This window comes from Acidocella sp. (genome assembly GCF_035535915.1).
Classification (GTDB): Bacteria; Pseudomonadota; Alphaproteobacteria; order Acetobacterales; family Acetobacteraceae; genus Acidocella.
Window position 1 is genome coordinate 1 of record NZ_DATLPB010000026.1, and the last position, 45168, is coordinate 45168.

Here is a 45168-nt window from a genome sequence, read left to right on the forward strand (position 1 = left end):
CGCCCTGGCATGTGCGGCCCTCCGAGCCACTGCCGGAGCTCGCCACCCTGGTGCTGCGCACGGGCCTGAGCGACGTGCTGGAGCCGGCGGCGCGGAAGATTCTCGAGACCGAGGCCCTGCCGGCCTATCTGCAACGCCGCCGCTGGTTTGCCGCCAAGGACCAGAAGATTGTGTCCGCCAAGCTGGCGCGCGGTGACAAGATTCCCGGCCGCAGCCTGGAGATATTGCTCACCGAGCTGGAGGTGCAGCTCAGCGCGGGGCGTGAATGCTATTTGTTGCCGCTGGGCATTTCCTGGGACGGCGACACCAGCTCGGCATTGCCACAGCAATTGGCGCTGGCACGGGTGCGGCAGGGGCGGCGCATGGGCTATCTCACCGACGCTTTCGCCGTGGACGCTTTCCCGCTCGGCGTGATCCGCGCCTTGCGCGCCGGCGCGGTGGTGAACGTGCAGGGCGGCGAGATCATCTGCCGGCCGAGCCCGCTGCTCGCGCATGTGGAGCTGCCGGCGGCGCCCGAGGTGCGTCGCCTCTCCGCCGAACAATCCAACAGTTCGATCATCGTCGGCCAGAAGATCATTCTGAAGCTTCTGCGCCGGGTGATGGACGGCCTCAATCCCGAAGTGGAGATGATGCGCCACCTCACCGAGGCCGGCTATGCCAACAGCCCGAAACTGCTCGGCGAGGTGGCGCTGGTCCGCGCCGACGGGTCCGGCCACAGCATGATCGTGGCGCAGGAATTCGTGCAGAACCAGGGCGACGCCTGGCAGTACACACAGAACTACCTGGCGCGCTTCATCGAGACGATGGGCCTGGCCAACAAGGACATCCATGACGAGGCGGACCAGCTTTCCGGGTACGCGAGCTTCGCCCGCTCGGTCGGCACGCGTTTGGCGGACCTGCATGCGGTGTTCGCCCGGCCCAACGCGGACCCGGCCTTCGCGCCGGAGCGCGCGGACGATGAGGACGCCGCCGCCTGGGGCGAGGACGCGGCGGCACAGCTCTCGCGCGCCTTCGACGCGCTGCAAAAAATCAAGAGTTTCTCCAGCCAGGAAGCGGCGCAGAATGCTTCCTTCATCCTGGACAACCGGCACGACCTGCTCGACCTGATCCCGTCCTTTGCCGCCGCCGGCAAAGGCACGCTGCGGACGCGCATCCATGGCGATTTTCATCTCGGCCAGGTGCTGGTCTCCACCGGTGATGTGTACATCATCGATTTCGAAGGTGAGCCGGCGAAGAAACTGGAGATACGCCGTGCCAAAGCCTCGCCGCTGCGCGATGTCGCCGGACTGCTGCGCTCCTTCGATTACGCGGCTTCGGTGGCCGCGCAGGCACAACCGCCCTCGGTGCTGGCCGATACCGATGCACCGCTCGCGCGGTTCGTCGCAGATATGTCGGAACAATTTCTCGCGTCCTATCGCGCCGTGGCGCAGCAAGCGGCGCCGCGCTGGGTGGAGGATGACGCGGCCGAGGCGGCTTTGCGGGACCTCTTCCTGCTGGAAAAAGTCGCTTACGAACTCTGTTACGAGGCCGCCAACCGCCCGGACTGGCTTTGGATTCCACTGCGCGGCTTCGCCGTCATCATTGCACGGTTGTTGCACATCACGCCCCGGGTTTTGCAGGATGCGTGATCTGACAGGCGATTTCGAGGCGCTGCTGCAAGGCGCTCATGGCGACCCGTTTGCCGTGCTCGGGCCGCATGGGGAGTGTGTGCTTGTGCTGGCACCAGGCGCCACGGCCGTTTCGCTGCTGGACGCGAGAGACAATGTGCTGGCCGCCGCCGACCTGGTTCATGCCGACGCGATTTTCGCGGCGCACCTTAACCCGCCGCAACCCTACCGGCTGCGCATCGACTGGGACGGCGTGATCCAGATCACGGAAGACCCGTATCGCTTCCCGCTGCTGCTGGCAGATGAAGACATAAGCCGGTTTGCTTCAGGCCGGCATTACGATCTTGCCGGCTGGCTTGGCGCGGTGCCGATGCGCCTCGGGGATGTGCCCGGCGTGCGCTTCGCTGTCTGGGCACCGAATGCCAGGCGGGTTTCGGTGGTGGGAGATTTCAACAACTGGGATGGGCGCCGCCACCCGATGCGCCGGCGTGATGCCGGGTTGTGGGAGATTTTTCTCCCCGGCCTGGGCGTGGGCGTGGCCTATAAATACGAAATTCTCGGGCCCAACGGGGTGCTGCCGCAAAAGGCCGATCCGCTCGCGCGGCAGGCGGAAGTGCCATCGGCCACGGCCTCGATCGTCGCAGCCGCCTTTGCGCCGCCGCCGCGCCGCGCCGCGCCCGAGCCGGACAAGCCGCTGTTGATTTACGAGGTGCATGCGCCGTCCTGGATGCGCCATGTCGGCGGCCAGTCTTATGATTGGGCGGAACTGGCTGACCGGCTGGTTCCTTACGCGGCGGATCTCGGCTTCACCCATATCGAACTGCTGCCGGTGATGAACCACCCGTTCGGCGGTTCCTGGGGCTACCAGCCGCTCAGCCAGTTCGCGCCGCTGCCGGCGTTGGGCAAGCCGGAGGATTTCGCGGCCTTTGTCGGCGCCTGCCATGCAGCCGGCCTCGGCGTGATCCTCGACTGGGTGCCGGGGCATTTCCCGGATGACCCGCACGGCCTGGCGCAATTCGACGGCACGCATCTTTATGAGCATCAGGACCCGCGCGAGGGGCGACACCCTGATTGGAACAGCCTGATCTATAATTTCGGCCGGACCGAGGTGCGGGAATTCCTCATTGCCAGCGCCTTGTTCTGGCTTGAGCAATACAGCGTGGACGGGCTGCGCGTCGATGCCGTCGCGTCGATGCTGTACCGCGATTATTCGCGTTCATCCGGCGAATGGGTGCCGAATCGGTATGGGGGCCGTGAGAATCTCGAAGCGATCAGTTTTTTGCAGGAACTTTCGGAGATCATCGCGACGCGCCGGCCCGGTGCGTTGTTGATCGCCGAGGAATCCACCGCCTGGCCGGGCGTGACGCAAAGTGCAGCGAAGGGCGGGCTGGGCTTCACGCATAAATGGAACATGGGCTGGATGCACGACACGTTGCAATATATTCAGCAGGATCCGCTCTACCGGCGTTATCATCATGACGAGATGACGTTCGGCCTCGTCTACGCCTTTTCGGAAAAATTCGTGCTGCCGATTTCGCATGACGAGCTGGTGCACGGCAAAGGTTCACTGCTTGGCCGCATGCCGGGAGATGAGTGGCAGCGTTTCGCCAATTTGCGCGCCTATCTCACCTTCATGTGGACGCATCCGGGCAAGAAGCTGCTGTTCATGGGGTCGGAATTCGGCCAGCCAAGCGAATGGAACCACCAGGCGGAAATTCCCTGGCACCTGCTGCAATATGAGACGCATCGGGGCGTGCAGGGGCTGGTGCGGCAGTTGAACGCGCTGCTGAAGGCGGAACCGGCTTTGTATGAGCGCGATTTCACGCCCCTTGGCTTCCAATGGCTGGTTGGCGATGACCGCGACCAATGCGTTTTCGCTTATGCTCGTTTTGCCGAACAAGGCCCGCCATTGTTGGTCGTTTGCAACTTCACGCCGGTGGTGCGGGAAAATTACCGCATCGGCGTGCCTGACTCCGTTGCATGGAGAGAGGTTTTTAATTCCGACGCCATTGGTTTCGGCGGCTCCGGTGTCGGCAATGCCGGAATACGGCGCACCGAGCCCGAGCCAAGCCACGGCCGGCCCGGCTCGCTGTGCCTGACCTTGCCGCCGCTTGCCGGCATCATTTTGCGGCCGGCCTGATCCATGGCGCCGCCCGCGAAACTTCTGCCCGGAAAACCTTATCCGATGGGTGCGCATTGGGACGGGTTGGGCGTCAATTTCGCCATCTTCTCGGCCCATGCGCAGCGTGTCGATCTCTGCCTGTTCGACACGGCCGGGCGTCACGAGATCGCCCAGTTGGAAATGCCGAGCTGCACCGATGAAATTTTCCATGGTTATTTGCCGCAGGCCGGGCCCGGCCAGGTTTACGGGTATCGCGTGCGCGGGCCGTACCAGCCGGAGGCCGGGCATCGCTTCAACCCCAACAAGCTGCTGCTTGACCCTTATGCGAAAAAACTCGTCGGCCGCCTGCACTGGTCGGACGCGCTGTTCGGCTACCGTGTCGGCTCGCCGCGCCAGGATCTCTCGTTCGACCGCCGCGATTCCGCGGCCGCCATGCCGAAAGCCGTGGTAGTGGACGACCATTTTGCGTGGGGCGGCGATACGCCGCCAGACAATCCATGGGCTAAAACGGTGATTTACGAAGCCCATGTGAAGGGACTCACCATGCGCCATCCCGCCATCCCGGCGCACGAGCGCGGCAGTTTCGCCGCCCTGGGCGATCCGTGGATCGTCGACCATCTGCACCGGCTGGGTGTTACCGCCATCGAATTGCTGCCGATCCAGGCGTTTGCGCAAGACCGCTTCCTGACCGCAAAAAAGCTTCGTAATTACTGGGGCTATTCCACGCTCGCCTATTTCGCGCCCGAGCCGCATTATTTCGCCGCCAATGGCGGTGCGTTGCAGGAACTCCGCCAGGCCGTGCGCCGCCTGCATGCCGCCGGCATCGAGGTGATTCTCGACGTGGTGTATAACCATACCTGCGAAGGCAGTGAGATGGGCCCCACTTTGTCCTGGCGCGGCATTGACAATCGTTCCTATTATCGGCCGGTTGACGACGATCCGCGCCGGCTGATCAACGATACCGGCACCGGCAACACGCTGAACCTGTCTCATCCGCGCGTGCTGCAGATGGTGATGGACAGTCTGCGCCATTGGGCGCAAGCCTATCATATCGACGGCTTCCGCTTCGATCTCTGCACAACGCTGGGCCGCGAGGCGCATGGTTTCGATTCTTGCAGCGGTTTCTTCGACGCGATTCGCCAGGATCCGCAGCTTGCGCCGCTGAAGCTGATCGCCGAGCCTTGGGATATCGGCCCGGGGGGCTATCAGCTCGGCAGCCATCCGCCGGGCTTCGCCGAATGGAACGACCGGTTCCGTGACACGGTGCGGCGCTTCTGGCGCGGTGATCCTGGGCAGCGTCCCGAGCTTGCGGCGCGCTTGATGGGCTCGGGCGATATTTTCGACAAATTCCGCCGCAAACCCTGGGCCAGCATCAATTATGCGACGTCTCATGACGGGTTTACCCTGGAGGATCTGGTCTCGTACAATGAGCGCCATAACCTCGCCAATGGCGAGGACAACATGGATGGCCAGAAGGAAAACTATTCCGCCAATTACGGCGCGGAAGGGCCGACGGAGGATCCCGCCATTCTCGAATTGCGCGGGCAGGTGCAGCGGGCGATCCTCGCCACCGTGTTTTTCGCGCACGGCACGCCGATGCTGCTGGGCGGCGACGAGTTCGGCCGCACGCAACAGGGCAATAACAACGCCTATTGCCAGGACAACGAAATCTCCTGGTTCGATTGGCACGGCCTGGTTGATGCCGGGCCGACCGCGGCGCGGCAATTGCTGCAATTCACACAACGCCTGACCGCCTTGCGCGCCGCGCGTCCAAGCCTGCGCAGCGAAATTTTTTTGCACAGCACTGTGGAAGTTTTGCCGGGGATCGAGGACGCCGCCTGGTTCGACGAGACCGGCGAGGCGCTGAGTCTGGACGCCTGGGCCGATGCCGCGGCGCAAATGCTCAGTTTGCGCCGTGCCGTATTGACCGATGGCACCGTCGACCTCACCTTGCTGTTATTGAACGCCTCGGATCAGGCACGCGATTTCGCCGTGCCTAACCAGGACCTGCCATGGGAGGTGGTTTTGGACAGTGCTGATCCCGACCGGGAAAAGATGGTCTTGCTCACCGGGGCGGTGCACGTGCCGGCGCATGCGGTGGTGCTGCTGGCCGCGACGGTCGACAGCAAATGACGCGGCAGTTCGGTGCCCTCGTCACCGCCTCGGGCGACGTCGAGTTCTCGCTCTGGGCGCCGCAGGCGCGGCGTGTCGAATTGGTGGTCGACGGTGTGGCGACGGAGATGCGGCGCGATAAAGACGGCATGTACCATGCCCGGCTCGCCGTGCCCATCGGCACTGCCTATCGCTACCGGATCGATGGCGAGACCCTGGTGCCCGATCCTGCCTCCCGCGCGCAGGAGGATGACGTGCACGGGCCGAGCCTGGTCGTAGACCCCGATTTTCCTTGGCAGCATGCGGATTGGCGCGGCTTGCCCTGGGCGGACACCGTGATCTACGAGCTGCATGTGGGGGCCTATGGCGGGTTCGACGGCGTGGCCGCGCAATTGCCGCGCCTGGCCGCCATCGGCTTCACCGCGATCGAGCTGATGCCGATCGCGGATTTTCCCGGGCGGCATAATTGGGGCTATGACGGCGTTCTGCCTTACGCGCCGGATGCCTCTTATGGCAGCCCGCAGGCTCTCAAACGGTTGATCGACACGGCGCACGGGCTCGGACTGCAGATGTTTCTCGATGTCGTGCACAACCATTTCGGTCCGGACGGCAATTATCTCGGCGTCTATGCGCCGTCCTTCTTTCGTGCCGACCGGCACACGCCATGGGGCAACGCGATCGATTTCCGTCACCCCGAGGTGCGGGATTTCTTCATCGGCAACGCGCTATACTGGCTGCGCGATTATCGTTTCGACGGGCTGCGCTTCGATGCCGTACACGCCATCGAAGACAAATCTTTCCTGCTGGAAATGGCCAGGAAAATCCGCGACGCGCTGCCTGACCGGCAGATTCACCTGATCCTGGAGAACGAGGAAAACGACGCGGATCTGCTGCACGCGGCGGTGGGAGAGAAAAAATTCGACGCGCAATGGGCTGATGACTGGCATCATTGCGCGCATGTGCTGCTGACGCGCGAGGCGGAAGGCTATTACGCTGATTTTCAGTCTCCGGCGCAGCAGATGGCGCGCTGCCTGGCAGAGGGATTCGCTTACCAGGGTGATCCGGCGCCGCATCACGGCGGCGAGCCGCGTGGCCATCCCAGCGCCCATCTGCCGCCCAGCTCTTTTGTCATTTGCCTGCAGAATCACGACCAGGTCGGCAACCGCGCGTTCGGGGAGCGGCTCCGCAGCCTGGCGCATCCTGAAGCGCTGCACGCTACCATTGCTTTGCTGCTGCTCACGCCGCAGATCCCGCTGATTTTCATGGGCGAGGAATTCGGCGAGAGCCGGCCGTTTCTCTATTTTACCGATCATCATGAGGAACTCGGCCGGCAGGTGACGGCGGGGCGGCGCAAGGAGTTTTCCCGTTTCTCGGCCTTCAGGGACAAATCGACGCGTGAAAAAATCCCTGATCCGAATGCGGCTTCGACCTTTCAGGCGTCGATCCCGCAGGTCACGGAGAATGACTGGACCGCGCTTTACACAAACTGTCTGGACCTGCGGCGGCGCGTCATCATGCCATTGATGCCGGGCTGCGTGTCGGCCGGCGCCAGCGCGCTTTCAACCCATGCGGTGCGTGCCTCCTGGCGCATGAATGACGGAAGCCTGCTCACCGTGGCGACCAATTTCGCCACCGCGCCTGTGCCCTGTAAACCGATGGACGGGGAATTGCTCTACGGGCCGGGCCTGGTGGACGGCATGCTGCACGGCCCCACCACCAGCCTGTGGCGCGCAGAAACCAACGACAAAAAATGAGTCTTTCCACCATGCCCAGGGCGACGGCCCGGCTGCAGTTTTTCGCGGGCTTCACGCTCGATGATGCGGTGCCGATCGTGCCGTATCTGGCGGCGCTCGGCATCTCGCATCTTTACGCCTCGCCGTTGCTGAAAGCCCGTCTGGGCTCGACGCATTGCTACGACATTGTCGACCATAGCCAGATCAATCCGGAACTTGGCGGCATCGATGCGTTGCGGCGGCTGGTGACGGCGTTGCGCGCGCAGAATATGGGGCTGCTGTTGGACATCGTGCCCAACCATATGGGCGTCGGCGGCGCTGACAATTCCTGGTGGCTGGACGTTCTGGAATGGGGACATGCGAGCCGCTATGCGGAATTTTTCGATATTGACTGGACCCCGCCCGACGCCTCGCTGACCCATAAGCTGCTCGCCCCCTTCCTGGGCGCGGCCTATGGCGAGGTTCTGGAATCTGGTGCGCTCCAGTTGAAATGCGGTGAGGCGGGCGGGCTTTATGTTGAATATCACGAACATCATTTCCCGATTTCCGCGCAGAGCGCTGCCTTGGTGCTGCATGGTGAACCCGCCTGCGACGATATTTCCCATGCATTTGCCAAAGCGGCGCGGTGGCCCGGCCGCAATCTTGCATACCAGACCGCGGCCGAGGCTAAGGCGATGCTGGCTTCGTTCGCCAAAACCCCGGCAGGAGAGGAGACGCTGCGAAAATCGCTCGCGCGGTTCGATCCGGCACAAACAGACGGACGCCGCCGCTTGCATGAATTGCTGCAGCGCCAGCATTACCGCCTCGCCTGGTGGCGCGCCGCGGCGGATGAGATCAATTGGCGGCGCTTTTTCGACATCAACAGCCTGGCAGGCATCCGCGTGGAACAGCCGCGCGTGTTCGACGCGACCCATAAATTTCTGCTTCGCCTCTATGAAGACGGGCTGATCGACGGTGTGCGCATCGACCATATTGACGGCCTGGCGGACCCGCGCGGCTATGCCAGAAAGCTGCGCCGCGCGATGGAGAGCGCCGGCCAAAAACGTCCGCCCGAGGCGGCGAAGGGGCCGCCTTACATCGTGGTGGAAAAGATTCTGAATGGCCGCGAGCGGCTCGATCCCGATTGGCGGACCGATGGTACCACCGGTTATCGTTTCATGGATCAGGTTTCCGCCGTGCTACACGATCCGGCGGGCGAAGCCCTGCTCTCTGCGCTCTGGACCAATATCACCGGCCGTACGGCGGATTTCGCGCAGGAAGAAGAGGCGGCGCGGCGGCAAATTCTGCGCGACACTTTGGCGAGCGAATTGCTCGCCACATCCGCCGCCCTGCACCGCATCGCCCGGCGCGATCTCGCGACCCGCGACTACACGCTCACTTCCATCCGCCGCGGCCTGACGGAAATTCTCGCGCATTTTCCCGTCTATCGCATTTATGCCGGGCGGACCGGGGCCAGCGAGGCCGACATTCAGGTGATGGACCGGGCTTTGGCCGGGGCGCGGAGACATTTCCGTGCGGCCGATGTGAGAATTCTCGATCTGCTGCGCCGTTGGCTGGTGGAGGAGGCGCCCCGCTTGCTGCCGCCCGGCCCGCGCCGCGCGGAGCGGCTGCGCACGGCCGTCCGCTTTCAGCAGCTTTCCGCGCCGGTCGCCGCGAAATCGGTGGAGGATACCGCCTTCTACCGCTTTGGCCGGCTGCTTTCGCGCAACGAGGTCGGGTCGAATCCCGGCCAGTTCGCGCTCAGCCCCGTCGGTTTCCACGCCGCCATGCTGGACCGCGCCAAAAAATTTCCCGGCGCGCTGCTGGCCACAGCCACCCATGACCATAAACGCGGGGAAGACACGCGCGCGCGCCTCGCCGTGCTGTCGGAAATTCCCGACGCGTGGGAAACCGCAATCACACGCTGGATGCGGCTCAATGCCATTATCCGCCAGGAGGTCGGGCCAAGCCCGGCGGATGAACTGATGCTGTACCAAACGCTGGTCGCCGCTTGGCCGCTGGGCCTCGTTGCACAGGATCAGGCGGGGCTTGATTCCTTCACCCGGCGCGTCGCGGGCTGGCTCGAAAAATCCGTGCGCGAGGCGAAACTGGTCTCGGAATGGGCGGCGCCGAACGAGGAATACGAGACCGCGGCCAGGAATTTCCTCAGCGCCACGCTCGATCCGTCGCGTCCGGTGTTGGGTGAAATCATCGCGTTCGCGGAAAGGCTGGGGCCTGCCGGCGCGCTGAACGGCCTGGCGCAAACGCTGCTGCGCCTGACCGCGCCCGGCGTGCCGGATCTCTACCAGGGCACGGAATTCTGGGACCAGAGTTTGGTCGATCCGGACAATCGCCGGCCTGTGGATTTTGCCGTCCGCCAACAGGCGCTGCGGCAAGGCCTCCGTCCCGCGGCGCTGCTGGAAAGCTGGGCGAGCGGCGCGGTGAAACAGGCGGTGATCGCCCGCACCTTGGCGTTGCGCCAAGAATGGCCGGCTTTATTCGCCAAAGGTAATTATATAAAACTGGAAGCCGAAGGCGCGATGGCTCCGCACATTCTCGCTTTCAGTCGCAGCGAGAACAAAAAACAAATCGTCGTCGCCGTAACGCGCCTCGCCGCGAGATTTCTGGGTGACGCCCCCTTACTGCCGGCAGCAGATTGGGGCGACACCGCGCTCACATTGCCCGGCGCGTTATGGGTCGATGTCTTCGGGGAGCGTCACGTTACCGGAGCGAGGATCGAAGCGAAGACGCTGTTTGCCGATTTCCCCATTGCCCTGCTGAGATCAGCGTGAAATAGAAAGGAAGTTGCCGCTTTTTAAAAAAAGCGGCGCAAAAATTTTTGTTACTCTGGGCCATGGGCTGTGTCGGCGCCAACGCCCATGGCCCAGAGTAAATAAAGTTCTTTTGCTACTTTTTGTTCACAAAAAGTAGCGCTTCCTTGCTTCGCCTACACCATCGTCGCCGAAATCGCCGGCTGTTCGGTGAGCAGATTGGCGATCATTTCCAGGCCGCGGCGTAATTCCGCCAGTGAATTCGTTCGCCCCAGGCTGAGGCGCACGGCTTCGGGCGGCGTTTCTAACGTAAAGACATCGCTGCCGGTAACGCTGATGCCGCCGGCTTGAAGCTGGGTCATGAACGCCCCGCGTGTCCAGGGGGGCGGCAGGCGCAGCCATAAATGCAAGCCCTCCGGATGGGCCCGGATCAGGTCCGGGGGGAGGATGGTCCGGGCGATGTCCTGCCGCTGGTTCATTTCCGCGCGGATCGCGGCGAGCACGGCGTCGGCGGTGCCATCCTGGATCCATCTTGTCGCGATCGCCGCGCTCAACGGCGAGGTCATGGACATTGTCGCCCGCAAGGCCCCGGCCAGGCGGGTGGCGGCGCGGCTGTCGGGTGCCACCACATAGGCCACACGGAGCGCCGGTGAGAGGCACTTGGCCAGCGTGGACACATAATAGGTGAGCTCCGGCGCGAAAGCGGCGAGGGGCGGCGGTGGCGGCTGCGAAGGTAGCTTGCCGTAAGCATCGTCTTCGATGATCGGCACATTATGGGCGCGGGCGATCGCGGCGATCATTTCCCGGCGGTACGCGGGCATGGTCGCCGTCGTCGGATTATGGAGCGTCGGCGTCGAATAAAGCGCCTTGGGCTGATGCCGCAGGCAGGCCTCGGCGAAGGCCTCGGGGATCAACCCCTCATCGTCCATGGTGACCGGCACCAGCCGCCATCCTTGATGCGCGGCCAGAGAGCGGAAGCCCGGATAGGTCATGGCCCCGGCGCAGATCGCATCTCCCGGGCCGGCGAGCTGCCCGGCAATCGCGAACAGCGCGCTTTGCGCGCCCGGGCAGACCACGACGCGCTCCGGCGAGAGCGACGGGAACGGGCGGGAAAGCCAATGCGCGCCGGCCGCCCGGTCGGACGCGGTACCGCCGGTTTCCTGGTAGTTCAGGAGCAAATCGAGCCCGCCGGCGGTCTCCAGGCCGGTGATCCCCTGCCAGATTCGCGCCACGAGCTTCTGGTCCCGAAAATGCGGGGGCCAGTTCGTGCTCAGATCGATCGCGCCTGTCGCTGGGGCAGTGGTTGTCGGCGCCGGTTGCGCCTTGATGTAGGTCCCGAGACCGACGCGGCCCTCGACCAGGCCGCGGCGCTGCGCCTCGGTGTAGGCGCGGGTCACCGTGGTGAAATCGATCCCCAGCGTGCTGGCCAGGCGGCGTTGAGTCGGCAGGCGGCTGCCGACGCGCAACGCCCCGGACGAAATGTCGGCGGCAAGGGCCTCCACAATCGAAAGGTAAACGGGCCTACCCGTTTTTCGGATGGCTGGTATCCATGCACGCGCATCGGGGTCGTTGGCCATTGTCCTCGCACCTGATTCGGCTTTATATGTAATTTATATGCTTTGTTATAGTCTATCGATCCATACATAAAGCATATATAGGCTTATTTCAAGTAGGCATGCCCGCCAGTGGAAGACATTGCGCCGTTTGAAACGCTTACTGTAGGACTGCAACGCCTGGTTGCGGCGCCGATGCTGTTCCGCGGTGTATTGCCTGCTAGCGCGGCGTGGTGCGCCAGCAGGCAATACACCGGCCCGCTTGGCGTAACGGAAGCATATGCGGGTGCAGGACTCCATACATTCCTGGGTGCGAATACGCACCGTGTGCCTGCATTAAGTTTCGCGCCTGTAGACGCCGACGCTGCAGGCTGAGTTTGAGAAAAGGATAGGTTTTATGTCCCAACGCGACGTTCCCGGAATTAAGCGCTACGACCATGCTGCCGGCGGCTGGGGCGCGTTGCGCGCCACGGCGAAAGCGGTGCGTGAACAGATGGACGTGTTGGAGGCGCCGCAGCTTCTCATGCGGACCAACAAGCCGGACGGTTTCGATTGCCCCGGCTGCGCCTGGCCGGACAAGGAGCATACATCGACCTTCCAATTCTGCGAGAACGGCGCCAAGGCAGTGACCTGGGAAGCCACCAAGAAGCGGGTGACGCCGGAATTCTTTGCCGCCCATACGGTGACGTCGCTGCTGAAATGGACGGATTATGAGCTGGAGAATCAGGGCCGCCTGACTGATCCCGTCGCCTATGACCGCGCCAGCGATACGTTTAAGCCGATCAGCTGGGACCAGGCCTACGCCAGCATCGGCGAGATCTTGCGCAACCTGCCCGATCCGAACATGGCGGAGTTCTATACTTCCGGCCGCGCGTCCAACGAGGCGGCGTTCCTCTATCAGCTTTTCGTCCGGGAATATGGCACAAACAATTTCCCCGATTGTTCCAACATGTGCCACGAGGCCACCAGCGCCGGCCTGCCGAAATCGGTCGGCCTCGGCAAGGGCTCGGTGTCGCTGGACGATTTCGATCATTGCGAGCTGATCATTGCCGTCGGGCATAACCCCGGCACCAACCATCCGCGCATGATGGGCACGCTGCATGAGGTGGCGCGCCGCAAGGTGCCCATCATCGTGCTGAACCCGTTGAAGGAACGCGCGCTGGAACGCTTCACCGATCCGCAGGACGCCGTGGAAATGGCGCGTTTCGGTTCGACCAACATCGCCTCGTCCTATTATCAGGTGAAGGTCGGCGGCGACGCCGCCGCGATGAAGGGCATCATGAAGGCGCTGGTGGCGATGGACGAGGCCGGCGGTGGCACGGTGCTGGACCATGAGTTCATCCGCACCCATACCAACGGCGTCGAGGCGCTGATTGCCGACCTGAAGGCGAGCGAATGGGGCGATATCGAGCGCGCCAGCGGTCTGGCCCGCGCCGACCTCGAGGCGGTCGCCGCCGCCTATGCGAAATCCAACGCGACCATCATCACCTACGGCATGGGTGTGACGCAGCACGCCAAGGGCACCGGGGCGGTGCAGCAGCTGGCGAACCTGCTGCTGTTGCGCGGCAACTTCAAGCCGGGCGCCGGCATCTGCCCGCTGCGCGGCCATTCCAACGTGCAGGGCGATCGCACGGTCGGCATCTGGGAGAAGCCGAACGACGCGTTGCTGGACGGCATCGAGCGGACCTTCGGCTTCAAGCCGCCGCGGGAGCACGGTCACGACGCGGTGGAGGCGTTCCACGCGATGGTCGAGGGGCGGTCCAAGGCGCTGATCTGCCTGGGCGGCAATCTGGCCGTGGCCATGCCGGACCCGGAAGCGTGTGCGCGAGCCCTGCGGTCGCTGGACCTCAACGTGCAGATCCTCACCAAGCTGAACCGCTCGGCCCTGCTGCTGGCTCAGGAAACCATCATTCTGCCATGCGTGGGCCGCACCGAGGAAGACGTCCAGGCCTCAGGGCCGCAGGCGGTCACGGTGGAAGATTCCATGTCGATGGTGCACGCCTCGCGCGGCAAGCTGGCCCCGGTTTCCGCGAATCTGCGCGCCGAGCCGGCAATCGTGGCGAACATCGCGCTGGCGACGCTGCCGAACAGCAAGGTCGACTGGCTGCATCTGATCGCCGATTACGACCGCATCCGCGACAAGATCGAGGCCGTGTTCCCGATCTTCAAGGATTATAACAAGCGCATCCGTCATCCCGGCGGTTTCCGCCTGCCTGTGCCGTCGGCCGAGCGGGTCTGGAACACGGCGTCGGGCAAGGCCGAGTTCCTTGTTTATACGGGGCTGAACGAGGATCCGGATGGGATCGGTCAGGGCGTGCTTCGGCTCACCACGCTGCGCAGCCACGACCAGTATAACACCACGATCTACGGCAATAACGACCGCTACCGGGGCGTGTTCGGGCGCCGCGACGTGGTGTTCATGAGCCCGGACGACCTCGCGGAACACAAGCTCGAGCATGGCGATGTCGTGGATATCGAGACGGCCCTGCCAAATTCCGAGGGCCACCGGCTGGAGGGTTTCACGGTCGTTGCCTACAGCATCGCCCGCGGCTCCGTCGGGGCTTATTACCCAGAAGCCAACTGCCTCATTCCGCTTTCCTATAACGACAAGACCAGCGGCACGCCTTCATACAAGTCGGTGCCGGTTAAAATTACGCGGCGCGCCGTCTGAGGTGCTTTACGGGAGACGATGGGGCGGCTTGAGGCCGCCTCATCGTCGCTCGTCACGAGCGTGGACAATTCGGGCGGCGCTGCCGGCATTCTGGAGTTCTTCTAATGCAAAACGATGCGCTTTCTCTTTTGCTGTCGCGGTTGGATTTTGCCTGGATCACCACCATGCACATCCTGTACCCGCCACTCACCATCGGTCTGTCGGTTCTGCTGTTCATTTCGGAATGGCGCTGGGTCCGCACCAATGACGAGCATTGGTACCGCCTGACCCGCTTTTTCGAAAAATTGTTCGTCATCAATTTCGGCGCCGGTGTGGCGACCGGCATCACCATGGAGATGGCCTTCGGGATTCTCTATGGTCCCTTCTCGCAGGCCGCCGGCCCCTTCTTGGGGCAGATTCTCGGCTACGAGACGATCACGGCCTTCATGTACGAGGCCGGCTTCATCGGGCTGATGGTGTTTGGCTGGGGCAAGCTCGGCAAGAAGATGCATCTGTTTGCCACCGCGAACGTCGCGGTGGCCTCCACCCTCTCGGCGTGGTGGATTCTGGTGGCGAATTCATGGATGCAGACACCCACCGGCGTGGTGTTCAAGAATGGCTTCTTCCAGGTCGCCGACTGGGGTGCGGCCATCTTCAACCCGGATGTGATTCTCGGCTTCCCGCATATGGAAGTGGCGACCATCGAGCTCGCTTTGTGCTTCGTCGCCGCGGTCTCGGCCTGGCAGTTGCTGAAGCGGCGCCACGCGGCGGTGTTTCAGCGCGGGCTTAAATGGTCGATCCTGGCGCTGGTCGTCATCGCGCCGTTGCAGGTCTATCTGGGCGACGGTCTCGGACAGGACGTGGCGAAAAACCAGCCGGCCGCGCTGGCGGCGCTGGAAGGTCACTACCATACGTTCAATCCGGACGGCTCGGTCAATACCGGCTGGCATGTCGTGGCCTGGCCGAACGCCAAGGGTGACGGCACTGCCTGGGCCATTACCATTCCCCATGTTCTGAGTCTCCTTGAGACGCACACCTGGAACGGTCAGGTCGAGGGGCTGGATTCATTCGCCCCGCAGGATCGGCCGCCGATGCTGATTCCCTTCTATGCGTTCCGCATCATGGCCGGCGCCGGCGCGGCGCTTTTGCTGCTCGCTTTCTGGGGGCTCTGGCTCGCTTTGCGCGGGAAGATGGCGGTGCAGAACATCGTCAGCCAGAAATGGTTCCTGCGCTTCACCATCTTCTGCGGCTTCCTGCCCTATATCGCGGTCTGGACCGGCTGGTGGACGCGCGAGATCGGCCGTCAGCCCTGGGTGGTCTATGGCATGATGACCACCGCGCAGGGTACCAGCCGCATGAGCGCCGCCCAGGAAATCTTCTGGATGATCGGCTATGTGGGCTTCGAGCTCATGGTCTGGGGCGGCACCTGGTATTTCTTCGCCAAAGCGGTCCGCAAGGGGCCGGACATGGAAAGCCCGGTCGTGCACGGTCGCCAGCAGGCGCCTGCCCAAGCCGAGCCGCACGCGGCGCTCGCTTTCGCCAAGGCCAAGTAGATCCAACCATTACGGGCCGGCGCGCTGCCGCGGCCGGCCCCATAACAGGACATGCAATCATGGACGGTTTAACCCAGATACAAAGCATCATCACGTTCGCGTGGTGGATGGCGTTCTCGTTGAGCGTGGTGAGTTACGTCGTCTTGGACGGAGCCGATCTCGGTGCTGGCATCTTCTCGCTGTTCGTGCGCCATGAGGATGAGCGCGGCGCGATCATGGCGGCGATGGCGGGTACGTGGGACGCTAACGAAACCTGGCTGATCGTCGCCGGCGGCGTGTTGTTCGCGACCTTTCCCTTCGTCTACGGCTCGGCTTTCAGCTATCTCATGGTGCCCCTGGCCCTGGCGCTGTGGGGGATGATCACCCGCGCCGTGGCGCTGGAATTCCGGCATCTCGCCGAGCCGCGCTGGCAGCGTTTTTCCGATTATGCCTTCGGGGTTTCCAGCCTGACCGTCGCGTTCTTCGGCGGCATGGCGCTCGGCGCGGTGCTGCAGGGGTTCCCGCTCACGCATGATTCCGGCACCGTGCCGACTTATGTGGGCGGCGCCTTGCGCTTCATCTCACCTTTCAGCATCTGGACCGGTGTTGCTTCGGTGATCGCGGTGACGCTTGGCGGCGTGCTGTTCGTCCGCGCCCGGTTTCACCATGGCGAGCCGATCCGCCGCCAGGCGGCGCAATGGAGCAATGTGATCTTCTATCTGGCGCTGGCCACGGCGGTGATCACGGTCATTTACAGCATGGCGATTTTCCCCTGGGCGGCGCGTAAATGGCTGGGGCCGCATTTCTGGATCTGGGCGATCGTGCTGCTTGCGGTGATTGTCGCGGCGGTGAAGATGCGCATGGCTGCCAACCGCGACCAGGATCTGCGGGCCTTGATCTGGTTCGTGGTGGCACTGGCGATCATGTCCATCTCGTTCCTGTCGACCGTCTATCCGTGGATGGTGCCCGGCACCTGGACGATTTATGCGGGTGCCAGCCCGTCAGTGTCGCTGTTCACCTTCACCCTCGCCATGGGCGGCTTCTTCCCGGTGATGGTCATGTACAACGCCTACCAGATTTGGGTGTTCCGCGAGCGCATCTCCGCCCTGGCGGCCTACCACTAGAGCAATGAAGCCTAGAGCATTCATCCATGGATGAATGCTCTAGGCTGGATGCCGGGGGCGGGTCAGGCTCAGCCCCGGCGCCGGCATTTCGGGTCCGCGCGAAACCCGGTCGCCGCCGTGCCGCTTATCCGGTAAGGAGTGCACATGGCCACACATTCCGCTCCCATGCCTCGTGCCACGGCGAAGGCGCTCGATTCCTGGCTGCGCAGCCGTGCCAAGGCCGCCCGGTTGCCGCTCACCGCCGCCATTGGCATCGGCGCCTTTGGCGGCGTGCTGCTGATCGTGCAGGCCTGGCTGTTCGGGCATGTGGTCAATGCGGCAGTGATCGAGCATCGCGGCCTGGCCTCCGTGTGGCCGTATCTATGGGCGATGCTGGCTGTGTTCGCGGTGCGGGCGGTGGTTTCATTTGGCGCCGATGCCGTTGCGTTCGAGGCCGCCGCCGGGGTCAAGCAGGCGCTGCGCGTCGAGTTGACCGGCAAGATCGCGGCACTGGGCCCGGGCTTCGTCGCGAGCCGCCGCACCGGCGACCTCACCAGCCTGCTGCTCGAGAGCGTGGAGGAACTCGGCAAATATTATGCCGACTATCTTCCGCAAATGCCGCTCGCCGCCTTCATTCCGGCCGCCATCCTGGTGTTCGTGTTCCCCACCGATTGGGTTTCCGGGATCATCATGCTGATTTGCGCGCCGCTGATCCCGGTTTTCATGATTTTGATCGGCAAGGGCACGGAGCGGCTCAACCAGCGGCAATGGCGCAAGCTCGCCTGGATGAGCGCGCATTTCTTCGATGTCATCGAGGGCCTCACCACGCTCAAACTGTTCAACGCCAGCCGGCAGCAGGCGGACATCATCGGCCGTATTTCCGACGATTACCGCCGCAGCACGATGGATGTGCTGCGCGTCGCCTTCCTCTCCTCGCTGGTGCTGGAGTTTTTCGCCACGGTCAGCATCGCGATGGTCGCGGTGTATATCGGTTTTCGCCTCTATTACGGCGACATGCATTTCCTCGCGGGGTTCACGGTGCTGTTGCTGGCCCCGGAATTCTTCCGGCCGCTGCGCGCGATGGGCACGCAATATCACGCGCGAATGGAGGCGATCGGCGCCTCGGAGCGGATTGTGGCGTTGCTGGACATCAAGGCGCCGGAACGGCCGGACGCGCCGCCGGCGCCGGTGCCGGAACCCCTGGAGGTCAGTTTCAGGAATGTCGGCTTCTCCTATCGTCCTGGCGAGCCCGTGCTGACGGGCATCGATTTCCGCCTCGCGCGCGGCGAGCGCGTGGCTCTGGTGGGGCCGAGCGGGTCCGGTAAAAGCACGATCGCGCGGCTGCTTCTGGGGTTCGACGTGCCGGATGAAGGAATGATCACCGTGGACGGCACCGATTTGCGCGCCATCGGCCCGGCGGATTGGGTTGCGCGCATCGCCTGGATGCCGCAGGCGCCGACTCTCTTCCACGGCAGCGTCGGCGACAATATCCGCCTCGGCCGCCCCGGCGCCGACGAGGCTTCCGTGCGCCGGGCCGCGCAGGAGGCCAATGCGGCGGCCTTTATCGAGCGCCTGCCGCAAGGCTATGACACCATCGTCGGCGATCGCGGGCAGGGCCTGTCCGGCGGCGAGATCCGGCGCGTGGCTCTGGCCCGCGCCTTCCTGAAAGAGGCCGACCTCATTGTCCTCGACGAACCGACCGCCAGCCTGGATGCCGAAACGGCAGCTTTGATCGCCGAGGCAGTCGACCGCCTGGCGCGCAACCGGGCGGTGCTGATCATCGCGCACCGGCTGGAAAGCGTGATGACGGCGGAACGGATTCTGGTGCTGCATGAGGGGCGCATCGTCGAATCCGGCACGCATGAGGGGCTGCTCGCGCAGAACGGTCTCTATGCCGAGACCAGCGCGCTGTATCACGAGACGACGCCATGAAGGATCTTCTGCGCCTGCTCTGGCTGTTCAAGGGTTCCTGGCGCTGGGTTTTTGCCGGAATCGGGCTGACCGTGGTGGTGATCCTTGCCAATGTCGGGCTGCTCGCTTTGTCCGGCTGGTTCATCGCCGCCATGGCCCTGGCCGGTCTCGGCACGCGCGATATCGACTATTTCACGCCCGCTGCCGCGATCCGCGGCCTCGCCGTGCTGCGCACCGGCGGGCGCTATCTGGAACGGCTGACCACGCACGAGGCGACCCTGCGTTTCCTGGCGCGGTTGCGCGTCTGGTTCTACACGCATCTGGAGCCGCTGGCGCCGGCGCGGCTGCAATATTATCGTGGCGGCGACCTGCTCAGCCGCATCCGCGCCGACATTGACAGTCTCGACAATGTCTATCTCCGCGTGCTGGTGCCCACCGCCTCGGCCTTCATCACCGTCGGGCTGATGGTGCTTTTCCTGCTCTGGTTCAGCCCGCATGTTGCGCTTGCCGACCTGGCCGGGCTGGCGCTCGCCGGCGTGGCGGTGCCGCTGGTCGCCCTGCGCCTCGCCCGCAAACCCGGCGCGCGGGCGGTGGCGCTGCGCGGCACCTTGCGCGCCGACATCGCGGATACGATCCGTGGTTTCGGCGAGTTGCTGATTTATCGCGGGCTCGATGCCAGGCTCGCCGGCCTCGCGTCCGGCAGCGCGGCCCTGATCGCGACGCAGCGCCGCGAGGCGCGGATCGGCGCGGCGTCCACCGCGACAAGCCTGCTGATCGCGCAGCTCAGCCTGTGGGTGGCGGTGATCGTCGCGCTGCCTCTGGTAGGGCAGGGCCTCATCACCGGCCCGGATTTCGCGATGATCGGGCTGTTCGTGCTGGCCAGTTTCGATGCGGTCAGCGCCTTGCCGGCCGCCTACAACGCGCTGGGCCAAAGCCTCGCGGCGGCGCGGCGCATTTTTGAGGTGATCGACACCAGCCCCGCCATCACCGAGCCCGGCATCGAAGCTTCGCCCCCCACCCGGTTCGACCTGCGGGTGGAGGGACTGAAAATGCGCTACGCCGACACGCAAGGCTGGGCCCTCGATGATGTTAGTTTCACGATCCCCCAAGGCGGCTGCCTTGGCGTGATCGGCCAGACCGGCGCCGGCAAGACGAGCCTGCTCAATGTCTTGCTTCGCTTTTGGGATTTCCAGGAAGGGAGCGTGGAGATCGGCGGCGTGTCGTTGCGCGCGCTGAGCGGGGAGACCATCCGTAGCCTGTGCGCCGTGGTGGCGCAGCAGACCCATCTGTTCAACACCAGCATCCGCGAAAACCTCTTTCTGGCCCGCCCCGATGCCACCGAGGAGGAGCTTTGCGCGGCCCTGCGTGACGCCGACATCCTCGATGAGGTCATGGCAATGCCCGGCGGGCTCGACACAATGGTCGGCGAAGCCGGTACCGGCTTGTCCGGCGGCCAGGCCCGGCGCATCGCCATGGCCCGCGCCTTCCTCAAAAACGCGCCGCTGCTGATCCTGGACGAGCCGACGGAAGGGCTGGACGCCGTCTCCGAACGGGCCGTGCTCGACACCATCGCGCGCCTGGCGCGCGGCCGGACAACCTTGCTGATCACCCACCGGCCGCAGGCGTTGCGCCTCGCCGATGGCGTGCTGGTGTTGGAACAAGGCAGGGCGCGGTTAAAGTAAGCAAGGAAGGAAGCGCTACTTTTTGTGAACAAAAAGTAGCAAAAAAACTTTGTTTTGCTGGGCCTGAGGTGTCGCCGACAATGCCCATGGCCCCGCGTAAACAAAAGTTTTTGGTGCCGCTTTTTTCAAAAAGCGGCCTCTTTCTACCAAAGCAAATAAATTTTTTTGTTTGAACGTATAAAAACCTATATTTCTTAATTTTCCACCTCGCCTATCATCCTCGCCAAGGGCCAGCTGTGGCTGGCCCGCGCAGATGAGGATGAAACATGGATTTCAACATAAAGGGCAAAACGGCTCTGGTGCTCGGCGGCGGCGGCGGCCTTGGCCGGGCGATCGCGACCTCGCTGGCGGCCGAGGGCGTGAACATCGCCGTCGGCGATATCGACCCGCAGGCGATCGAGGCGACCCGGGCGGCGGTGAACGCGTTGGGGGTGAAGAGCTGCGGCCTGACTTGGGACCTGGCGGATCTGTCGCTGATTCCGGGCCATATCCAGACCATCGAACGCGAGCTCGGCCCCGTCGATATTCTCGTCAACAATACCGGTGGCCCGCCGCCCACCCCGGCCAGCGGCCAGTCGGCGGAAACCTGGGCGAAGTTCTTTCAGTCCATGGTGGTCTCGGTAATTGCCATCACCGATGCCGTGCTGCCGGGGATGCGCACGCGCAAATGGGGGCGGATCATCACCAGCACCTCGTCGGGCGTGGTGGCGCCGATTCCTAATCTCGGCATTTCCAACGCGCTGCGCCTGTCGCTGGTCGGCTGGTCGAAGACCCTCGCGCGCGAAGTGGGGCGTGACGGCGTGACCGCGAACATCATTTTGCCGGGGCGCATCGCCACCGATCGCATCAAGTTCCTCGACGAAGCGAAGGCCAAGCGCGAGGGGCGCAGCGTGGAAGACGTGACCGCCGAGAGCACCGGCAGCATTCCGGTCGGCCGTTATGGCAATCCGCAGGAATATGGCGACGTCGTGGCCTTTTTGGCGAGTTCGCGCGCCGCCTATCTCACCGGATCGGTGATTCGCGTCGATGGCGGGCTGATCGCCAGCGTCTAATTTAACAACGGAAATCAAACAGGGGATCGAGATATAATGGCTTTGGACCAGAAGACGATGAAGGCGCTTGAAGGCGTGACCACGGCGACGCTGACCACGGTGCTGCTGAAAAAAGGCCTGCGCAATGTGTGGCTGCGCGGCACGCAGCCGCTGAAGCCGGGGCAGAAGCGGGTGGTGGGCCAGGCTTTCACGCTGCGTTTCGTGCCGGCGCGCGAGGATCTGGCCACGCCGGAATCCTGGAGTTCGCCGACCTCGACCCGTGCGGCGATCGAAGCCATGCCGGACGGCTGCATCGCCGTGGTCGATGCCATGGGCGTCACCGATGCGGGTATTTTTGGCGACATTCTCTGTGCGCGCATGAAAAAGCGTGGCGTTGCCGCTCTGATCACTGATGGCGTGGTGCGTGATGTTGCCGGTGTGTTGGCCACGGACCTGCCGGTCTGGTGCCAGGGCGCCGCGGCGCCGCCGTCGGTTGCGGGCCTGACGTTTGTGAATTGGCAGCAGCCGATCGCCTGTGGCGGCGTCGCGGTGTTCCCCGATGACGTGATCGTCGTTGATGATGACGGCGCGGTGGTGATCCCGGCGGCGTTGGTCGCCGATGTGGTGGCCGCTTCGGTGGAACAGGAAAAGCTGGAAGCCTGGATTTTCAACGAAGTACAGAACGGCGCGTCGCTGCCGGGCCTGTATCCGCCGAATGCCGAGAACAAGGCGCGCTACGAGGCGCATCGCGCCCAGTCCCGGGCCGCGGAATAAAGCGGGGCGGCGATGACGATGAGCACAACACATCTAACAGCGTCATCGCCGCTTCCAACCGGCGCGGCACGCTTTGCCTATGTCGGCTGTTTCACGACGGAGCGGCGCAAGGCGCGCGGCAAGGGGATCGATGTCTATGCCATCGATCCCGTCTCGGGCGCCTGGGCGCCGGCCGGGCATGTCGGCGATCTCGTCAACCCGTCTTTTCTGGTGATGGATGCCGCCCGTTCCGTGCTCTATGCGGTGCATGGCGATGCCGACTACGTGACGGCCTTTGCCGTGGATCCCGAAACCGGCGCGCTGCGGCAGATCAGCAAGGCCGCCAGCGGCGGCATGAACGGCGTGCACCAGGCGCTTGACCCCACGGGCCGATTCCTGGTCGTGGCCAATTATGGCAGCGGCACGATGGCGTTGTTGCCTGTGCTTCCAAACGGCGCGCTCGAGGACGTGTCGCATTTGCTCGCCTTGCCGGGGGAACTCGGCCCACACCGGACCGAGCAGACGATCGCGCATCCGCATCATGTGGTGGTCTCGCCGGGCGGCCGCTTCATCATCGTTCCCGACAAAGGCGTCGACCGCGTGTTCGTGCTGCGGCTGGATGCCGAGGCGGGAACCTTGTCGGTGGCAAGCGAGGCGAAGATGCGCCCGGGGGCGGGGCCGCGCCATATGGTGTTCCATCCGAAATTGCCATTTGCTTTCGTCGTCAATGAACTCGATTCGACGGTGGCGACGTGCCACTGGCATGAAGCGACAGGCATTCTCGAGCCGCTGCATCTGGCCTCGGCGCTGCCGCCGGATTTTTTCGGTGCCAGCACCACGGCCGCGATCGTCATCACGCCGGATGGGCGGCATGTCTATGTATCCAACCGCGGCCAGGACGGCATCACACGGTTGGCGTTCGACGAACAATCAAAATCATTGACGGTGCAGGGTTGGACGCCGACCAACGGACGTGACCCACGCTTCATGACGCTGAGCCCGGATGGCAAGCGGCTTATTGTCGCGGCCGAACAAGGTGACTTCATCTCACAATTCACCATAGCGGAGAATGGAAATCTTGCGCCGAGCGGTCATGCGCTGCCAAGTGCGAGCCCATGCACCATCGCGTTCTTTTGAGGTGAAGCCATAGAAAATTGAGAGTACCCTCGTCATGCACCAGCCGGAGAATAATCGGCAAATGGCGATGCTAACTGGAGGAAACTAACACTATGAAGACCGGAAACTATCGGTACGTCGTCGCCTTCCTGCTGTTTATCGCAGGCATCATCAATTACATGGACCGCGCCGCGCTCGGCGTCGCGGCGCCTTTCGTCAAGAAGGATCTGGGGCTTTCGCCATCGGCGCTGGGCGTCACGTTCAGCGTGTTCTTTTTCGGCTATGCGATTTTCGCGTTTGTGGGCGGTCATCTGGCCGACAAATATGGCCCGCGCGTCATTTACACCTGGGCCGCGGCGGCCTGGTCGGTGCTGTGCGCCTTGACAGGCGCTGTCACCGGTTTCGGCTCGCTGTTCATCGTGCGCGCCTTGTTCGGTTTCGCCGAAGGCCCGATGAATTCGACGACGAACCGGACCATCACCAACTGGTTTCCGCGTGAGGAGACGTCACGGACAATCGGTTTCACCTTTTCCGGCCAGACGGTTGGCAGCGCCATCGCCGCGCCGATCGTCGGCCTGCTGGCGATTGCCTATGGCTGGCGTGTGGCGTTCTTCGCCATTGGCGCTCTGGGGCTGATGTGGGTCGCGGCCTGGCTCTATTTCGTCACCGACCTGCCGAAGCAGAATCGCCGCGTCGGCGCCGGGGAGATCGCGATGGTGGCGGAAAGCCGCGCCGCGACGGTCCCGAGCGCGACCGACAAGGCGCTGCCGCTGCATGTGTATCTGGGCCGCGCCAGCACGCTGTCGCTCGGGCTGGGCATGTTCGCCGTGAACTACACGCTGTATATTTTCCTCTCCTGGCTGCCGACTTACCTGGTCTCGGCGCTGCATATGGACGTGAAAAGGATGGCGTTCGTGGCGGCGATTCCCTGGGCTTGCGGCTTCATAGGCTATGCCGGCGGCGGGGTGATCGGCGATTTTGCGTATCGCCGCATGCGCGACCCGCTGATGGCGCGGAAACTCACCACGATCCTGCCTCTGGCGCTCGCCGCCATGGCCTTGATCGCCGTGAACGTCGCGCCGAATGCGCTGGTCGCGGTCACGCTGATCGCGGTGGCGGTGATGATGCTGACCTGTTCCGTGCAGTCCTGCTGGGCGACGATTCATGAGATCGTTCCGGAAACGCGGGTGGGCGGTGTGAGCGGTTTCATCCATCTGCTCAGCAACATCTCCGGCATCATCGGGCCCGCCGCGACCGGACTCGCGGTGCAATATCTGGGTGGTTACAGCAGCGCTTTCGCGATTGCCTCGGCGCTCGCGGTGGCGGGCGTGGTGGCCATGGCGGTGTATGTGAAGCGCCCCAACACAAGCTGGGCGACGCTGGCGGCGGCGCCTGGCAGCAAGCGGGCCTAAGGAAATGGAGCACACTATGGATATCCCCCAACGCCCCGTCCTGTTGACGGGCGCTTCCGGCGCGTTAGGGCAGATGCTGGCCAGGGAACTGGCCGGCCGCGGCTGGAAACTGCTTCTGACCGATCGCGTGCCGTTTCCCGGCACGGTTCCCGAGGGGGCGAGCTTCGCGCTGGCCGATCTGAACGACGGGGCGATGCTGCTTCGCCTCGCCGAAGGGTGCGGCACGATCCTGCATTTCGGCGGCGTGTCCGTCGAGCAGCCGTTCGAGACCGTGATCGGCCCGAACATTCGCGGGCTGTATCACATGTACGAGGCGGCCCGGCGGGAAAAAGCGCGCATGGTGTTCGCTTCGTCGAACCACACGATCGGCTTTCACGAGCGCGGCGAGGTTCTCGACGATGACAGCTATCTGCGCCCGGACGGATATTACGGCCTGTCGAAAGCCTATGGCGAATTGATGGGCCGTCTATATTGGGACAAGCATGGCGTGGAGAGCGTGTTCCTGCGCATCGGCTCCTGCACGCCCAAGCCGATCGACGACCGGATGTTGGCGACCTGGTTCTCTTACGGCGATCTGTTGCGTCTCGTGGAACGCAGCACGCTGGCGCCGAGCACGGGCAAGCATGGCTGCATCGTGGTCTGGGGCGCGTCGAAAAACAAGCGCATGACCTGGTGGCGCAAGGACGGACGCCAGATCATCGGGTGGGAGCCGACGGACAGCGCCGATGCCCACACGCCGGAACTGGACGGCAAGACCAGCTTCAACCCGGTGGCCGAGCGCTATCAGGGTGGCGGCTATTGCGGGATGGATTATTCCCGAGCGACGCCGGCGCCGGTCGCGCAGTTTGATAAGAAGTAAGGAAGCGCTTCTTTTTTGAAAAAAAGAAGCAAAAAACTTTTTATAAACTGGGTCGTGCTGGTTTCAACGCCCATGGCCCAGCATAACAAAAATTTTTGCGCCGCTTTTTTTAAAAAGCGGCTACTTTCCTTGCGCGCTTGCCAGTTCTGACTCAGCCATCAGTGCCTGAACCAGGCGCAGCCGCGCCGAGGCACGGCGCCAGACCAGGCCGATGCGGCGCTTTTCGAAGGGGATCGGCACGGGGAGCTTGGTGAGGTTCAATCCGGCCGGCCAGGGCGGTGCCCAGTCCGGCACCAGCGCGACGCCGAGTTCGCGGTCCACCAGCACGGCGATGGCGTCGAGCGAATCCAGCTCATAATGGTCTTGCGGGCGGATGCCCATCTGCTGCAGATAGGTTTCCGCGAGGCGCCCGCCCCATTGTTTGCGATCGTACCGGATGAACGGCTCGGTGCTGAGGATCTTGTGCACGTCGCGCTCCTTGATGCCGCGATGCACCAGCAAAACCAGCGGCTCTTCCCGCCAGGTGGTCCAGGCGCAGCTTTTCGGCAAGGCGAAGGGCGGCTCGACGATGACCGCGGCGTCCAGCTCGCCATCGGCGACCTTGCGGTACAGATCCGCGGAGGTGCCGGGATGGATGTAGAGTGTCATGAGCGGATGTTTTTTCGCGAGATGCGCCAGTAGCGGCGGCAGAATGCCGGTGAGGGCGCTGGAGATCGCGCCGAGGCCGAGTTCTCCGGCGAAATTCTGCTCGTTCGCCCGGGTGCGCAGGTCGCGAACGCTGCGCACCAGCAGCTGCGCCTGCGGCAGCACGGCAGCGCCGGCTTCGGTGGGGCGCATGGTGCGGCCCGAGCGCGACACTAACGCCGTCCCGATTTCCCGCTCCAGGGCACGGATGCGCTGCGTGACCGCAGCCGGCGTGAGATTGAGATGCCGCGCGGCCTCGGCGACCGAACCGTGCTCCACGACCATCACGAAACTATCGAGAAATTCAGTGTCCATATGCAAAGAAAATATAAGTTCTAAACATATCAGAAGCTATGTTTTTTTTGCGAACTGGGCTTATATGCTCGCATAATCCGCCCGGCCCACGCGCCGGAGCGCGCTTTCGAGAGGAACGCTGAATGACGAAAGGCACCAAAGGCCTGCGCAAAGGGCTCACCAGCTACGGTGATGCCGGATTTTCACTCTTTCTACGCACCGCCTTCATCAAGGCGATGGGATTTTCCGATGACGCGCTCGACCGGCCGATCGTCGGCATCACCGACACATTCAGCGATTACAACCCGTGTCACGGCAATGTGCCGGACCTGATCGAGAGCGTGAAGCGCGGCGTGATGCTCGCGGGCGGATTGCCCATGGTGTTTCCCACCATTTCCATCGGAGAAAGCTTCGCGCATCCGACCTCGATGTTCCTGCGCAATCTGATGTCGATGGACACTGAGGAAATGATGCGCGCGCAGCCGATGGATTCGGTCGTGGTGATCGGCGGCTGCGACAAGACGCTGCCGGCGCAGGTGATGGCGGCGGCGAGCATGGATCTGCCGACCATCGTCGTGCAGACCGGGCCGATGGTCGTGGGCCATCATAAGGGTGAGGTTCTGGGCGCATGCACGGATTGCCGCCGGCTCTGGGGGCAGCACCGCGCGGGCAATATCGACGAGGCGGAAATCAAGACCATCAGCGGCCGCCTCGCCCCTTCGGTCGGCACCTGCATGGTGATGGGCACGGCCAGCACCATGGCGTGCGTGGTGGAAGCTTTGGGCATGGCGCTGCCGAACAGCGCGGCGGCCCCCGCCACCCATGCCGACCGCCGCCGGATTGCGGAAATGAGCGGCAAGCGCGCGGCGGAGATGGCGGTGTCCGGCGTGCCGACGCCGGCAGAGCTGATCACGGAAGCTTCCGTGCGCAACGCGATGATCGTGCTGCAGGCGATTGGCGGCTCGACCAACGGGCTGATTCACCTCACCGCCATGGCCGGGCGCGCAGGCGTTCACGTGGACACGGAAGCGTTCGACAAGCTCGGGCGCGAGATACCGGTGTTATTGAATCTGAAGCCCTCAGGCCAGCATTACATGGAACATTTCCACTATGCCGGCGGCCTGCCGGCATTGATGCGCGAGCTGAAGCCCTATCTCGACTTGAACGCGCCGAGCGTTTCGGGTGGCACGCTCGGCGACGCCATCGAAGCGGCGGAGACGGTGCCGAACCAGAACGTGATTTACAGTTTTGCCGCGCCGCTCAAGCAGGAAGGGGCAATGGCGATTCTGCGCGGCAATCTGGCGCCCGATGGCGCGGTCATCAAACATTCGGCGGCGTCGCCTTCGCTGCTCACCCATACCGGGCGGGCCGTGGTGTTCGATTCGGTCGAGGATCTTACCCGCCGCATCGATCTTCCGGATCTCGACGTGAATGAGGACGATATTCTGGTGCTGCGCAATGCCGGGCCGAAAGGCGGGCCGGGCATGCCGGAAGCCGGCTATCTGCCGATTCCGCTGAAACTGGCGCGCCAAGGCGTGAAGGACATGGTGCGCATTTCCGACGCGCGGATGAGCGGCACGGCGTTCGGCACGATCGTGCTGCATATCGCGCCGGAAGCTTCCGTGGGCGGCCCGCTGGCCGTGGTGCAGACCGGCGACCGGATCATGCTGGACGTTCCGGCGCGGCGGCTGGAATTGCTGATCGACGAGGCCGAGCTGCAGCGCCGCCTGAAGATTTGGGAGACGCAGCCGCCGCATCGCGAGATGGCAAAGCGTGGCTATGCCAAGCTGTACGAGCAGAGCGTATTGCAGGCCGACCAGGGGTGCGATTTCGATTTCCTGCTCCGCGACGGCGGCGAGACATCGAAAGCCTGAAGCCATCATGCGCGTCACATCACACCTAACGGGAGCCCGGCATCGTTCATGAGCAATCGCATTAAAATCCTCAGCATCGGCGCGATGGATAAGCGTGTCGATGAGGCCTTGGCCGCGCGCTACAATGTTTACCGCGATGACGTGCTGGGCCTGGAGCAGATCATTGCCGCCCATGGCAACGAGATTACCGGCCTCGTCACACGCGGCCGGATTCGGACCACGGAAGCGCTGATCGAGCGGCTGCCGAAGCTCGAAATCATCAGCAATTTCGGGGTTGGGTACGATTCCGTGGATGTTGCCGCCGCGGCAAAGCGGGGCGTGGTCGTGACCAACACGCCCGATGTGCTGAACGATGAGATGGCGGATTTCACCGTGGGGCTGATGCTCGCGACCATTCGCCGTTTTCCGCAGGCGGACCGTTTCGTGCGCAGCGGGCAATGGGAGGCGGGCGAGGCCTTTCCTCTTGGCGCGTCGCTCCGTGGGCGCAAGATCGGCATCGCCGGCATGGGACGGATCGGCAAGGTGATCGCCAGGCGGCTGGAGGGTTTCGATATCCCCGTGTCAGTGTTCATGCGCCGCCCGTCAGCGGATTTGCGCTATCTGTGCCACGCCTCGCTGCAAAGCCTGGCGGAGGCCGTGGATGTGCTGATCGTGGTGCTGCCGGGCGGGGCGGAGACGAAAAACATCGTCGATGCCAAGATTCTCGAAGCCCTCGGCCCGAACGGGATTCTCATCAATGTCGCGCGCGGGTCGGTGGTGGATGAAGAGGCGCTGATCACGGCGCTGCAAACGGGCAAGATACTCGCCGCCGGTCTCGATGTGTTCGCGGCCGAGCCACACGTGCCCGAGGCGCTGAGACAGATGGAGAATGTCGTGTTGCTGCCGCATATTGGCACGGCAACGCATTACACGCGCGGGCTGATGGCGCAATTGGTGATCGATAACGTGATTTCCTGGTTCGACGGCAAGGGGCCGCTCACGCCGGTGGCGGAAACCCCGGTTCCGGCACGCACATAAGAAAGTGGGAAAAATCTGATGCATCTCGACCATACCGCCGGCGGCGTTTACGCCATCGCCCCCACGCCTTTCACCCCGGAGGGCGCGGTTGATGAAAACTCCATCGATCGGATGGTCGATTTTTACCACGGCAGCCATGTCACCGGCCTGACCATCCTCGGCATCATGGGCGAGGCGCCGAAACTCGAGGCGGCGGAGTCACGCGCGATCGCCAGGCAGGTGATCCGCCGGGCGAAAGTGCCGGTGATTGTCGGCGTTTCAGCGCCGGGTTTTGCCGCCATGCGCGCTTTGGCGCGCGGCGTGATGGATGACGGGGCCGCGGGCGTGATGATCGCCCCAGCGCCGTCGCTGCGCACCGATGAGCAGATCCTTACCTATTACGCCCAGGCGATCGAGGCGGTCGGCACCGATACACCGGTGGTGATTCAGGATTATCCTTTGACCCTGACCGTGGTGATGACGCCGAAAGTGATCCGCCAGATCGTGATGGACAACCCGTCCTGCGTGATGCTCAAGCACGAGGACTGGCCGGGTCTGGAAAAGATCTCCGCGCTGCGGGCGTTCCAGAAGGAAGGCTCACTCCGGCCGCTGTCGATCCTTACCGGCAATGGCGGGTTGTTCCTTGATTTCGAGATGGAGCGCGGCGCTGACGGCGCGATGACCGGCTACGCCTTTCCGGACATGCTGGTCGATGTCGTCAATTTCGCGAAGGCGGGACAGCGCGACTCGGCGCATGATCTGTTCGACGCGCATCTGCCGCTGATCCGTTATGAACAGCAACAAGGCGTTGGCTTGGCTGTGCGCAAATATGTGCTGCAGAAGCGCGGTGCAATCGCGCATGAGGCGCAGCGCAAGCCGGGGGCCGGTTTGAGCGCCGTGGCGCGACAGGAAATCGACTATCTGCTAAGCCGCCTGGCGCGGCACGATGCCCGCGCCAGATTTTGAGAAGGACGTTGGAATGAGCGACTATGTGATTGCGCCGCCACCGGTTGTGGCAGTCCCGGTTGTAGGCGGCAAACTCTTCCCGGTTCGGCGGATTTTTTGCGTGGGCCGGAATTATGCGGCGCATGCGCGGGAAATGGGCAATGACCCGAACCGCGAGCCGCCGTTCTTCTTCACCAAACCCGCCGATGCGCTGGTGACGAACGGCGCCGATGCGCCCTACCCGACGGCGACCGCCAACCTGCACCATGAAATGGAACTGGTCGTGGCAATCGGCCAGGGCGGCAAGGATATCGCCGTCAAGGATGCGCTGACGCATGTGTATGGCTACGCGGCCGGGCTCGACCTCACCCGCCGGGACATGCAGGACGAAGCCAAGGCGATGCGCCGCCCGTGGGATATGAGCAAAGGCTTCGATGCGTCCGCGCCGATCGGTGAAATCGCGCCGGCCAGCAAGATCGGCCACCCGGCCGCGGGCCGCATCGCCCTCAACGTGAACGGCGCCAGCCGGCAGGTCGGCGACCTCGCGGACCAGATCTGGCCCGTGCCCGACATCGTCGCTACCTTGTCGAAGCTCGTGGCGCTGGCGCCGGGAGACCTGATCTTCACCGGAACGCCGGAAGGTGTGGCCGCGGTCGTGCGCGGGGATTTGCTGGAAGGTGAAATTGAAGGCGTCGGCAAGGTGAAGACCCGCCTCGGTTAGGAAGAAAGAGAAGGCTACTTTTTGTGAACAAAAAGTAGCAAAAAAACTTTATGACTCTGGGTCATGGGCTGCGTCGGCGCCAACGCCCATGGCCCAGCATAACAAAAGTTTTTGCGCCGCTTTTTTCAAAAAGCGGCTTCTTTCTTCCTCTGCTCCTGGAACCGGCAGTAAGCCGGGATTATTTCGAATGAATGCAGTCCTTTCTGGGGGAGACTCTTCATCAGGCCGGGGCGCGGCGCGCCATCACCGAGGCTTATCGGCGGCCTGAACCCGAATGCGTTGCCGCACTTTTGGCGGGCGCTGTACTGACGCCGGCGCAAACGGAAGCCGCGCGAAAGCGGGCGGAAAAATTCGTGACGGCGTTGCGCGCCCAGCACCGGCCGGGCGGCATCGAGGCGTTGATCCGCGAATATTCTCTCTCCAGCACGGAGGGGGTGGCGCTGATGTGCCTGGCCGAGGCGCTGCTGCGCATCCCCGACAGCGCGACACGCGACGCGCTGATTCGCGACCAGCTGGGGCGGGGTGATTGGCAGGCGCATCTCGGGCGCAGCCCGTCTCTTTTCGTCAATGCCGCGACCTGGGGCTTGATGATGTCAGGGCGTTTGCTCGATGCTGAACCTCAGGAAGCACTGGCGCAAGCGGCCGCGCGTCTGCTGGGCCGTGGCGGTGAACCGCTAATCCGCAAGGCGATGGATCTCGCCATGCGCCTGATGGGCGAGCAGTTCGTCCTGGGCAAAACGATCGGCCAGGCTTTGGCGCGCGCCAGCGCGATGGAAGCGAAGGGGTTTCGTTATTCCTACGACATGCTCGGCGAAGCGGCCCTCACGGCGGACGATGCGGCGCGTTATGCGGCTTCCTACGAGGAGGCGATCCTTGCCATCGGCGCGGTGGCCAAGGGCGACGCCTTGGATGACCGGCCCGGCATTTCCATAAAACTTTCGGCCCTGCATCCGCGCTACACTCGCTCCCAGCGGGAGCGGGTGCTGGCGGAATTGTTGCCAAGGCTGATCCGCCTGGGCGCGCTGGCGCGGGAGAGGAATCTCGGGCTGAACATCGATGCCGAGGAATCCGACCGGCTGGATCTGTCGCTTGATCTTCTCGAAGCCTTGTGCCGGCATCCGGGCTTTGCGGGCTGGGATGGGCTCGGCTTCGTCGTTCAGGCCTATCAGAAACGCGCCCCGTTCGTGCTGGACCATGTCATCGATCTGGCGCGCCGCACGGGGCACCGCCTGATGATCCGGCTCGTGAAAGGCGCCTATTGGGATGCCGAGATCAAACGCGCGCAATATGACGGCATGGCGGATTTTCCCGTGTTCACGCGCAAGGCGCACACGGATCTTTCCTATCTGGCCTGCGCCCGGAAATTGCTGGCGGCGGGGCCGGCGCTGTATCCGCAATTTGCCACCCACAACGCGCTGACCATCGCCGGCATTGAGGCCATGGGGGCCGATTATCCCGCCAGCCGCTATGAGTTTCAGTGCCTGCACGGCATGGGCGAGGCGCTTTATGAAACGGCCATGGCGGAGAAGCTTGGCGCGCCCTGCCGCATCTATGCGCCGGTCGGCACGCATGAAACGCTGCTCGCCTATCTCGTGCGGCGGCTGCTCGAAAACGGCGCGAACAGCTCTTTCATCCATTTTCTCGGTGATGTGTCCGCGCCGTTCGACGCACTTCTGGCCGATCCGGTGGCACAGATTCGCGCTCATGAGCCGATCGGCGCGGGCCATGAAAAGATCGCCTTGCCGCCGAACCTGTTTGTGCCGGAGCGGGAAAACTCCCTCGGGCTTGATTTCAGTGATGACCTTGTGTTGCGGAAGCTGGCTGAAGAGCTGGCGCTGACGCCGCCGCCCATTGCAGCGCCGGCTGCGACGGCGCGCGATGTCGAAATGGCTTTTCGCGACGCGCAAGACCTCCCGCCATGGAAGCTGGCGGAACGCCGGGCGGCGTTGCGAAAGGCGGCAAATCTGCTCGAGCAACATCGCGCCCGTCTGATAGCGCTGCTGGTGACGGAAGCGCGCAAAACCTTGCCCGATGCGGCCGCGGAAATCCGCGAAGCCGTGGATTTTCTGCGTTATTACGCCGCGCAGACAAACGGCTGGAGCGACGCCACGCACCTTCCGCTCGGCACCATGCTGTGCATCAGCCCATGGAATTTCCCGTTGGCGATTTTCCTGGGCCAGGTTGCCGCCGCGTTGGCTGCCGGCAATGCCGTGCTCGCCAAGCCGGCGGAGGAGACGCCCTGCATCGCCGCTCTGGCCGTGGCGCTTTTGCATGAGGCGGGTGTCCCGAGGGAAAGGCTGCATTGCCTCCAGGGAGACGGTGAAATCGGCGCGGCCCTGGTGGCCGACCGGCGCTGTGACGGCGTGGTGTTCACCGGCTCCACCGCAACCGCCCGGCAGATCAACCAAAGCCTGGCCCGGCGCACCAGCCGGCACGGTCGGCCAATTCCCTTGATCGCGGAAACCGGCGGGCTGAATGCGATGCTTGTCGATTCCTCCGCTCTGCCCGAGCAGGTGGTGACAGATGTGCTCTATTCCGCCTTCAATTCCGCCGGCCAGCGTTGCTCGGCTTTGCGCCTCCTCTGCGTTCAGGAGGAGATCGCGCCGGCTCTGCTGGCGCGGCTCGGCGGGGCGATGGCCGAGCTGCGCCTCGGGCCGCCCGACCGTCTTAGCACCGATATCGGCCCGGTGATCTCCACCGCCGCGGCGCAAAACATCACCGCGCACATCGCCGCCATGCGCGCCGCCGGCTACAAAATCGTCCAGCATGGCGCGTCACCTGGCGAAGATTTCGTGCCGCAGACGCTCATCGAAATTCCCGACATCGCGGTGCTGAAAGAAGAGATTTTCGGGCCGGTTCTGCATGTGCTGCGGTATCCGCAACACCGGCGCGACGCGCTGCTGGAGGCGATCAATGCCACCGGCTACGCGCTCACCTTCGGCGTGCATAGCCGTATCGGGGAAATGGTCGCGCACGCGGCATCAAGGATCCTCGCCGGCAATATTTATGTGAACCGCAACATGGTGGGCGCAATGGTGGGCGTGCAGCCTTTTGGCGGTCACGGGCTCTCCGGCACCGGGCCCAAAGCCGGCGGGCCGCTCTACCTCCACCGCATGTTGGCGGCTGCGCCCTTTTTCATGCCGGACTCCCGCGAACTCCCCGGCCCGGTCGGCGAGCGGAATGTCTATGAGCTGCGCCCGCGCGGAACCGTTCTGTGCCTCAGCCGTTCGGAACGCGGCCGCCGGGCCCAGCGCGAAGCGGCCGAACAAAGCGGCTGCAACATCAGCCATGACGCGGCCGCGCCGTTCGACGCTGTCCTTTTCGAAGGCGACGTGGCGGAGGTGCGGTCGTTCAACCAATCCCTGGCCGCGCGGCCAGGCGCGATCTTGCCCTTCCAGGCGCTCAGCAGTGCGGCGCTTGAGGACGGCGCAGCCTACAATCCCGTCTGGCTGCTGGCGGAGCGGATAATCTCGACCAACACCGCCGCGGTGGGCGGGAATGCCAGCCTGATGATGCTCGGGTGAGGCAGGCGTTGTCGCCGACATGGCCCGTGGCCCAGCGTAAACAAAAGTTTTTGCGCCGCTTTTTTCAAAAAGCGGCTACTTTCTTCCTGCGCTCTTGACGGCAGGGAAACAATCCGCAAATCGCCCGGTATGAGTGACACAAAAGCCCTCGTTCTGTTTTCCGGCGGCCAGGATTCCACCACCTGCCTGGCCTGGGCTCTGGACCGTTTTGACGAGGTGGAGACCATCGGCTTCGATTACGGGCAGCGGCACCGCGTGGAAATGTCGTGCCGGGAGCCCGTGCGCGAGGCTGTTCGGGCGCTCAACCCGGCCTGGGCGAAAAAGCTGGGTGAAGACCATGTGGTCGATTTGTCGGTGCTGGGCGCGATTTCCGAATCATCGCTGACGCGCGAAACCGAGATCGCCATGACTTCATCCGGCCTGCCGAACAGCTTTGTCCCGGGCCGCAATATCGCCTTCCTCACCTTCGCCGCCATGGTCGGCTATCGCCGTGGGGCGCGGCATATTGTTGGCGGCATGTGCGAGACGGATTTTTCCGGCTACCCGGATTGCCGGCACGAGTTCGTGCAGTCGATGGAGCAGACGCTGAACATCGGCATGGCGCATAATTTCGTGCTCCATACGCCGCTGATGTGGATCGACAAGGCGGACACCTGGGCGCTGGCGCAAAGCCTGGGCGGCGAGGCGCTGGTGCGGCTGATCATCGAGGACACCCACACCTGTTACCATGGCGACCGCACGCATCGCCATGATTGGGGATATGGGTGCGGCACTTGCCCCTCCTGCGCACTCCGCGCTCAAGGGTACCGGAAGTTTAAGGAAGCAGCCGCTTTTTGAAAAAAGCGGCGCAAAAAACTTTTTGTTACGCTGGGCCACGGGCGTTGAACCGGCACGGGCCCAAGGTGACAAAAAACTACTTTTTGTTCACAAAAAGTAGCGCTTCCTTTCTTACGCTACTTCGCCTGCCGCGAAGCCGCTGGACCATGCCCACTGAAAATTATAGCCGCCGAGCCAGCCGGTTACGTCGACCGCTTCGCCGATGACGAACAGGCCGGGCACTTTGGTGGCGCCCATGGTCTGCGAGGAGAGGCCGGCGGTATCGACGCCGCCGACCGTGACCTCCGCCTTGGCGAAGCCTTCCGTGCCGGTGGGGCGCAGCCGCAGGGCGTTGAGGCGTTCCCCGAGTTCCTTGAGCTGCTTGTTCGGCGTCTCGGCGATGATCTGTTTTTGCTGAGCTTCCGGCAGCAACGCCTGCGCCAGGCGCGCCGGAAAGAGTTCCGCCAGGATGGTTTTCAGTTCCGCTTTCGGCCGCGCCGCCTTGCGTTCCAGCAGCAAGGCAATGGCGTCGGCTCCCGGCAGCATATTGAGCGTCAGTTCCCCGGCTTCGGGTGATTCGGGCAAATAAGAGGAGATTTGCAGCAGCGCGGGGCCGGACAGGCCGCGATGCGTGAACAAAGCGTGCTCGCGGAATTCCCGCTTGCCAAAGCGCGCCGCGGACTCGAACGACACGCCACTCAAACCCTGCATCCAGCCCCATTGCGGGCCTTCGAAGCGCAGCGGCACGAGGCCGGGCTTCACGGGCGTCATGGCCAGGCCGAACTGCCGGGCGATTTCATAGGTGAACCCCGTCGCGCCGAGCTTAGGGATGGAGAGGCCCCCTGTGGCCAAAACGAGTGAAGTCGCCTCGACCAAATCGGTGCCGGTTTTTACGGTGAATCCACTGTCATGGGAGATTTCCGTGATGTTTTGCGACAGGCGCAGCGTCACATTGTTCTGGCGGCACAGGCCCAGCAGCAGCCCCAGGATCGAGCGGGCGGAATCGTCGCAGAACAACTGGCCGAGCCGCTTTTCGTGATAGGGAATGCCATGCGCCTCGACGAGTTTGATGAAGTCCTGAGACGAGAATTTGGCCAGCGCCGATTTGGCGAAATGCGGGTTGGCCGAGAGAAAATTTTCCGCCTTCACCGACAAATTGGTAAAATTGCAGCGCCCGCCGCCGGAGATGAGGATTTTCGCGCCCGGCTCGGCGGCATGGTCCAGCACCAGCACGCGCCGCCCGCGCCGCGCCGCGGTGGCGGCGCAGAATAGCCCCGCCGCGCCAGCGCCGATGACCACCACATCAAACACAGTCTTCGCCAAAATCCCGCTCCGGTCCGTTTGCTAACCGGGGGCTGTCTAGGCGGAAGTTACGCTGCTGGCAAAAAGCCGCGTTGAAAAAAGGAAGGCTACTTTTTTGTGAACAAAAAGTAGCAAAAAAACTTTGTTAACTTTGGGCCGTGCTGGTTTCACAGCCCCCGGCCCAGCATAACAAAAAGTTTTTGCGCCGCTTTTTTCAAAAAGCGGCTACTTGCTTGCCTTACCCTTGCGGCATCGCCTCCGGCACGACGGTTTTCACGATCGTGGCGTCAAATGCCTCGAACCCGGCATAGTCGATGGTGGCGTACAGAGCTTTACGGGTCAGCATCTGCTCCAGGCAATTCTGCGCGCCGCCGTCCTTGGCGATTGCGGCATAGAGTTTTTCCTGCGCCAGGGCTGCCACGCGCAGCGAGGTCACGGGCCAGATCACCATCTTGTAGCCGAAGGATTGAAACTCATCCTTGGTGAAGAAGGGCGTGCGGCCGAATTCCGTCATGTTGGCGAGCAGCGGTACGCCCGGCAGCCGCGCGGCGAATTCGCGGAACATCTCCGCCGAAATCATCGCCTCGGGAAAGATCGCATCGGCGCCGGCCTCAACATATAATTTCGCCCGCGCCAGGGCGCCGTCCATCCCTTCCGAGGCCGCGGCATCGGTGCGGGCGACGATGTAGAGATGCCGCCGCGCATGCGCCGCCGCCGCCACTTTCGCCGCCATGTCCTGAGGAGCGGCAAGCTTCTTGTCGTTCAAATGCCCGCATTTTTTCGGCAGGATCTGGTCTTCCAGATGCACCGCGGCCGCCCCCGCATCCTCGAAGCTACGGACCATATGCATCACGTTCAGCGCTTCGCCATAGCCGGTATCGCCATCCACCAGCACCGGCAGGTTGGAAGCGCGCGCCACCTGGCGGATGAAAAAGCAGACCTCGTCCACCGTGATGATGCCGAGATCCGGCAAGCCCATCGAGGCGGTCATCGCCGCGCCCGAGAGATAGCAGGCCTCAAACCCGGCGGCCTTCGCCTGTTGCGCGGCCAGCCCATTATGAGTGCCGGGAATGCCAAGTATGCCCGGCCGCGCAAGCAAGGCGCGGAAGCGCGCGCCGGCGGGTTCAACAGGAAGGTCGGAGGCGCGGAGGTAGGGCATCGGGCAACTCCTTGTAAGAGGAAGTAAGTAAGCGCTACTTTTTGTGAACAAAAAGTAGCAAAAAAACTTTATTATGCTGGGTCATGGGCGTTGGCGCTGACACAGCCTCAGGCCCAGCATAGTAAAAAAATTTTTGCGCCGCTTTTTATAAAAAGCGGCTACTTTCTTTCTTTAACGCTCCGTTATCGGTTTAAACTCCAGATTTTCCGGGCCGACATAATTGGCCGCAGGGCGGATGATCTTGCCGTCGATCCGCTGTTCGATGATATGCGCCCCCCAGCCGGAGGTGCGGGAGATCACGAAGAGCGGCGTGAACATCGGCGTCGGCACGCCCATCATGTGATAGGACACGGCCGAAAACCAATCGAGATTTGCGAACATCTTCCGCCTGGCCATCATCACCGCTTCGATCCGCGCGGCGATGTCGAACATTTTCGTCGCTTTCGCCTCGTCGGAAAGCTGCTTGGCGACGCGCTTGATCACTTCGTTGCGTGGGTCCGCCACGGTGTAAACCGGATGACCGAAGCCGATGATCACTTCCTTGGCTTCCAGCCGGCGCACGATATCCGCCTCCGCCTCTTCCGGCGTCGTAAAGCGTTTCTGGATGTCGAATGCCGCCTCGTTGGCGCCGCCATGTTTCGGCCCGCGCAGCGCGCCAATGCCGCCGGTGATGGCGGCGTAAAAATCCGAACCCGTGCCGGCGATCACCCGGCAGGTGAAGGTGGAAGCGTTGAACTCATGCTCGGCATAAAGAATGAGCGAGGTATGCATCGCCCGCACCCAGCTTTCCGGCGGCTTCCGCCCATGCAGCAAATGGAGGAAATGCCCGCCGATCGTGTCGTCGTCTGTCTCGACTTCGATCCGTTTGCCGTTGGTGGAAAAATGGTGCCAGTACAGCAATGCCGAGCCGAGCGAGGCCATCAGCCGGTCGGCGATGTCCCGTGCGCCCTCGGCCGGATGATCATGCGCCTCCGGCAGCACGCACCCCAGCACCGACACGTAGCTGCGCATCACATCCATCGGGTGCGTCGCCGCGGGCAGCGCTTCCAGCACGGTTTTCACCGCGGCCGGCAAGCCGCGCGACGCTTGCAGCTTCCGCTTATAAGCCGCCAGCTCCACCTCGTTCGGCAGGGTACCGTGAACCAGCAGATGCGCGATCTCCTCAAATTCGCAGGCCTCCGCCACGTCGAGAATATCGTAGCCGCGATAATGCAAATCGTTGCCCGTGCGGCCCACCGTGCACAAAGCCGTATTGCCGGCCGCAACGCCGGACAAAGCGACGGATTTTTTTGGTTTTGGCGGCGTCGTTTCGTTCATGTGTTTGCTCCCCCCGAAGGTATGTAAGGAAGAAAGCAGGCGCTTTTTGAAAAAAGCGCCGCAAAAACTTTTGTTATGCTGGGCTTGAGGCAGTGAAACCGCACGGGCCCAAAGTAAACAAAGTTTTTTTGCTACTTTTTGTTTACAAAAAGTAGCCTTCCTTTCTTCCCTCTAAAAAATTCCTGGCCTCGATTCCTCCAACGAGCCGGCCGGCATTGCCACGTTCAGGGCCGCGAGCTCGCCCGCTGGCAGCCGCGGCAAATTCTGCACGGCTTCTAAAAATCTGTTGCTCTCCCGCACCGTGATGAGGCCGTCCGTCAGCGTCTCGAATTTACGGATATAATCGGCGCGTTCGAACGGCTTGGCGCCGAGCGGGTGGGCGTTGGCGACGGAAATTTCGTCTTCCCGTTTCGTGCCGTCGCGCATGAAAATCTCCACGCGCGCGCCAAAGGCCTTCTCGGCCGGGTCCACGGAATGATAGCGCCGGGTCCATTCCGGATCTTCCCTGGTTTCGATCTTGTGCCAGAGCCGGACGGTATCCTCCCGCCGCGCGCGCTTTGGCGCGTAGGAGGTTTCGTGGTCCCACACGCCGTCCTGCAACGCGACCGCGAAGATGTACATGATCGAATGGTCGAGCGTCTCGCGGCTGGCGTTCGGGTCCATCTTCTGTGGGTCGTTGGCGCCGGTGCCGATCACGTAATGCGTGTGGTGCGAGGTATGGATCACGATCCGTTCCACCGCGTCGAAATCCGCAATGTCGCGGCGCATGCGAAAGGCGAGGTCGATGAGGGCCTGGCTCTGGTATTCCGCCGAATGCTCCTTGGTGTAGCTGTCCAGAATGGCGCGCTTGGGCTCGCCGGGCGCGGGTAGGGGCACCTGATACACCGCGTCCTTGCCGCCCAGCAGCCAGGCGATCACGGAATCCTCGCCCTCATAGATCGGGCTGGGCGCGCCTTCACCGCGCATCGCCCGGTCCACCGCCTCAATTGCCAGCTTGCCCGCGTGGGCCGGTGCAAATGCCTTCCAGGAAGAGATTTCCCCCTTGCGCGACTGCCGCGTGGTGAAGCTTACATGCACCGCCTGCTGCACCGCCTGGTAGATCACCTCCTGCTTCAAATTCAGCAGCGCGCCGATGCCCGCCGCCTGGGCGGGGCAGAGATGCGCGATATGGTCGATCTTATGCTCATGCAGGCAGATCCCCTTCACCAGGTCGATTTGGATTTCGTAACCGGTGGCGATGCCGCGAATGAGGTCGCGGCCGGATTTGCCCAGGCTCTGCGCCACCGCCAGGATCGGCGGAATCGTGTCGCCGGGGTGCGCATAGTCGGCGGCGAGAAACGTGTCGTGGTAATCGAGCTCGCGCACCGCCGTGCCGTTCGCCCAGGCCGCCCACTCCGGGCTGACCGTGACCCGTGCCGGTGCGCCGAACAGCGTGGCGCCGCGCTTGCGCGGATGCCCGAGCGCCATGCCCCGCGCGGAGACCACCGGGCGGCGATTGACCGAAGCGATGGCGACCGCGGCGTTGTCGATGATGCGGTTGATGATCATCGCGGCGACATCCCTGGCCACCGGCACCTTGTCGGCGGCGACGCCGGCGATCTTCCAGGCCAGTTGCGCCTCGCGCGGCAGGGCGGCCTTGGACGGATAGACGCGAACTTCATGGTTCGTCATGGACGGACGCACTCCTGTTATTTTGGTCTGTTCATCGCGCCGATTGCCAGCGCCGTCCAGGGGAGAAAGGAAGGGCTTCTTTTTTGAAAAAAAGAAGCAAAAAACTTTTTTAAACTGAGCCCGTGCCGCTCGAGCGCCACCGGCCCAGTGTAAACAAAAGTTTTTGCGCCGCTTTTTTCAAAAAGTGGCTACTTCCTTTCTCTTCTGGTGGCGCCAATCGCGCTTATATTGCAGCGGACCTGTCCTCACATCCGGGAAGCCCCATGACCCTCTTATTTTCACCCAAAGCCCTCCGCAGCCTGACATTGCCCAACCGCATCGTCGTTGCGCCGATGTGCCAATATTCAGCCGAAGAGGGCCGGGCCACGTCATGGCACAGCGTGCATCTCGGCAGCCTGGCGCTGTCCGGCGCCGGCATGGTGACCATCGAGGCGACCGCCGTGACGCCGGATGGCCGTATCACCCCGCGCGATCTCGGCCTGTGGGACGACGCCACCGAGGCCGCCCTGGCCCGCACGCTCGGCGCGGTACGTGAGGTCTCGAAGACCGCCATCGCCATGCAGCTCGGCCATGCCGGGCGGAAGGCTTCAAGCCATGTGCCTTGGGAAGGCGGCCAGTTGATCCCGCCGGCGGAAGGCGGCTGGGCCAATTTCGCCCCCTCGGCCCTGCCGCAGAAGGAAGGCGAGGCGGCGCCGGTGGCTCTCGACGAAGCGGGGCTGGCCCGGATCCGCGAGGCCTTCGCCGCCACCGCGCGCCGCGCTGCGCGACTGGGCATTGACGGTATCGAGGTCCATGCCGCGCACGGCTATCTGCTGCACCAGTTCCTCTCGCCGATCTCCAACCAGCGCCAGGATGCCTATGGCGGCGCGCTGGAAAACCGCATGCGCTTTCCCCTGGAAGTGTTCGAGGCGGTGCGCGCCGCCTTTCCCGCGGAGCGTCCGGTCGGCATCCGCATCTCGGCGTCGGACTGGCTGCCGGAGGGCTGGGACGTCGAGCAGTCGATCGCCTTCGTCACGGCGCTGAAGCAGCGCGGCCTGGACTGGGTGAGCGTCTCCTCCGGCGGCATTTCGCCACGGCAGCAAATCAAGCTTGGCCCGAATTATCAGGTGCCGTTTGCGCAGGCGATCAAGGCGGCTACCGGCGTGGCCACCATGGTGGCCGGACTGATCACCGAACCGCGCCAGGCGGAAGAGATCATCGCCGCCGGCCAGGCCGATTTCGTCGCCATCGCCCGCGGAATGTTGTTCGACCCGCGCTGGGGTTGGCACGCCGCCGCCGCGCTCGGTGCCTCGGTCGCAGCGCCCCCGCAATATTGGCGCGCGGCCCCGCACGAGCATAAGGAGCTGTTCAGCAACGCGGTATTCGGGACGCGCTAGGGAAGGGAAGAAGGAAGCACTACTTTTTGTGAACAAAAAGTAGCAAAAAAACTTTGTTAACTTTGGGCCCGTGCCGCTTCAAAGCCACGGGCCCAGCGTAAACAAAAGTTTTTGCGCCGCTTTTTTCAAAAAGCGGCCGCTTGCTTTCTTCAGTTAATATAGGAAACGAGCAGGTCTTCCATGTCGCTGGCATGGTCCTCCTCGTCGTGAATGATCTCGTGCAAGATGGCCGCGCTTTCCGGGTCGCGCGGCTCGAAATAGCCGATCAGCTCCCGGTACAGCTCCACGACGGCCTGTTCCGCAGCCAGGTTTTCCTGGATGCGCTGCGCGAATTCGCCCGGCCCGTCCGGCGCGACGGTATGGCGTGACGCGAGGGGCTCCGGATTGTAATCCGGGGTGCCCCCCAATTGCACGATGCGCGTCGCCGCCAGCGCCATGTGGCGGCGTTCGTCATTGGCCTGTTCCTGGAATTCCGCGCCGATCCATTCGTTCTTCAACCCGTCATGGGAGATGGAAATCGCCGTGTAGCGCAGCACGCAGACGATTTCCGCCGTGAGCACGGCCTGCAACAGGGCAATCGAGCGCTGCGGGTTGATGCCCGTATCGGCGCGGCCTTCCGCCAGCAACCGGATTGTGCGCTGCCGCAGCGTATCGACATCCCGGAGAAACAGATTTTCCCTGAGAAACAGATTTTCCGTCGGGACCGCTTGCTCGAACATGAAACCCCTCGCGACACCGGCGCCAATTAAGAATCGTTCTCAATTTGAGGCGCCATCACAGACCATAAGTAGGCTTTCACGAGGGCAGGTCAATTACCCGGGGAAAAACAAACGATAACAATGGCGTGGACAACGCCTCAGCTGTGCGCAGGGCAGAGTTTGAGAAGCGCGGCCGGCGCACCGTCGAGGAAGCGGGTCACGCTGGTCTTGATCAGGGGTGAGAGATCATCGTCCGGCACTGCCAGGCCATACACCCAGCGGCGGATGGCCAGATAAAACAGCTCGCCATGCAAGCCCCAGGCGATCTCGAGTTCCTGGGCCGACGGCGGCGCGTCGGAGCGGCGGCCCGCCATCCCGCGCAATTCCAGGGCCAGCGGCTCGACCAGCTTGGTCTGGATGATGCCCATATAGCGTCGCGGAATATCGACCCCTTTGAGGCCCGCGAATAAAAAGATTCGCACCCAGTCATAGCGGAAGAAGACCGGCAGATAGGCATTGTAGAAATCGATCAGCCGTGCCGCCAGGGGGCGCGACGTGTCGCGCAGCAGCGTCTCCCATTCCGGCTGCCAGCGATTGAAATAGACTTCGAGATAGACCCGTTCGATCAGCGTTTCCTTGGTGGGGAAATAGCGGAACAGGTTCTGGTGCGTGATGCCGAGCCGCTTGGCGAGGTCGCGCAACCCGCCGCCGAAACCGACCTCCGCGAAAAACTGAATTGCTCCTTCCACGATCTCGCGCTCGCGCGCCTCAGGCGTCAGCCGCCGCCGCTTGCGCACCGGGGCTGCCGGCGCAGGCGGCGTCGAGATCTTGGAAATTGGGGGAGCGGCCTTAACTACCATTGCGCGTGACGCATCTGTCCTCGGAACCAGCTTAACCATAAGGTGTGACCAAATGGCAATTAATTTGACTGCCTGTCGCCTTGTCGGTAATGACCGATCGGTCATTACCTGGCCGCGTGGCTGATCGTTGGGTTCGGAAGCTTCAACAATGCGGACACGCAACCGGTGTTAGCCGCCGGTTCGGCGCGGTGCGGTCGCATCGCCGCACGCCGAACCCGGCGCATCCTCTAACGACAATCTGGAGAGAGTTATGCTGACTTGCACGGGCTTTGCCGCTCAATCCGCGGACGCGCCGCTGGAAAAATTTGCCTTCAATCGCCGCGATGTCGGCGAGACCGACGTCCAGGTCGAGATCCTGTTCTGCGGCGTGTGCCATTCCGACCTGCACATGGCGCGCAATGAATGGCGCAATAGTGTGTTCCCGGTGATTCCCGGGCATGAGATTGTCGGGCGCGTCACCCGCGTCGGGCCGGGCGTGAAGAATTTCAAGCCGGGCGATACGGTCGGCGTCGGCTGCATGGTCGATTCCTGCCGCACCTGCGCCGCCTGCAATGACGGGCTGGAGCAATATTGCGAAAATGGTTTTACCGATACCTACAATGCGCCGGAAAAGGTCATTGGCGGCCGGACATTCGGCGGCTACTCCGACAACATCGTCGTCGACCAGAGTTTCGTGCTGCGTATCCCCGAGGGCATGGATCTGGCGGCCACCGCGCCGCTGCTCTGCGCCGGCATTACCACCTATTCGCCATTGCGCCATTGGAAGGCTGGTCCCGGCAAAAAAGTCGGCATCATTGGTCTCGGCGGTCTTGGCCATATGGGCGTGAAGCTGGCCCATGCGATGGGCGCTTACACCGTGCTGTTCACCACTTCGCCCTCCAAGGTTGCGGACGGCAAGCGCCTCGGCGCCGACGAGGTCGTTATCTCCAAGGACGCCGAAGCGATGGCCAAGCATGCCTTAAGCTTCGACCTGTTCATCGACACAGTTGCGGCGAACCATGATCT

31 protein-coding genes are annotated in these 45168 nt (G+C 63.3%); 23 read left to right on the forward strand and 8 right to left on the reverse strand.

Annotated elements, in window-relative coordinates:
- The 5 genes from VNC39_RS03565 to treY all read left to right on the forward strand — a co-directional run.
- Positions 1-1628, forward strand: a 1628-nt coding sequence (locus VNC39_RS03565; protein WP_325396241.1) for a putative maltokinase, incomplete at its 5' end; no start/stop codon positions are given.
- Positions 1621-3747, forward strand: coding sequence for a 1,4-alpha-glucan branching protein GlgB (glgB, locus tag VNC39_RS03570; protein ID WP_325396243.1), 2127 nt, complete (start codon positions 1621-1623; stop codon positions 3745-3747). The genes VNC39_RS03565 and glgB, both read left to right, overlap by 8 nt.
- A 3-nt stretch (positions 3748-3750) precedes the next feature.
- On the forward strand, positions 3751-5862 hold the full coding sequence (gene glgX / locus VNC39_RS03575) for a glycogen debranching protein GlgX (RefSeq protein WP_325396245.1): 2112 nt from the start codon (positions 3751-3753) through the stop codon (positions 5860-5862).
- The gene (treZ, locus tag VNC39_RS03580; protein WP_325396247.1) at positions 5859-7595 is read left to right on the forward strand and encodes a malto-oligosyltrehalose trehalohydrolase; all 1737 of its coding nucleotides are present in this window, start codon (positions 5859-5861) and stop codon (positions 7593-7595) included. The genes glgX and treZ overlap by 4 nt, the downstream gene beginning before the upstream one ends.
- Before the next feature lie 11 nt (positions 7596-7606).
- A complete protein-coding gene (treY, locus tag VNC39_RS03585) occupies positions 7607-10345 on the forward strand; it encodes a malto-oligosyltrehalose synthase (RefSeq protein WP_325396249.1) in 2739 nt (912 codons plus the stop codon).
- Between the two features lie 155 nt (positions 10346-10500).
- On the opposite strand, the gene VNC39_RS03590 is transcribed toward treY, so the two are convergent.
- A complete protein-coding gene (locus tag VNC39_RS03590) occupies positions 10501-11826 on the reverse strand; it encodes a PLP-dependent aminotransferase family protein (RefSeq protein ID WP_325396251.1) in 1326 nt (441 codons plus the stop codon).
- 448 nt (positions 11827-12274) lie between these two features.
- Between VNC39_RS03590 and VNC39_RS03595 the strand changes: the two genes are divergently transcribed.
- From VNC39_RS03595 to VNC39_RS03640, 10 genes are all read left to right on the forward strand, one after another.
- Entirely contained in the window at positions 12275-14548 is a 2274-nt protein-coding gene (locus VNC39_RS03595) for an FdhF/YdeP family oxidoreductase (RefSeq protein ID WP_325396253.1), read from the forward strand.
- Positions 14549-14652: 104 nt separating this feature from the next.
- Positions 14653-16080 carry a cytochrome ubiquinol oxidase subunit I gene (locus tag VNC39_RS03600; protein WP_325396255.1) on the forward strand — a complete coding sequence of 476 codons (1428 nt, stop codon included), beginning with the start codon at positions 14653-14655 and terminating at the stop codon, positions 16078-16080.
- A gap of 59 nt (positions 16081-16139) precedes the next feature.
- The gene (locus VNC39_RS03605) at positions 16140-17183 is read left to right on the forward strand and encodes a cytochrome d ubiquinol oxidase subunit II (protein ID WP_325396257.1); all 1044 of its coding nucleotides are present in this window, start codon (positions 16140-16142) and stop codon (positions 17181-17183) included.
- 144 nt (positions 17184-17327) lie between these two features.
- A complete protein-coding gene (gene cydD, locus VNC39_RS03610) occupies positions 17328-19094 on the forward strand; it encodes a thiol reductant ABC exporter subunit CydD (RefSeq protein WP_325396259.1) in 1767 nt (588 codons plus the stop codon).
- Complete coding sequence (gene cydC / locus VNC39_RS03615; protein WP_325396261.1) at positions 19091-20755, forward strand: thiol reductant ABC exporter subunit CydC; 1665 nt, start codon at positions 19091-19093, stop codon at positions 20753-20755. The genes cydD and cydC overlap by 4 nt, the downstream gene beginning before the upstream one ends.
- A 266-nt stretch (positions 20756-21021) precedes the next feature.
- On the forward strand, positions 21022-21807 hold the full coding sequence (locus VNC39_RS03620) for an SDR family oxidoreductase (protein WP_325396263.1): 786 nt from the start codon (positions 21022-21024) through the stop codon (positions 21805-21807).
- 36 nt (positions 21808-21843) lie between these two features.
- Entirely contained in the window at positions 21844-22560 is a 717-nt protein-coding gene (locus VNC39_RS03625; protein ID WP_325396265.1) for a ribonuclease activity regulator RraA, read from the forward strand.
- Positions 22561-22578: 18 nt separating this feature from the next.
- Positions 22579-23676: a lactonase family protein gene (locus VNC39_RS03630; protein WP_325396267.1), complete on the forward strand. Its 1098-nt coding sequence runs from the start codon at positions 22579-22581 to the stop codon at positions 23674-23676.
- A gap of 92 nt (positions 23677-23768) precedes the next feature.
- Positions 23769-25067: an MFS transporter gene (locus VNC39_RS03635; protein ID WP_325396269.1), complete on the forward strand. Its 1299-nt coding sequence runs from the start codon at positions 23769-23771 to the stop codon at positions 25065-25067.
- Positions 25068-25083: 16 nt separating this feature from the next.
- A complete protein-coding gene (locus VNC39_RS03640; protein WP_325396271.1) occupies positions 25084-25926 on the forward strand; it encodes an NAD-dependent epimerase/dehydratase family protein in 843 nt (280 codons plus the stop codon).
- Positions 25927-26046: 120 nt separating this feature from the next.
- Here the strand turns inward: VNC39_RS03640 and VNC39_RS03645 are convergent, their stop codons facing one another.
- Entirely contained in the window at positions 26047-26925 is an 879-nt protein-coding gene (locus VNC39_RS03645; protein WP_325396300.1) for a LysR family transcriptional regulator, read from the reverse strand.
- A gap of 122 nt (positions 26926-27047) precedes the next feature.
- Between VNC39_RS03645 and VNC39_RS03650 the strand changes: the two genes are divergently transcribed.
- The 6 genes from VNC39_RS03650 to queC all read left to right on the forward strand — a co-directional run bounded on the left by VNC39_RS03650 (position 27048) and on the right by queC (position 35801).
- Positions 27048-28778 carry an IlvD/Edd family dehydratase gene (locus tag VNC39_RS03650; RefSeq protein ID WP_325396273.1) on the forward strand — a complete coding sequence of 577 codons (1731 nt, stop codon included), beginning with the start codon at positions 27048-27050 and terminating at the stop codon, positions 28776-28778.
- 48 nt (positions 28779-28826) lie between these two features.
- A complete protein-coding gene (locus VNC39_RS03655) occupies positions 28827-29795 on the forward strand; it encodes a 2-hydroxyacid dehydrogenase (RefSeq protein ID WP_325396275.1) in 969 nt (322 codons plus the stop codon).
- A gap of 18 nt (positions 29796-29813) precedes the next feature.
- Complete coding sequence (locus VNC39_RS03660) at positions 29814-30740, forward strand: dihydrodipicolinate synthase family protein (protein WP_325396277.1); 927 nt, start codon at positions 29814-29816, stop codon at positions 30738-30740.
- Between the two features lie 13 nt (positions 30741-30753).
- Positions 30754-31440, forward strand: coding sequence for a fumarylacetoacetate hydrolase family protein (locus VNC39_RS03665; protein ID WP_325396279.1), 687 nt, complete (start codon positions 30754-30756; stop codon positions 31438-31440).
- Between the two features lie 191 nt (positions 31441-31631).
- On the forward strand, positions 31632-34964 hold the full coding sequence (locus tag VNC39_RS03670; protein ID WP_325396280.1) for an L-glutamate gamma-semialdehyde dehydrogenase: 3333 nt from the start codon (positions 31632-31634) through the stop codon (positions 34962-34964).
- 129 nt (positions 34965-35093) lie between these two features.
- Positions 35094-35801 carry a 7-cyano-7-deazaguanine synthase QueC gene (queC, locus tag VNC39_RS03675; protein WP_325396282.1) on the forward strand — a complete coding sequence of 236 codons (708 nt, stop codon included), beginning with the start codon at positions 35094-35096 and terminating at the stop codon, positions 35799-35801.
- Between the two features lie 111 nt (positions 35802-35912).
- Here the strand turns inward: queC and VNC39_RS03680 are convergent, their stop codons facing one another.
- The 4 genes from VNC39_RS03680 to VNC39_RS03695 form a co-directional block, all read right to left on the reverse strand.
- Complete coding sequence (locus VNC39_RS03680; RefSeq protein ID WP_325396284.1) at positions 35913-37103, reverse strand: NAD(P)/FAD-dependent oxidoreductase; 1191 nt, start codon at positions 37101-37103, stop codon at positions 35913-35915.
- A gap of 217 nt (positions 37104-37320) precedes the next feature.
- Positions 37321-38241, reverse strand: coding sequence for a methylisocitrate lyase (gene prpB, locus VNC39_RS03685; RefSeq protein ID WP_325396286.1), 921 nt, complete (start codon positions 38239-38241; stop codon positions 37321-37323).
- A gap of 171 nt (positions 38242-38412) precedes the next feature.
- Positions 38413-39558 (reverse strand): bifunctional 2-methylcitrate synthase/citrate synthase, encoded by a 1146-nt coding sequence (prpC, locus tag VNC39_RS03690; protein WP_325396288.1) that lies wholly within the window; start codon positions 39556-39558, stop codon positions 38413-38415.
- 171 nt (positions 39559-39729) lie between these two features.
- Positions 39730-41229 (reverse strand): MmgE/PrpD family protein, encoded by a 1500-nt coding sequence (locus VNC39_RS03695; RefSeq protein ID WP_325396290.1) that lies wholly within the window; start codon positions 41227-41229, stop codon positions 39730-39732.
- Between the two features lie 263 nt (positions 41230-41492).
- Between VNC39_RS03695 and VNC39_RS03700 the strand changes: the two genes are divergently transcribed.
- Positions 41493-42605 carry an NADH:flavin oxidoreductase/NADH oxidase gene (locus VNC39_RS03700; RefSeq protein ID WP_325396292.1) on the forward strand — a complete coding sequence of 371 codons (1113 nt, stop codon included), beginning with the start codon at positions 41493-41495 and terminating at the stop codon, positions 42603-42605.
- A 149-nt stretch (positions 42606-42754) separates the two neighbouring features.
- Here VNC39_RS03700 and VNC39_RS03705 read toward each other — a convergent pair whose 3' ends face one another.
- Positions 42755-43324, reverse strand: coding sequence for a ferritin-like domain-containing protein (locus VNC39_RS03705; protein ID WP_325396294.1), 570 nt, complete (start codon positions 43322-43324; stop codon positions 42755-42757).
- Between the two features lie 137 nt (positions 43325-43461).
- Complete coding sequence (locus VNC39_RS03710) at positions 43462-44163, reverse strand: TetR/AcrR family transcriptional regulator (RefSeq protein ID WP_325396296.1); 702 nt, start codon at positions 44161-44163, stop codon at positions 43462-43464.
- Positions 44164-44413: 250 nt separating this feature from the next.
- On the opposite strand from VNC39_RS03710, the gene VNC39_RS03715 reads away from it, so the two are divergent.
- Positions 44414-45168: NAD(P)-dependent alcohol dehydrogenase (locus tag VNC39_RS03715; RefSeq protein WP_325396298.1), on the forward strand; the 755-nt coding region annotated here is incomplete at its 3' end.

Bases quoted from the DNA above. Each gene is read 5' to 3' on its own strand.
- VNC39_RS03650 (WP_325396273.1), top strand. From the start codon at position 27,048: ATGACGAAAGGCACCAAAGGCCTGCGCAAAGGGCTCACCAGCTACGGT.
- VNC39_RS03665 (WP_325396279.1), top strand. From the start codon at position 30,754: ATGAGCGACTATGTGATTGCGCCGCCACCGGTTGTGGCAGTCCCGGTT.
- VNC39_RS03620 (WP_325396263.1), top strand. From the start codon at position 21,022: ATGGATTTCAACATAAAGGGCAAAACGGCTCTGGTGCTCGGCGGCGGC.
- VNC39_RS03600 (WP_325396255.1), top strand. From the start codon at position 14,653: ATGCAAAACGATGCGCTTTCTCTTTTGCTGTCGCGGTTGGATTTTGCC.
- queC (WP_325396282.1), top strand. From the start codon at position 35,094: ATGAGTGACACAAAAGCCCTCGTTCTGTTTTCCGGCGGCCAGGATTCC.
- VNC39_RS03670 (WP_325396280.1), top strand. From the start codon at position 31,632: ATGCAGTCCTTTCTGGGGGAGACTCTTCATCAGGCCGGGGCGCGGCGC.
- VNC39_RS03660 (WP_325396277.1), top strand. From the start codon at position 29,814: ATGCATCTCGACCATACCGCCGGCGGCGTTTACGCCATCGCCCCCACG.
- cydD (WP_325396259.1), top strand. From the start codon at position 17,328: ATGGCCACACATTCCGCTCCCATGCCTCGTGCCACGGCGAAGGCGCTC.
- VNC39_RS03595 (WP_325396253.1), top strand. From the start codon at position 12,275: ATGTCCCAACGCGACGTTCCCGGAATTAAGCGCTACGACCATGCTGCC.
- treY (WP_325396249.1), top strand. From the start codon at position 7,607: ATGCCCAGGGCGACGGCCCGGCTGCAGTTTTTCGCGGGCTTCACGCTC.
- VNC39_RS03605 (WP_325396257.1), top strand. From the start codon at position 16,140: ATGGACGGTTTAACCCAGATACAAAGCATCATCACGTTCGCGTGGTGG.
- VNC39_RS03630 (WP_325396267.1), top strand. From the start codon at position 22,579: ATGAGCACAACACATCTAACAGCGTCATCGCCGCTTCCAACCGGCGCG.
- VNC39_RS03710 (WP_325396296.1), bottom strand. From the start codon at position 44,163: ATGGTAGTTAAGGCCGCTCCCCCAATTTCCAAGATCTCGACGCCGCCT.
- VNC39_RS03695 (WP_325396290.1), bottom strand. From the start codon at position 41,229: ATGACGAACCATGAAGTTCGCGTCTATCCGTCCAAGGCCGCCCTGCCG.
- VNC39_RS03655 (WP_325396275.1), top strand. From the start codon at position 28,827: ATGAGCAATCGCATTAAAATCCTCAGCATCGGCGCGATGGATAAGCGT.
- prpB (WP_325396286.1), bottom strand. From the start codon at position 38,241: ATGCCCTACCTCCGCGCCTCCGACCTTCCTGTTGAACCCGCCGGCGCG.
- prpC (WP_325396288.1), bottom strand. From the start codon at position 39,558: ATGAACGAAACGACGCCGCCAAAACCAAAAAAATCCGTCGCTTTGTCC.
- glgB (WP_325396243.1), top strand. From the start codon at position 1,621: ATGCGTGATCTGACAGGCGATTTCGAGGCGCTGCTGCAAGGCGCTCAT.
- VNC39_RS03625 (WP_325396265.1), top strand. From the start codon at position 21,844: ATGGCTTTGGACCAGAAGACGATGAAGGCGCTTGAAGGCGTGACCACG.
- VNC39_RS03700 (WP_325396292.1), top strand. From the start codon at position 41,493: ATGACCCTCTTATTTTCACCCAAAGCCCTCCGCAGCCTGACATTGCCC.
- cydC (WP_325396261.1), top strand. From the start codon at position 19,091: ATGAAGGATCTTCTGCGCCTGCTCTGGCTGTTCAAGGGTTCCTGGCGC.
- VNC39_RS03635 (WP_325396269.1), top strand. From the start codon at position 23,769: ATGAAGACCGGAAACTATCGGTACGTCGTCGCCTTCCTGCTGTTTATC.
- VNC39_RS03640 (WP_325396271.1), top strand. From the start codon at position 25,084: ATGGATATCCCCCAACGCCCCGTCCTGTTGACGGGCGCTTCCGGCGCG.
- glgX (WP_325396245.1), top strand. From the start codon at position 3,751: ATGGCGCCGCCCGCGAAACTTCTGCCCGGAAAACCTTATCCGATGGGT.
- VNC39_RS03705 (WP_325396294.1), bottom strand. From the start codon at position 43,324: ATGTTCGAGCAAGCGGTCCCGACGGAAAATCTGTTTCTCAGGGAAAAT.
- treZ (WP_325396247.1), top strand. From the start codon at position 5,859: ATGACGCGGCAGTTCGGTGCCCTCGTCACCGCCTCGGGCGACGTCGAG.
- VNC39_RS03645 (WP_325396300.1), bottom strand. From the start codon at position 26,925: ATGGACACTGAATTTCTCGATAGTTTCGTGATGGTCGTGGAGCACGGT.